This window comes from Pseudarthrobacter linnaei (assembly GCF_055412825.1).
This window is the reverse complement of sequence record NZ_JBVAYX010000007.1, coordinates 1-57,671: the sequence shown is the minus strand read 5'-3', so window position 1 is coordinate 57,671 and position 57,671 is coordinate 1. Positions and strand designations below refer to the sequence as shown.

Genomic DNA, 57,671 nt, shown 5'->3' with positions numbered 1-57,671 from the left:
GATGCTGACGGGGGTGGAGGTCGTAACTATCGTTGGACGAGCGTCATTTCGAAGCTGTAGGAATCCGCGCGGTAGACGTGGTGGCCGGTCTCCACCTGGCGGCCGGTGTCGTCGACGGCGGTGCGCTCCATGGTGACAAGGGCCGAGCCCGGGGTGGTTTCCAGCAGGGACGCCTGGTAGTCATTGGCGATCATGGCGCCGATCCGCTGTGAGGCGAGCCGGAAGTTCACGCCGCCGTTGCGGAGGATCGCATAGAGGCCCTGTGAGCCCAGGAGCGCCTCGTCGATGGGGGTGATGTCATCGCGCACCCAGTTTTCCATCAGCGCCAGCGGTTTTCCGCCGACCTTCCGGAGCCGGGTGAAGTGGTACACCTTTGCGCCGGCGGGAATCTGGAGTGCGGTGCGGGTGGCGGTGTCGGCCTCATCGTGGGAAAAGCTCAGCACCTCCGTGGTGGGCTTGCTCCCGTTGTTGCTGAGGTCGTCGAACAGGCTGGAGAGTTCGAGAGGGCGCCGGACCTGGCTGGAGACCACCTGGGTGCCGACGCCGCGCTTGCGCACCAGCAGGCCCGAGCGGACCAGCTCGTCCATGGCCTTGCGCATGGTGGGGCGGGAGAGGTTCAGCTGCGCGGCCAGGTCGATCTCGTTGTCGAGCCGGCTGCCCGGCGGCAGGATCCCGCCGTGGATCGCGGCCTCGATCCCCTGGACCACCTGGTGGTAGAGCGGCACGGGCGAGGACCGGTCGACGTTGAGATTAAGTTGATTCGCCACTTTTTGAATTGCCACTGATGAAGCGCTCCCTTGTGCCCGGGACCCGGGCCCAGGTCGGGCCGTCGGTCACGTTCTTCCGCATATGTTCGCTTGATAGGACATACTGCCTAAGTCCATGGTAGCAGGGCATTTCAGGCCAGGGGAGATCTGCGACACACTTCAACAAATGCGCGGAACGGGGCCAGCCGCTCTTCGGCCGGGAGTTCCAGGGCCTCGGGGTGCCACTGCACGGAGGCCACCCAGCGCTGCGGGTCCTCCAGCGCCTCAACCGTCCCGTCCCCGGCCACGGCGGACACGACGAGTCCCCCAGCGACCAGGGCGACGGCCTGGTGGTGGCCGGAGGCGATCTTGACCGTGACAGCTGGGGACGTGCCGCCGTCGCCAGCAACGCCGTCGCCAGTGCTACCGGATCCACCGCCGCCGTACAGGCTGGCAACCCTGCTTCCGCCCTGGACCGCGACCTCATGCCAGGCCCACGGTCCGGCCCCGTGCACCGGCTCGGCTTCCCGGTGCGCCACGGTCCCCGGATCCATGTCCTGGATCAGCGTTCCGCCGTAGAGCACATTGAGCAGCTGGTGCCCGCGGCAGACGCCGAACACGGGCAGCCCGGCGTCGATCGACCGCCGCGCAATGGCCAGATCCAGCTCGTCCTGGGCGTGGCTGACGTCGTAGCAGGCGGCACCGGGTTCCTCGCCGTAGAGCCGCGGGTCAAGGTCGCCGCCGCCCGGTAGGACGACGCCGTCGAGCCCGTCAAGCGGCTCCCCGGGCGCCCTGAGCAGCACCGGCTCGCCGCCGCCGTCGCGCACCAGTTCCACGATGTAATCAAAGAGCGCATTGGCCTCAGCCACCCGTGGATCCGGGTCCGTGGAGCTGCTGAGCCGAACGGGAATCCCGATGCGGGGCCGGGGGCTGCGGGCACGGGGTGGAGTCTGCATGGTTTTATTCTGCAACACAACTTCTGTATCGCAACGCAGGTCTAGGATTGCCGGATGACCAACAGATATCTCGTGTCCCGCAGCCGCTTCATAGCGGCCGCTCCGGAAGCCATCTTCGAGGTGCTCGCCAACCCGGCACTGCACAGCGTGATCGACGGCTCCGACACCGTTAAAGGTGCCCAGCCGCGCGGCCCCGAACGGCTCGCCCTTGATGCGAAGTTCGGCATGGAAATGAACATCAAGCTGGACTACAAGATCCTCAACACGGTCTGCGAGTTCGAGGAGGGCCGGCGGATTGCGTGGCGGCACTTCGGCGGCCACGTGTGGCGCTACCTGCTGGAACCGTCCGCCGACGCCGCCGGCAACCCGGGCACCCTCGTCACCGAACAGTGGGACGCACGCGAAGTACGTGCCCGGATCCTCCTGCGACTGGCCGGTTACCTCCGCCGCCACCCGGCCAACATCGAGCAGACCCTCGCCAAACTGGACGCCTACATGGGCTCCGGGCAGCGCGAAGCCGGCAACGCCGGGGTTTCCTGACGCCAAGGCGGCGCGGATACAGCCGCGCCGCCCGGGGCTGGTCCCGTCGCGTCCGGGCGCTTCTGTAATGTGGATGGCACCGGAAGCAAAAGGAAACACTGAAGGTGGGAACCGCGATGGGCCGCAGGACACTCGTTGACGACCTCGTCGACGGCCTGCTGGCCGACATCCTTGACGGCAACCTGCAGCCCCACGAGGCCATTCCGCCCGAAGCCGACATCGCCAAGGCCTACGACGTCAGCCGCCTCACCGTGCGCGAAGCACTGAAGGCACTGCGGGCGCAGAACATCCTGTACGTGAAAGCCGGGCGGGGAACCTTCGTCAATCCTTCCGACAACTGGACCGGGCTGGATGCGATCTTCAAAGCCGCCTCGCACGACAGCGGGGCGGAGCAGGTGGCCGTGGGGCTGATTGAGATGCGCCGCATGGTGGAAACCGGGGCGGCCGCACTCGCGGCCAAACGCCATACTCCCGAACACGCCGCTCAGATGCGCGAGTGCATCGCGGACATGAGGCGCTTCCATGATTCCGGCGACCTGGAGGCCTTTGTGGCGGCGGACATCGGATTCCATGATGCCGTGCTGAAGGCCTCGGGCAATCCTTTTATCCGGGCGCTGTTCACCCAGCTGGGGCAACTTCTTTACGTGAAGCGGCGCGAGACGTCAGCCGTCGAGGAAATCCAGGTGCACGCCATCGAGTTCCATCAGAAGGTCATGGACAGCATTCTCAGTGGCGACGCCGAGCTGGCGCGCCGCAGCATGGACGAACACATGGACCAGACGTATCGGGACTACGAACGCTACGTGCACAACCCCGCGTCCTGAGCCCACGGCGCAGCAGCCGGGGCTTGACGTAATCCACGTCACTCTCTTATGCTCATTCTCATGCTCTTTCGTCAGATGTCTGACATCTGACGCAGTCCACCTCCAGCTGTCCCTGGACTGAACCTCCCCACCATCCCCACGGAGTCCCGCCACCACCGAAGGTGCCGCCCCATTACACAGAAGGTCGATGATGACTTCACCCTCCCTCAAGTCCGAAGGACTCGGCGAACTTGGCGAGCGCACGCTCCGCAAGGTCCGCCGCCGAGTTATGCCGCTGATCGTCCTGCTCTACTTCATTGCCTATCTTGACCGCAACAACGTGGGCTTCGCCAAACTCACCATGAGCGAGGACATTGGCCTGACCGCCGCCGCCTACGGGCTGGGCGCCGGCATCTTCTTCCTCGGCTACGCGCTCCTCGAGATCCCGAGCAACGCCGGCATGTACCGGTTCGGCGCTCGCAAGTGGCTGGCCCGCATCCTCATCACCTGGGGCATCTTCGCCACGGGCATGTGCCTCGTGAACGGTGAAACCACCTATTACATCATCCGCTTCCTGCTCGGGGCGGCCGAGGCCGGGTTCTTCCCGGCGATCCTCTTCTACCTGACCCTCTGGTTCCCCGCCGCGCAGCGTGTGACCGTGCTCGGCATCTTCATTCTGGCCCAGCCGGTGTCCAATGCCCTGGGGGCCCCGGTCTCCGGGCTGCTTCTGCAGATGGACGGCATCATGGGGCTTCACGGCTGGCAGTGGCTGTACATCATCGAAGGCATCCCGGCCATCCTGCTGGGCCTGCTCACTCCCATCCTGATGACCGACCGCCCGCGGGACGCCAAGTGGCTCAACAATGACGAGCGTGAATGGCTTACCAGCACCATGGAAGCCGAACTGGCCGCCAAGTCCAGTTCGGGCAACCACAACTTCCTGGCCGGCCTCAAGGACAAGCGCACCCTGATCTACTCCGCCCTCTACTTCGGACTGGTCTGCGGCATCTACGGACTGGGCCTGTGGATGCCCACCATCGTCGCTGCGCTGGGCAAGTTCTCCACGACCCAGATCGGCTTCATCGTCTGCATCCCCTACACCATCGCAGCCGTCTTCGTGTACTTCTGGAGCAGGCGTGCTGACCGCACCGGCAAACGCGCCTGGCACACGGCCGTCAGCATGGTGCTGGCCGGCATGGGCCTGCTGGCCGCAGGCTACCTGCTGCCCGTGAACCCGATTCTGGCCCTGATCGGACTGACTGCCTCGGCCATGGGCATCTACGGCGCCATCGCACCCTTCCTGTCCATGCCCTCTGCTGCACTGACCGGGGCGGCTGCGGCCGCCGGCCTGGCCATGATCAACTCACTGGGCAACCTGGGCGGCTTCGTGGCCCCGTACGCCGTCGGACTCCTGAACGATGCCACGGGCAACAACCAAAGCGGCCTGCTGTTCCTGTCCCTCTGCCTGTGTATTACCGCGGTGGCCACCTACCTCTACGCCCGAAAACGGCCTGAAGGCGATGCCGCGCTGGATCCCGCAGTGGCCGCGGCAGTGACCACTGCCCCCACGGCCCCGGCCAACATCTCCTGATACCGAAATCCCTGAAGGAAACACCAAAATGAGCGCAACCACTTTTCCCTCCGAACGCACAGTTGTCCTGACCGGCGCCGCGTCGGCCCGCGGCATCGGCCGCGCCGCCGCTGACCGCATGGCCAGCGAAGGATGGTCCATCGCAATCCTGGACATCAATGCGGAAGACGCCAAGGCTGCCGCCGCGGAGATCGGTTCCAACCGCGCGGTCAAGGCCATCGGCGTCGGGGCGGACGTGTCCGATGCGGCGTCCGTTGACCGGGCCATCACCGAGGTCGAGGACTCTCTCCCGCCGATTGTTGCCCTGGCCAACCTGGCAGGCATCAGCTCCCCGACGACGTTCATGGAAACGACCGTCGAGGAGTGGGACAAGGTTTTCGCCATCAACATGCGCGGAACCTTCATCGTTTCCCAGCGGGTCCTTAAGGGCATGATCGAGCGCAAGCTCGGCCGGATCGTGAGCATCTCGTCGATCTCCGCCCAGCGCGGCGGCGGCACGTTCTCGAAGGTTGCCTACAGTGCCTCCAAGGCCGGAATCCTCGGATTCACCCGTGCTCTGGCCCGCGAAGTGGGCGAGTTCGGGATCACGGTCAATGCCATTGCCCCAGGCCCGATCGACACCGACATCATGGGCGGAACCCTCACCGATGAGCGCAAGGCACAGATGTCCGAGGGCATCATGATGGGCAGGGTCGGCACCCGCGAGGAAGTCGCGGCCCTGATCTCCTTCCTGTTGGGGCAGGACTCGGGCTACATCACCGCCGCCACCTACGACATCAACGGCGGCCTCCAGGTTTCCTGACCGGGATCCCGACCCAAGCACAGGTGCCTCCGCCGGTTTCGGCGGGGGCACTTTCGTGTTGGCGGCCCAGGCGCCTGCCGGAGTGGCGCCTGCCGGGTCTGGGCCCAGGCCGCGGTCTAGGCTGGCACTATGAACGCCGCCCGCAGCCTGTACCCCAGCCCGCGCACGCTGGAGGTCGAAAGCCTGGACAGTTTCGACGGGCTGGTGGCCGCCGGGGCCAGGACCATGCAGGGCTGGCACGCCCAGTCGCTGGACCTGCGCGGACGGACTGCGCAGCTCGAGGCAATGAACCCGCAGGGCGGGATTTTCCTCGGGTGCACGTTCGACGACGGCGTGGAGGATTCGCTGCGCAGCCGCGGCGCCCTCATTTTCCCCAAGCTCGAGGCGGTGCCGTTCAACCCGTACCGCGCGCGGCTGTACACGCCGCAGGAGCTCTACCAGGGGATCTCCGAGTCCCGCTATGAGGACACCCCGGACGCCAAGGTGTACCAGTGGAGCATCCGGCCGGGACAGCGCCACCGCCTGGACGCAACCCTGGCCGCGGCCCTGCACGACCATTCGATCGGCGATGCCCTCGATGAGCTGACCCGTTCGGATCTCTGCACCGGCCGGACCATGGTGGGCGTGATGGGCGGACATGCCGCCAGCCGCGGGTCCGCCGTCTTCGAGGAGGCCGCGCTGCTGGGGCGGCTGCTGGCCAGGGACGGCCGGGTGGTTGCCACGGGCGGCGGCCCCGGGACGATGGAGGCCGCCAACCTCGGCGCCTACCTGAGCGAGGCGCCGGAACGGGACTTCCGGCGCGCCCTGGACGACCTCGCCGTGGTTCCCGGGTTCCTGCCCTCCGTGTCGGCGTGGGCGCGGTCGGCCGCCGCCGTCGTCGAACGCCATCCGGAGGGCACGCCGTCCCTGGGCGTCCCCACCTGGTTCTACGGGCATGAACCGCCGAACTTCTTCGCCACCCACATTGCCAAGTACTTCGCCAACGCCATCCGGGAGGCCGTCCTGCTGGAACTGTGCGACGGCGGCATTGTGTTCCTGCCCGGGTCCGGGGGCACGGTGCAGGAAATCTTCCAGGATGCCTGCGAGAACTACTACGGCGCCCCGGGCACCATCATGCCGATGGTGCTGGTGGGCCTGGAGCACTGGCTGAGGCGCTACCCGGCGTGGCCCCTGCTGCAGAGCCTCGCCGCGGGGCGGCAGATGGAGAGCCGCATCTTCCTGGTGGACACCGTGGAGGAAGCGCTCGCCGTTTTGGACGTCTAGGGGCTCAGAGGTCCTTGCGGCACTGCGCCGAGCCCAGCTCGTACAGGCCGTTCAGGTCCCCGGCGGCCAGGCCGTCCGGGGCGCCGATCTCGGGGTACATCAGCTGCACTGGGTCATCCACATGCTCCAGGCCCATGACATGGCCGAGCTCGTGCAGGATCACCGCGGTGGCGTACGCGGCCCCGTCCGTCCGGCTGAGGTCCTCGGCGATCTGCGGGGCATCGAGTTCCAGGCTGCCGGTGACAAAGCTCTTCGGCCCGTCGCCGAAGCTGAAGTGGGTGCTGCCGCCGGTGCCGATCACCGGTCCCGCGAGCTGCGGGGCCTGTTCCGGAGTGGTCCACGCGATCAGCAGGGGCGCCCAGCGGTCCCCGTAGGCGTCCTGCTGGTACGGGCTGCGGGACGGGGAAGGCGCTTCGGCGGTCGGCCCGTCGTCGACGAACCTGATCCCGGTGGCGCGGGAAATCGTCCTGATCGCGTCCCCGACCAGACGCTCGGCGCCCTCCGGGGCGAGCGCCGCGTTCACCACATAGTGCAGCGGCCGGCACGGCGAATAGCCCACCGGAGTGCCGTCGTCGTTCATGGCCAGGAACCTGTAGGAGTTGCTGGCAGCGGCCGGCTTCTGTGGGCGCCCGAGCGGCTCGTCCTGCTCCCCGACTCCGGGCGGGGGAGTGTCCGTGCGCACGGCCTCGGCGGCTGCCGGCTGCCCGGGCTGGCCTGCCGCGGCCCGGCCCGGCCCGGTGCCGCTGACTTCCACAAGTCCGGCGAACCGCGGATCCCCGAAAATGACGCCGGCGGCCAGGAACCCGGCGCCGGCAACCAGGGCGGCGGCGGCGAGGCCGCGGACGGTCCGCCACAGGGTGCGGGAGCGGCTGTGCCGCGTTGTCCGGTCCCGGAACTCAGGACCGTCCACTAGGCGACCACGGCGCCGAAGGCCAGGCCCAGCAGATAAGTCACGCCTGCCGCGCCCATGCCGATGGCCAGCTGGCGGAGGCCCCGGGAGGCGGGGGAGGTGCCGGAGAGGAGCCCGACGACGCCGCCGGTGAACAGGAGCGCCACGCCCACCAAGGCCGCCGAGAGCACGAGGGCAGCGACGCCGGTCATGCCGAGCACGAAGGGAAGGATCGGGATGATGGCGCCGGAGGCGAAGAAGCAGAAACTCGACGCCGCGGCGCCCCAGGCGGTCCCGACGGCTTCGTGCTCGTCTCGGGCCTCCGGCAGTTCCGGCTGCAGCGAGAGGCTGGGATCGCAGTCGCAGTCCAGCAGGCCCATCCGCTCCGCGACGCGGTGCTCGGCTGCCTCCCGCGACATGCCGCGGGCCAGGTAGACCAGCACGAGCTCGTTGTGTTCGATGTCCAGCGACGGCGCGGCGGCCAGGGTGATCTGGGTGGGGCGGGTCGCCGCCAGCAGTTCGCGCTGGGAACGCACGGAGATGAATTCGCCCGCTCCCATGGACAGCGCCCCGGCCAGCAGCCCGGCGACACCACTGAGCAGGACCACGGAACTGCCGACGCCGGAGGCGGCCATGCCCATGACAAGGGACAGGTTGCTGACCAGGCCGTCGTTGGCGCCGAAGACGGCCGCGCGGAAGGTGCCCGCCAGCCGGTTCCGGCCCCGGGTGGCGAGCCCGCGAACGACCTCCTCGTGGATCTGTTCGTCGGCGACCATGGCCGGGGTAGCGGTGGGGTCGGCGGCGTACGGGGAACGGCTTTCGGCCCGCTGGGCGAGGGCCAGGACGAACACCGAGCCGAAGTGGCGGGCCAGGAAGCCCAGGAACTGGCTGCGGAGCGAGGCGGGACGGGGCCGGCTGGCATGGTCGCCGAGCAGTTGCAGCCAGTGCGCCTCATGGCGCCCCTCGGCTTCGGCCAGCGCGAGCAGGATCTGGCGCTCCTCGCCGCGGCGGTTCTGGGCCAGGTCGCGGTAGACGGCTGCTTCGGCGCGTTCGTCGGCGAGGTACTGCCGCCACCGCTTGATGTCCGCGGGACCGGGTGCTGCCGCACCCGGTGTTGCGGCGGGCGCCTCGTGGCCGGATTCGTGGCGTGGTTCGTGGTTGAACGAGTCAGATGTGGCGTGCTGGGACACGGAAGCTCCTGGGCTTGAAAGGGCATGGTTCGGCCCCATTGCGTATCCAGCGTACCCCGTCTTTCCGCGGATTTTCGGCTGGCGAACCTCGGTGCGGGGTTTAGGCGGACCGTAAAACTCGGCGGTGTCTCGGGGCCTAGCGCAGCCGCCTGAGCCCCGCCCGGCGGGAGCCCTTGACCGCCCGCGTCCGCGGTGTTCGAATGAAAGCCAGGGCGGGCTCTCCGGGGGCTTTGCCGCCACCGAAGTCACACGGAGGTTGCATCATGGACAACAGCGGCTCACGGCCAATCCAGCCCGCCCGGGATTCCCTCGAGTCCGATCCTGCCTACGACTATGCCGACGACGCGCCCGTGAGCGATGGCGCGGAGACCGAGGAAGAGGAGCTTTTCGAAGAGGCCGATCGGCTTGTTCCCCTGGACGAGGAGGACTTCCTGGGCGACGAGACTCCGGTCGTTCCCCTCGAAGGAAAAGAATTCCTGGAGCCCGAGGAGAACGAATGACGCCCCCGCGGGCGGAGTGCCCTGCCGCCTAATGCTCGGCGGCTTAATTGTCCGACGGCGGCGCCCCCTCAAAGGGAGCGCCGCCATCGACCGTTAATTCGCTGTAAGGACCCGAGTGGGTCAGGACCTAGTGGGTCCGGACCCGTGGGTAAAGACCTGAGGGGTCCGGACCTGTGGGTAAGGACCTGAGGGGTCAGGACCTGTGGGTAAGGACCTGAGGGGTCCGGACCTAGTTGGTCATTACCTGGGGGCAAGGACCCTAGTGCGTCAGGACGGGGACCTGTTCTTCCTCGGTGGCGTCGCCGGCGACCCGGCGGTGCCAGTTGGCCATGACCGCGGGATCGGTCGGCTTGGTCAGCAGTGACACCGCGATGTAGACCACTGCGGAGGCCAGCAGGCCGTAGTAGATCGGTTCATTGGCGTAAATGCCGTCCAGCGGGACCTCGGCATTGATCTCCAGGATGATCATGGTGCCGAGGGTGATGACCGAGCCTACGGCCATGGAGGCAGCCGCGGCGACACCGGTGCCGCGCTTCCAGAGGAGCCCGCCGAGGATCGCGACCAGGAGCCCGCCGACGAGGATGTCGTAGGCGATGGTGAGTGCCGCGACGACGTCCTTGGTGATGATGGCGATGACGATGGCGACGATGCCGAGGCCCAGTACCCACATGCGGTTGGCCCTGACGTCGTGCTCCGGGTTGTCCGTGTCATCGGTGTTGATGTCCTTGCCGAACCAGCTGGCGACGAACGGCAGGACATCCGCGCGGGCGACGGTCGCGGCGGCGATCAGGGCGCCGGAGGCGGTGGACATCATGGCGGCGACGGCCGCGGCGAGCACCAGGCCGCCGATGCCGATAGGCAACAGGTTGGTGGCGACCTCGGCGTAGACCACGTCCTTACCGAGGGCCTTGACGTCGATGTCTGGCAGGGCAACACGGGCGCCGAGGCCGATCAGGGCCCCGGCGGCACCGTAGAGGATGCAGTAAATGCCGGCCGTGGCGCCGCCCCAGCGGGCGACCGTAGGGGTCTTGGCGGTGAACACGCGCTGCCAGATGTCCTGGCCGATCAGCAGGCCCAGGGTGTAGACGACGAAGTAGGTGATGATCGTCTGGATGCCGATGCCGTCGATCTGGAAGAAGCTGGCGTCGACACGGGCGCGGATCCCCTCAAAACCGCCGGCAGCGTTGAGCGTGAACGGCAGCATCAGGAAGAAGATGCCGACGGTCTTGATGACGAACTGGACCTGGTCGGCCAGGGTGATCGACCACATGCCGCCGATCGTCGAGTACACCAGGACGATTGCGCCGCCGATTGCGATGGCGAGGGCGCGGTCCCAGCCGAAGAGCACCACAAAAATGGTGGCATAGGCGCCGGTGGAGGTGGCGCAGAGCATGAGCGTGTAGGCGAGCATCACGATCCCCGAGGTCTGGGTGGCGTTGCTGCCGTACCGCAGGCTCAGCATCTGGGACACCGTGTAGATCTTGAGCTTCTGGATGGTGCTGGCGAAGAGCAGGCTGAGCAGCAGCACGCCGGCGCCGATCGCAACCACGAGCCACATGCCGGAGATGCCGAACTTGTAGCCCAGGCCGACGCCGCCTACGGTGGAGGCGCCACCGAGCACGACGGCGGCCATGGTCCCGGTGTAGAGGAACGGGCCGAGGCGGCGGCCGGCCACCAGGAAGTCGCTGTTGTTCTTGGTGCGGGACTTACCCCACCACCCGAACGCCAGCATGGCGACCAAATACACCACCACGATGGCGATGTTGACGAAACTTGCGTCCATTGAGGGCTCCTCTGAGCTGTTCGGAGCAGGGCTGAACCGGCCGGGACTCCAAAAGGCGCCGGGGTCAGGTGCTTCATGACGGGTAGGTTGACGGGTAGCCGGTGGAGTCCCTTTGGTCGGGTGACTCCACCGCCTCCACGTGGCGGTTATTGCCCAATAGGCAACGCTTGTTGCCACACAGTATTTGTGATCCGGGTAACAGTCAAGACGCATTACGCGGCGCGGGTGGATCCGGCGTCCGGAGGATGCCGTCCCGTTAGTATTGCTCCAACGATGGGCCGAGCGGCCGGCCGTGAAAGGTTCCAAAATGAAGGCTCTACCAGTTGAACCGAGCAACGTTCCCGTTGCCATCGGTTCCCGGATCCGCGCCGCCCGCCAGTCGCAGCGGCTCACGATCGAGCAGGTGGCCGATGCCACCGGGCTGACCAAGGGCTTCCTCAGCCGAGTCGAACGGGATCTTACCTCACCCTCGGTCGCGTCCCTCGTGACGCTGTGCCAGGTGCTCTCCATCTCGATCGGCGACCTCTTTGCCGCCCCGGAAACGCACCTCACCAAGAAGAACGAAGGCCCCCGGATCTCCCTGGGCGGCGAAGGGATCGTGGAGCGGCTGCTGACCGCCCGCTCAGAGCGCCGGGTCCAGATCATCCAGGCCGTCATCGAGCCCCGCGGCCGCGGCGAATCGGAGCTGTATGCCGTGGACTGCGACGTCGACGTGCTGCATGTGGTCAAGGGCAGCATCCGGCTGATCCTTACAAATGAGGAATTCGAACTCCACGCGGGGGACACCGTGACCTTCCCGGGCCGCGAGCCGCACACCTGGGTCAACCCAACGGATGAATGTGTCGAGGTCCTCTGGGTGCTGGTCCCCGCCGCGAGCCGCTAGGTTTCCGGGCCCTGTGGTTGGCAGGCTGCGTTCCTGCCCGGTTGCCCGCCCTTGGGTGCCTGCTGGAAGCGGAGGACCCCGGAAATCCGCCGGCGCCCGCAGGAGTGGACCCGAGTAACTGGGCGGGAGCGTCAGGGTGCGGGGCGCGAGCGTTGGCCGAGCACCGTACGGATCTCGGCCAGGACGCGCTCCGGCTCGTACCAGAGGTGCTCGGGCATGTACCGGAGCAGGGCAAAGCCCCTTAGGGTCGCGGCATTGTTCCGGCCCAGGTCCCGGCGCAGGTCCGCGCGCCTGGAGTGGAACGCGAAGCCGTCCACTTCCACGATCAGGAATCCTTCGATCAGGAAGTCGACCCGGCCGATCCCGGGCAGGTACACCTGCGCGTCGTAGCCAATTCCGTTGGCCCGGAACAATTGCTGGGCGTCGACCTCCACTATGGACTCGGCCCGCAGGTCCAGCTGGTTCAGCGCTTTGCGGGCCTGGCCGGACCGGTCGGCCGTGAGCTGGGCCTTCAACAATTCCAGCGGCACTCCATGCAGGCGCATCGCCGATGTCGCGATGGCCGCTGACGCCGGGGGTGCGAGGCAGGACAGCGCATGCAACACCACGTCCTCGACCGCGGCCAGCGGCAGCATCGGATGCCCGTCAAACCGAACCGTGCGGTGTCGAACGAAGCCCGCGCCATGGCCGTGGTTGCAGGCCAGGTGGTGCTGCGCCGGTGGCTCGCGGAGCCAGAGCCCGTAGTCTCCGGCCGCGCTGGCACACGTGACGCGGGCATTGTGCCGAAGCGCTGCCTCGATATCGGGGCGGCATTCCCGGAGGGCCAGCACGCCGCGCCGCGGTTGGCGCACCAGCGTGGCCAAGCGGGAAATGTCCGTCCGGGAATAGCCCGCTGCCAGCAATTGTCCGGTCCGGGCGACGCCGCCCAGCTGGGCCAGGTAGTCCATGGGGTCCATGAAGCCAGTACAGGGGGTGGCGCAGGTCCGCGAAACCTGGCAATCGGGCTATCTGGACAACCCTGGACTGAGGCCGGCCTGCGCCCCTGCCCAGTTACTCGCCGCGGCACCGGACCCGGCCGGCCTGGCAGCCCCGGATTTCCGCGGTTCCGCAGGGCGCCGGCCCGCTACGTGGGAAGGTAACTGGGCTGGCACGGGGGGACCCGACGGCGCCCAGGCGTTTTGGTAAACATTTGATGCACAAGAGGCAACTCCGAGTGTATGATGGCTGTCACACCCGTCGGTCAATCCTCGAAGGAGAGGCTTTCTTTTGGAAGAGCTGCGCATCGAGGCCAATGGCAACCTTGGCCCCATCGATTCATCCCGCATTCCGCGCTACGCGGGAGCCGCCACCTATGCGCGCCTGCCGCGGCTGGACCAGGTCGCCAAGGCGGACGTCACCGTCGTCGGCGTCCCCTTTGACTCGGGCGTTTCGTACCGGCCCGGTGCCCGCTTCGGGTCCAACCACATCCGCGAGGCCAGCCGGCTGCTGCGCCCGTACAACCCGGCCTGGGATGTCAGCCCCTTCGAGAACATCCAGGTGGCCGACGCCGGCGACATGGCCGTCAACCCCTTCAATATCCATGAAGCGATCGAGACCATCCAGCAGAACGCGCTGGATCTGACCGCCTCCGGCAGCAAGCTGGTGACCCTCGGCGGGGATCACACCATCGCGCTGCCGCTGCTCCGCGCCGCCGCCGAACGCGCCGGCCAGCCCATCGCCATGCTGCACTTCGATGCGCACCTGGACACCTGGGACACGTACTTCGGCGCCGAGTACACCCACGGCACCCCGTTCCGCCGCGCCGTCGAGGAAGGCATCCTGGATACCGAGGCCATCAGCCACATCGGCACCCGCGGTCCGCTCTACGGCAAGAAGGACCTCGACGACGACCACCGCTTCGGCTTCGGCATCGTCACCTCCGCCGACGTCTACTACCAGGGCGTCCTGGAAACCGTCGCCAAGGTCCGCGACCGGATCGGCAACCGTCCGCTCTACATCTCCGTGGACATCGACGTGCTGGATCCCGCCCACGCTCCCGGCACGGGAACCCCGGAAGCCGGCGGCATCACCAGCCGTGAGCTGCTGGAAATCATCCGCGGCTTCCGCGGCATGAACCTGGTCGGCGCCGACGTCGTCGAGGTCGCCCCCGCGTACGACCACGCCGACATCACCGGTGTCGCCGCCAGCCATGTGGCCTATGAACTCATCACCCTGATGGCGGACCGCGCGGTGGAAGGCGACCGCTTCGGCGCGGCCACCGGCTACGCTGCCCAGGCCCTCGGCCAGGAATCCCGCCAGCCGGCCGGCTTCGCGACGCCGGCGGCCCGGCGCGCCGGGAGCGGGGTCTCCCAGTGACCGGCGTGCGCAACGGCGGCGACCTCGTCGTCGAAACCCTCGAAGCGCTCGGCGCGAAAACCGTCTTCGGCATCCCGGGCCAGCACGCCCTGGGTCTCTTCGACGCGATGGGCCGCGGAAACCTGCACTTCGTCTCCTCCCGGGTGGAGAACAACTCGGCCTTCGCCGCGGACGGCTACTCCCGGGCCACCGGTGAGGTCGGTGTCCTCTTCCTCTCCACCGGCCCGGGCGCGCTGACGTCCCTGGCCGGCCTGCAGGAGGCCTACGCCACCGGAGTTCCCATGGTGGTCATCGCGAGCCAGATCCCGCTCGAAGGACTCGGCGCGCGCCGCAAGGGCATGTTGCACCAACTCGATGATCAGAAGGCCTCCGCCGCGAACGTCACCAAGAGCCAGCGGCTGATCCAGCACGCGTCCGGCATTCCCTCCGCCATCCAGGACGCGTGGACCGAGGCGATCTCCTCGCCGCAGGGTCCTGTGTGGCTGGAAGTCCCGCAGAACGTGCTGCTGGACCCCATCATGGTGCCGCCGGTGGAGGACGCCCTCGCCGAAGTCGCCGACAACCCGCCGCGCGTCGAGCTGGTCCGTGAGGCCGTGAAATGGCTCGCGACGGCGGAACGTCCCGCCATCATCGCCGGCGGCGGAACACGCCGCGGCCACGCCGAGAAATCGCTGCTCTCCATCGCGGAGAAGCTGCGGGCTCCCGTCATCTGCACCCCCGGCGGCAATGGCGCGTTCCCGTGGAACCACGAGCTCTCGCTGCAGGCCTGGATCGAGGACCAGCACATGACGGAGCTGCTCGAGGACGCCGACGTGCTGATCGTGATCGGCTCGTCGCTGGGCGAGGTCACGTCCAACTACTTCACCTTTGAACCGCGCGGCAGGATCATCCAGATCGACGCCGAACCGCGTGTCCTCGAATCCAACCGCCCCGGCCTGGGCATCCGGGCCGACGCCGGCCAGGCGCTCGCCGCCCTGGACGCCGCGCTAGACACAGCCCTCGACGCCGCCCTGGCGGAACGGCATGGAGAGCGCGCGGACTGGCACGGTACCCCGCCGGAGACCCTGGTCAGGGAAACGCTGGCCAAGGTCAAGGCCCGGCTGGAATCCCAGGATCTCGGCAAGGAACTGAAGTTCATGGCGGACATCCGGGAGGCCGTTCCCGCCACCATGCAGACGTTCTGGGACATGACCATCTCCTCGTACTGGGCCTGGAGCTGCTGGGACGCCCGCGAGGGCCAGTTTCACTCCGCCCAGGGCGCCGGCGGACTCGGCTTCGGCTTCCCCGCGGCGATCGGCGGCGCCGTCGGCCTCGAAACCACCGGCAGGTCCGGCGGTTCGGCCCGGGTGCTCGCCGTCTCCGGTGACGGCTCGGCGATGTATTCCATCTCCGAACTGGCCACGGCCAAGCAGCACAACGTTCCCGTCACCTGGCTGATTGTCGACGACGGCGGCTACGGCATCCTGCGCGAATACATGGTCGGTGCCTTCGGCAAGGCCACGGCCACGGAACTCGCCCGTCCTGATTTCGTCAAGCTCGCCGAGGCCTTCGGCGTGCCGGCTGTCCGGGTGGCCCCCGAGGACGTCGGGGACGCACTGAAGGCCGGTTTCGCCGCAGACGGGCCGAACGTCGTCGTCGTCGAAACCCTGCTGAGGATGTTCGCCCCCACCCACATGGACGCCTGAACGCCACGCTTCACGCCACCGGCATGGACGCCTGAACGCCACGCTTCACGCCACCGGCATGGAGGCCTGAACGCCACGCTCCACGCCACCGGCATGGAGGCCCAGACACCATGCTTCACGCCACCGGCGCGGACCGGCAGCACAACTGCCGGTCCGCGTTCGGCGTTTAAGCGGGGAGCCCGGCGGGAAAAGAGTTAGTTTCCCAAAGTAACTAAACTCCTGATACATTGTTGCCTTAGGCAAGCAAAGAGGAGCCGTCATGGCAGTCGCGCCGGACACCGCAGCCAAACTCGTCCACCAAATCTTCGATCTGCAGCGCGCCGTTCGGTGCGTTGCGGCGGTCAAGCTCCGCGGGGAGGACACGGGCGTGGCGCTCCAGGGCGTGCTGCGTTTCGTGGGGGAGGGGGAATCCCGCGCCACCGCCCTCGCGGAACGGCTCGGGGTCAGCGCCCCTGTCCTCAGCCGGCACATCGCCGAACTGGAGGACCAGGGCTACGTGGTCCGCCGGCCCGACCCGCTGGACGGGCGGGCCCAGCTGATCGCCCTCTCCGCGTCCGGCGTGGCGAAGCTCCGCTCCATCGAGGACCAGCGCACCGCCACACTCCTTGGCTTCCTGCAGGACTGGAGTGATCAGGACGTCGAAGAGACCACGAAAACCTTGCAGAAACTTGCTGAGTCCCTCAGGACATCAGCCCGGGCAACGACGGCCGGATCCATGAATACGACCGACATTGTTTAAGGAGCGCCCCATGGCAGCAACTACCCAAATGCCGCCGGCACCGGCGGCGGTGATGACCCACCGCCAGATCATGGAGGCCCTGACCGGCCTGCTGGCCGCGTTCTTCACCGCCATTATCAGCAGCACGATCGTCGCGAACGCCCTGCCCACGATCATGTCCGAGCTCAATGGAACCCAGACCGACTTCGCCTGGGTCATCACCGCGGCCCTGCTGGCCAACGCCGCCACCACCCCCATCTGGGGCAAGCTGGCCGATCTGTTCAACAAAAAGATGCTGGTCCAGCTCAGCATCGTGATCTTCGTGGCCGGATCCGTTATGGCCGGCGTGTCCGAGACGATCCCGCTGCTGCTGACCGCCCGCGTCATCCAGGGTGTCGCCATGGGTGGGCTCACCGCACTGGCCATGGCCATCATCGGCTCCATCATCCCGCCGCGGGACCGCGGCAAGTACTCCGGCTACATGGGCGCCGTGATGGCCGTGGGCACCGCAGGCGGCCCGCTGCTCGGCGGGTTCATTGTGGACAGCCCGCTGGGCTGGCGCTGGACCTTCTTCGTCTGCGTCCCCCTGGCCGTTGTGGCGCTCATCCTGCTGCAGGTCACCCTGAAACTGCCGCACGTCCGGCGCCCCGCCAAGATCGACTGGCTCGGCTCCATCCTGCTGACCTCCGGCGTCAGCCTGCTGCTGGTCTGGGTGTCCTTCGCCGGGAACCCGGACTACTACGGCTGGTGGTCCTGGCAGACGGTGGCCATGGTCGGGGGCGGCATTGCCCTGCTCGCCCTGCTGGTCCTGGTCGAATCCAGGGTGCCGCAGCCCATCATTCCGCTGAAGATCATTTCGCAGCGCACCACCGCCCTCGCCATCCTTGCCTCGATCGCCGTTGGCGTCGGGATGTTCGGATCCTCCGCCTTCCTGGGCCAGTATTTCCAGGTGGCCCGCGGCGCATCACCCACCGAGGCGGGGCTCCTGACTCTACCGATGATCGCCGGGAACCTGATCGGTTCCGTGGCCTCCGGGCAGCTGATCAGCCGGACCGGCAGGTGGAAGCGGTACCTGATTGCTGGCTCCATCCTGCTGATCAGCGGCCTCGGACTGACCGGAACCATCGATCACACCAGCGAGCTCTGGTTGACCGGTCTCTACACCGCGATCCTGGGCCTCGGCCTGGGCATGCTGATGCAGAACCTCGTCCTGGCAGTGCAGAACACCGTGCGGGCCAGCGACATCGGAACGGCCAGCGCGTCGGTCGCGTTTTTCCGGTCGGTCGGCGGCGCCATCGGCGTCTCCGTACTGGGAGCCATCATGGCCAACCGGGTCAAGGAACTCGCCACCGAGGGCCTGGCCGCCGCGGGCATTCCCGCGGGCGGCGGAGCCAGCGCCAGCATGGACCTCAAGGACATGCCGGAGCCCGTCCGCGAGATCATGCGGGCCGCCTACGGTGATGCCACAGCGCAGATCTTTATGGTCTCCGCGGTCGTCGGCCTGGTTGCCCTGGTTGCGATCCTCTTCATCAAGGAAGAGCCGCTGCGGCGGACCGTGGACATCGTCAGCCCCGCTGCCAGAGGCGACGACGGCGGCGGCGGCGGCGACGGCGGCGGCACGGCCACCGGGTCCAGCGTGGACGCCGCTGGCGCTGGCACGGCCACCGGGTCCGCGGCGACCACCGGGTCTAGTAACGGGGCCGGGACCGGCAGCGTCGGCCTCGACCGGGAACTTGTCGAGGGGCTCAGCCAGCAGCGCGAAAGCCAGCGCCGGGCCCAGTAAGCCCGAAGCCTGTGCGATGCCGCGCGGTTGCCGCCCCGAAGTGCTTGCGGCAACCGCGCCGGCAGCGCGCAGATTCCACAGGTACGCCGTATGGATGATTTTCCGTCTCCAATGTTCCGCGCGGGCGGGTCGTTTCGTAGAGTTGAATGGCTATGGCTGTCGGCGCCCTCTGTTACTAATGGGAACATCCAGTCGATGTTCCCCCGCCAGACTCTTCTCCAGCCTCATTTTCTCGGTATTTCCTAAGGACTCGTGGGCATGCTTGTCACTCTCATACGGCGCTACTCGAAGCCGTATCTGCCATACATCTGGGCAGTCATCTTCTTCCAGCTCGCCTCCACCATCGCGGCGCTGTACCTTCCCAGCCTGAACGCCCAGATCATTGACGAAGGCGTCTCCCGCGGCGACACGGACTACATCTGGCGGACCGGTGGGGTGATGCTCGTCGTCGCCCTGATCCAGGTCGCCACCGCGATCGCCGGCGTCTATTTCGGGTCCAAGGCCGCCATGGCGTTCGGGCGCGACCTGCGCCGCGGGGTCTTCCGCCAGGTCACGAGTTTCTCCGCCAAGGACGTCGACGTCTTCGGCGCACCCACCTTGATCACCCGCGGCACCAACGATGTCCAGCAGGTGCAGATGCTGATGCTGATGGGGCTGAACTTCATGGTGGCCACGCCCATCATGTGCATCGGCGGCATCTTCATGGCCGTCCGCGAGGACCTCAGCCTGTCCTGGCTGGTCTGGGTTTCCGTCCCGGTGCTGGTGGTGGTGGTGGGCTACCTGGTGGTCCGCCTGATGCCGCTGTTCCGGTCCATGCAGAAGAAGATCGACCGGCTCAACGGCATCCTCCGCGAGCAGATCATCGGCATCCGCGTGGTCCGGGCCTTCGTCCGCGAACCCCATGAGGCCGAGCGCTTCGGTGCCGCGAACAGGGATCTTACCGACGTGTCGCTGAAAATCGGCGCCCTGTTTGTCCTGATGTTCCCCGCCATCGGCATGATCCTGCACGTCTCCACCGCTGCCGTGCTGTGGTTCGGCGGCCAGCGGGTCGACGCCGGCGAGATGCAGGTCGGAGCGCTCACGGCCTTCCTGCAGTACCTGCTGCAGATCCTGATGGCCGTCATGATGGGCACCTTCATGGCCATGATGATTCCGCGCGCCTCGGTTTGCGCGGACCGCATCGGCGAGGTGCTCGACGTCGAACCCTCCATCCACGAGACGCTGACCCCGGTGGCACCGGTCGAAAAGGCCGGCCGCGTCGAGTTCCGGAACGTGTCCTTTGCCTACCCCGGTGCCGAAGCGCCTGTCCTGAGCGACATCAGCTTCACCGCCGAACCCGGCCAGACCGTGGCCATCATCGGCTCCACCGGCGCCGGCAAGACCAGCTTGCTGGCCCTGCTGCCCCGTCTGTACGACGCCGCGTCGGGGGAGGTGCTGCTCGACGGCGTCCCCGTCACCCAGCTGGACCGCTCTGAGATCACGCAGCGCGTGGCCATGGTTCCGCAACGGCCCTACCTGTTCTCCGGAACCATCGAGCACAACCTGCGCTTCGGACAGCCGGAGGCCACCGACGTCCAGCTCTGGGACGCGCTGACCGTGGCCCAGGCGGCGGACTTTGTGCGCGAGAAGAAGAACGGGCTCGGCGCACGGATCTCCCAGGGCGGCACCAACGTCTCGGGCGGCCAGCGCCAGCGCCTCTGCATCGCCCGGGCCCTGGTCACCGAGCCCAAGGTGTTCCTCTTCGACGACTCCTTCTCCGCCCTCGACGTCGCCACCGACGCCCGCCTCCGCCGCGCCCTCAAAGCGAAAACCGCCGACGCGACCGTCATTATCGTCGGGCAACGCGTCTCCACCATCGCCGACGCCGACCAGATCCTGGTGCTCGACAACGGGCGGATCGTGGACCGCGGCACCCACGAGGAACTGTTGCAGAGCTCCAGTACCTACCAGGAAATTGTCGAATCCCAGCTGACCGCGGAGGCCGTGGCATGAGTGCCAACGAAAAGACCAAGATCCAGCCCTCCGGCACGGAACCGTCCGCCACCGAGCCGGACGAGGATTTCTCCGAGGAGGAATACACGCCCGGCGAAGCCGACGGCGGCATGTTCGGGGACCTGCCCGCGAAGAAAGCCCAGCACTTCTGGCCCTCCGCGAAGCGGCTAATGGGCCTGCTGGCGCCCGAACGGGCCGGCATCATCGCCGTGCTCGCAATGGTGACAGTCGCCGTCGTCCTCAACGTGGTGGCGCCCCGGATCCTCGGCCAGGCGATGGACGTGATCTTCAGCGGCGTCGTTGGCAAGCAGCTGCCGGCCGGCGGCAGCAAGGAGGAGTTCGTCGAGGGCCTGCGCGCCCAGGGCCAGGACAACTTCGCGGACATGCTCGCCAAGATGGACGTCACCCCCGGCGCCGGCATCGACTTCCAGCAGCTCGCCTTCCTGATCAGCGTAGTGCTGGTGATGTACTTCGTCGCCAACATCTTCCTCTGGCTGCAGGGCTACGTCCTGAACATCCTGGTCATGCGGGTGGTCCGCCAACTACGCGACGACACCGAGAAAAAGCTCAACCGGCTCCCGCTGAACTACTTCGACACCCGCCAGCGCGGTGACATCCTTTCCCGGGTCACGAACGACGTGGACAACATCCAGCAGGCGCTGCAGCAGGCCTTCGCGCAGCTCGTGAACTCGGCGCTGACGGTGATCGGCATCGTCATCATGATGTTCATCGTGTCCTGGCAGCTGGCCCTCATTGCCCTGGTCGCGCTGCCGCTCTCGGCGGTGGCCGCCGGCATCATCGGCTCCCGCAGCCAGAAGCTCTTCGCCGCCCAGTGGAAGAACACCGGGGAACTCAACGGACAGATCGAGGAATCCTTCTCCGGCCACGACCTGGTCAGGGTCTTCGGCCGCGACGCCGACATGCTGGACCGCTTCGACGAACGGAACGAGGCGCTCTACAAGGCCAGCTTCGGGGCGCAGTTCGTGTCAGGCATGATCATGCCGGTCATGCAGTTCGTGTCCTACCTCAGCTATGTGGGCATCGCCGTCGTCGGCGGGCTGCGGGTGGCCTCCGGCGGGATGAGCCTGGGCGACGCCACCGCGTTCATCCAGTACTCGCGCGAGTTCACCCAGCCGCTGGGCCAGATGGCGGGCATGGCGAACATGCTGCAGTCCGGCGTCGCGTCCGCGGAGCGGGTCTTTGAATTCCTCGACGCCGAGGAACAGGATGCCGAGACCGCCACGGAACAGTTGCCGGCCAAGACCGACGGCCACGTTGAGTTCCGGCGGGTCACCTTCACCTACACCCCGGAGAAGCCGCTGATCGAGGACCTGTCCTTCACCGCGGAGCCGGGGCACACCGTCGCGATCGTCGGCCCCACCGGCGCCGGCAAGACCACCCTGGTGAACCTGGTGATGCGCTTCTACGAACTCCAGGGCGGCAGCATTACCCTGGACGGCGTCGACATCACCCACCTGAGCCGTGCTGATCTTCGGGCCAAGGTCGGCATGGTGCTCCAGGACGCCTGGCTCTTCGGCGGGACCATCTACGACAACATCCGCTACGGCAAGCTGGACGCGACGGAGGACCAGGTGATGGAGGCGGCGAAGGCCACCTTCGTGGACCGCTTCGTCCGCGCCCTCCCGGACGGCTACGACACCATCATCGACGAGGAAGGCAACAACGTCAGCGCCGGCGAGAAGCAGCTGATCACCATCGCCCGGGCCTTCGTGGCGAACCCCTCGCTGCTGATCCTGGACGAGGCCACCAGTTCGGTGGACACCCGCACGGAGGTGCTCGTCCAGAAGGCGATGGCCGCCCTGCGTACCGACCGCACGAGCTTCGTGATTGCCCACCGCCTCTCGACCATCCGCGACGCCGACACCATCCTGGTGATGGAGGCCGGCCGGATCGTGGAGCAGGGCGCCCACACCCAGCTGCTGGAGCTCAAGGGGGCCTACTACCGCCTGTACATGTCGCAGTTCGCCGGCGAAGACGCGGAGACGGCCTTTTCGGAAAACACGGCAAACGACGCGACGGCGGTGCGCAGTTGAGCGCCGCCGGCCAGACCGCAGAGTCCGCAGAGTCCCGGCGCATCGAGGTGCAGATCCCGATGCGCTGGGGCGATATGGACGCCTACGGCCATATCAACAACGTCCAGGTCGTCCGGATCCTGGAGGAGGCCCGCATCGCGGCCTTTGGGCCACCGCGCGGTCCCGGGCTGCCCGGGATCGAGCCGCCAGTACCGCTCTTCAGTGAGGTCCCGGAGGGGACCCTGGCGCTGATCGTGGAACACAAGATCCGCTACGTCCGCACCCTCGAATACCGCAACGTGCCGGCCCTGGTGCAGCTGTGGATCGGCGCGGTCAAGGGCGCCAGCTTCGACATCCACTACCTCGTCCAGGACCCGGTGACCCGCGAGGACTGTGTCCGGGCCACCAGCCACCTGGCCTTCGTGGAGGAATCCACCGGGCGGGTGCTGCGGCTGACCCCGGAACAGAAGGAGAAGCTCGCCCGCTTCGCGCCGGTTCCCGCCGGCTGAGCCAGACCGGTCCGTTGGGCTCTACCTCGGTCCACCTATCGTCCCTAGAATAAACAACCTGCGGGCACTCAGCCCCGAGACCAAGGAGCACAGATCATGGCGAGCAAACGAGCACAGATGATGGCGAACAAGCGCAAGAAGAACGCGCGGAAGAAGTCCTGGAAGGAACTCTCGCCGATGGCGAAGTTCGGCACCATCACCGCCGCCGTCGTCCAGCTCTCCCTGCTGATCGCCGCGCAGCGGGATATCTCGCACCGGCCGGCGGAGCAGATCCGCGGCAGCAAGACGTTGTGGCGCGTGGCGACCCTGGTTAACTTTGTCGGCCCGGGCAGCTACTTCACGTTCGGCGTCAAGCGGGGTCCGGCGGCCAAGTAGCAGCAGGTCCTGCCTTTGCGCCGGGCTACCGGAAGGTGACTTCGGGCCGCCCCCGTGATGCGGGCGCCCAGCTTAAGCCTGTAAATTGAAGGCATGACCCCAGCCAAAAAGCCTGCCATGCACCGCGCCCTCGGCATCTCCAAGGAGATTGAGGATGCGGCGTGGTTTGTCTTGGGACCCGGGCTCCTGGGCAAGGCTTCAGCCTTGGATGGACGCACCAAAACGTGGTCGGTGCCGGCCGCTGCGGAGCTGCTCGGCCGCCTCGAACGCGGGGTGCCGGATCCCAAAGCGCCCATGATGACCAACCTGCGCCAGAACCTGGCGGACGCCTCCCGGGGCGCCAAGCAGTTGGCCGTCGAGCTGCTCTTCCTGCAGTCCCTGCCCCTGGCCCATGAGGTCAAGTCCCTCAAGGTCAAGCGCGCGCGGGTGGCCGAGGCTGCCTCCTGGCTGGAGCCCCCGCTGGAACTCCCGGATGAGCTGTTCGCGGGGATGACGGACCACGGTGTCATCCGGGACCGCACCGCGGAGTTCAACTGGACCATCTGGGACCACCTCAAATGGCTCTGCCGGATGGTGAAGCACGTCGCCCAGCGCCCGGCCGGGGAAGTCGCTGCCGCGGTCAAGGATCCGCTGGCTTTCCACGGGCTGGTTGTCGGCACGCCCGATGACCAGCCGGCCATCCGCCGCAGCATCGAATTCCTGGTCTGGCCGAGCTACTTCGAGCCCGTCGTGGCCGACGTCGAACGCCAGGAGATCCGCGACGCGTTCGCCTCGCTCGTGGGCGGCGCGAAGGGCGACAGCGACGAGGACATTTCCGCCGACATCCACCGCATCCGGCTGCACCTCGACGAACAGGCCGGCCAGCGGATCGACTGGTACTCCCGGCAGCTGGTGAGCCAGTGGCGCAAGGTGGGCGACCCCGGACGGCGGGCCTGGCTGCTGCGGACCCACCAGGACAACACTGAACTGCTGGGCACCTGGCAGGCCGAGGAATCGGTCACACTCGACGTCGAGCACCTGCGACTGCTGGACCCGGGCGTCACCGCCGGGCTCGTCCAGCATGCCGTCGATGAGGACTACAAGCACCTCGGCTACGTGGAACGCGAGGACACCAAAACCGCCGTCTTCGCTTTCCTAACAGTGATGAAGCCCGGCGACCTGGCCCTGTATCAGAGCTCCGGCACCGTCCGGGTGGGCGTGGTGCTCGGTGAGCCCGAACACCGCGAGGACAACCGCCGGCTGCGCCGCAAGGTCCGCTGGTTCGACGAGACCCACAACATGACGGAGCTGCCCCGCCACGTGCAGCGGCAGCTGGCCACCTCCGGCATCGTCGTGGACGTCACCCGCGTCATCCAGGCCCTGGAAGCGCTGCTGCCCGCCGAAGCGGAAGCCCAGCCCGGCGATGGGACCGGGCCGGCCGCCGTCGTCGAGCCTGCCTGCAAGGGATTCCGCGCGCTGACGCCGGACTTCGCCGCGTCACTGCACATGGACCTGGAACCGCTGCAGGAAATCGCCGAACTGCTGGAGGAGAACCGCCAGCTGGTGCTGTACGGCCCGCCCGGCACCGGCAAGACCTACCTCGCCAAGCACCTGGCCGCCCAGCTCGCCGGCGACACCACCGACGAACGCGTCAAGCTGGTCCAGTTCCACCCCTCATACGCCTATGAGGACTTCTTTGAGGGCTTCCGGCCGGACAAGACGGAGGAAGGCCAGGTCTCGTTCAAACTCGTCGCCGGGCCGCTGCGCCGGATCGCCGAGGAGGCTGCCAAGCCCGGGAACGAGAGCAAGCCGTACTTCCTGATCATCGACGAGATGAACCGGGCGAACCTCGCGAAGGTCTTCGGTGAGCTGTACTTTCTGCTCGAATACCGCGACGACCGGATTTACCTGCAATACAGCCCCAACGAGCCCTTCACGCTGCCGGACAACCTCTACATCATCGGCACCATGAACACCGCGGACCGCTCCATCGCGATGATGGATGCCGCCATCCGCCGGCGCTTCTCCTTTATCGAGCTCCACCCCAAGGCCGAACCCGTGCAGGGATCGCTGTTGCGGTTCCTGCAGGCCCGGGACCTGGACACGACACCGGCCCTGCTGATGGACGCGCTCAACGATGCCATCGATGAATGGGACCGGGATCTGATGATCGGCCCGTCCTACTTTATGAAGCCGTCCGCGCAGACGCCCAAGGGCCTGCGCCGGATCTGGAAGTACGAGCTGATGCCCCTGCTGGAGGAGCACTACCACGGCCAGCTGAACCGCGCGCAGCTGGAGGAGCGGTTCGGACTGGACCAGCTGCTTGACCGCCTTGCGCGCGTCTAGCCAGCCGACGCCTGCCGGCCGGAACGGGGCGCCGGGGTCGCGGCCGGTCCGCAGGGTTGTCCTCGACGAGCTCTCCGGCGGCGTGGTCGAGCGGCTCGACCCTGCCAGCGCGGCCTATGTTAATGGCAGCGGCCTGGCCAACGCCTCGCCGATGGGCATTGGCCTGTACCGGATCGAACCGGTGGGGAAGATCGGCTCGGTGCGCACCCCGACGGTGCAGCTCGAGGTGCGGCCCAAGGAACGGCTCGGCCTGGACCGGCTCCTGTTCCTGCTGGGCTACGCCGTGGACCAGGGTTTCCGGGAGGACTCCGTCGCCGCAGTCGAGGGGGCGGATCTGTGGAGCGCGCTGGCCGAGTCGCTGGCGCAGCTCGCGGACCGGGCGCTCGGCCGCGGTGTGCTGCAGGGCTACCTGAACGTCGACGAGGCGCTTCGGACGGTCAAGGGCCGCATCCGAATTTCGGACCAGATCTCGCGGCGGCCCGGCATGCTCGTACCGCTCGAGGTTTCCTACGACGAATTCACCCAGGACATTGCGGAGAACCGCATCCTGCGGGCGGCGATGGAGCGGATGTCCCGGGTCCCGGGCGTGCGGCCGGACGTGCTCAGCCGGCTCCGCCAGCACATGGGCAAGCTCGCAGCCGTGACCCGCCTGCAGCCCGGCGCGCCGCTGCCGGTGTGGCGGGGCAGCCGGATCAACACCCGGTACCAGGGCGCGCTGCGGCTCGCCGAGGTGATCCTGCGCCACTCCTCGGCGGAGGCCGGCGACGGCACGCAGCAGTCGGCGTCGTTTGTGGTGGACATGTCCGTGGTGTTCGAGGATTTCGTCGGCGCGGCGCTCCGCGAGGCCATGGCGGCGTACCCGGGGGAGATGCGGCTGCGGTACAACGCCCTGCTCACTGAAGCTGTGCGCGACTCGGACCGGATCGTGGTGCAGCCCGGCGCCGTGCATCTGCTGGGCGGGCGGCCGGTGGTGGTCTACGACGCTAAATACCAGGCCGCGGCCGACGCCGGGGCGTCACTTACGGGGGACCACTACCGGATGCTGGCGTACTGCACCTCGTTGCGGGTGCCGACGGCCTGGCTGGTGTATCCGGGCGCGGGAGAGATCAAACTGCGCCGAATCCTCAACACTGACATGGACGTGGTGGAGTTCCCGCTGGACCTGTCCAGGCCGCCGTCGGAAATCCTGGCCTCCGTTGCGGACCTCGCGCAGCAGTCGTGGGGTGAAGTCGTCCGTCAGGCAACCATCAGCCGCTGACGACCTCCGCGGAGTAGCTAGCCGACAGCCTGATCCACGGAAACGGACAGCAGGTGGCCCAGGAGAGCCTTTTCCGGCTGGCCGGGGTTATTGGCGACGTGTCGGCGGAGCCTCTCGCGGACCTGAGCCTCGTCCGGCTTGGTGTCGGAGAGGATCGCATCAATGATCGCGGATACCTGCCGGCGCAGGGGGCCGAGATCGGGGTCGACGTGGTCGGCGTGGTCGGCGTGGACGGCCGTAGTGGAGCGCCGGTGCTCCGGCGGTCGTGAGCCGGGGGACGACTTTGATGGCCGCGTCGCAGGCGACGTGGTGGACCAATGCAGGTGCGGCATCTGGCGCTCTCCCGTGGAGTAGAAGTACGAGTTAGTGCGGACCCGATAGAGTCCTTGTCCCCAGATTTGGATATTACCCGAGACAGGCCAGTCTGTCTCGGAGCGTTGAAATGTTTTTCTTTGGCGCTGTGTTCGGCGTCGGGGAGGCAGCGTCAGCTAGCGACGTCCGGGAGTTGGACGGAGGCCGGCTTAGGAGGTCTTTCGTTGCAGAAACTCGTCCAGTTGCTGCTCCAGCGCGGAAACATCCTTGAGTTCACACTCCCAGACGGTGAGAACTTCCCAGCCCGCGTGCTCCAGCTGACGGCGTTGCTCGGCGTCGCGGGCCCGCGTCCGGGTGCGCTTGGTTTCCCAGAACTCCGCGTTGGCCTTGGGCGCGTGAAGCCCGACCCGGCAGTCATGGAAATGCCAGAAGCAGCCGTTCACGAAGATGACTTTGTGGCGGCCGGCGAACACCAGATCCGGGTTGCCCGGGAGCCGTCCGCCGCGGGCGGTGCCGTGCAATCGGTAACGGTAGCCCTTGGCGTGGAGCAGTTTGCGGACCAGGAGTTCAGGCTTGGTGTTTTTCCCGCGGATGCGGGACATGTTCCAGCTGCGCCGCTCGGGGGTCAGCTTGTCCGCCATGGATTAAGTCTAGGCGGCGGGTGCCGCCGTAAAGCGGCTGCTAGATCTCGCGCTCGGGGTGCTCGCCAAACTGGAAATGGCGCCCGGAGACCGAGGTGGGCTGGATCTCTACGTAGAAGTCCTTCAGGGTCGGCACCCACGGCTTGAGACCCAGAGCCTCCGCCGCCGCGACGTCGGCGGACTGGTCAAGGACCCGGGCCGTGCCGCGCATGACAACCGACCAGGCCTCGTCGGAGAGGATGCCGTCGGTTTCGAACAGCACTTTGGAGTTGATGGTCAGCTCAGCGAGTTTGTTGCCTGGGGCGGTCCGGAGGTAGAGCTTCCGGCCGCTCACGGCGTAGTTCACCGGAAAGATATCGGGTTCGCCGCCAACGATGAGCACGAGCCTGCCGTGTTTGGTGCCCTCAATCAGCTTCCAGCTCTGATCGTCATCAAGTACGAGGATGGGGTTTTCGTCTGCATGTTCGAACATCATGGGTTCATTGTTCTGGGCGGTGTAGAGAAACGCCAGAGGCGCAGGCAGGAAAGTCGATGTGTGTCGGCCCGGAGCGGTGCCGGGCGCATCTATTCGGAGCGCCGGCCTGGGGCGATCCAGGTCCCTGTGGATAACCGAGGTGCCCGAAATGTGATGTCAGTTACCCTTAGATCATTGATTGGCTTCAGGCGTCTTGATTTCTATCGGGGGAGTAGCTGACCATGACATCTCACGCTTCAACTTTCGGCCGCCGCAGACGCATTCTTGCAGCCGCGGTTGCCGTCAGCCTGTTGCCCGTCACAGCCTGCACCGGCGGGGGAACAACGCCCGGCGCGACGGCGGCACCCGAGTCCTCGAGCCCCGCGGCGTCGCCGACCCAGACGGCCACCCCCACACCTACGGCCGGCTACAAACCGGCGGACGCCTCTGGCAGGGCCCGGAACGTGCCAGTTCCCGTGCTGCCGGAAGCTGCGAAGGCGGAGACGAAGGAAGGGTTGGAGGCATTCGCGCGGTACTGGTTCCAGTTGCTTAGCTACGGCTACGAGACCGGCGACGCCGGCCCCCTTGAGGCAGTGACAAGTTTAGGCTGTGCAGCCTGCGAGCACGCCAAGAAAGTGTTGACGGGGTGGAACAGTGACGGGCGGTGGTTGGCCGGAGGAAAAGTCGAGACGCCGTCGGTTTCAACGACATTCCGTGTGGCGCCGGACGGTAACTATCAGGTGGCGATTCAGGTGTCGCAACAAGCCCTGTCCTATTACAACGCCGACGGGAGTCTCGATAGCACTGACGACAAGCCAGAAGACACCGGCAACCTAATGCTTGCGGTTTTTAAGAACGGGCACTGGAATGTAAACAACATTCAGCCGATAGCCGGCTAGCCATGAAGAGGCTTGCTCGCTTCTACGTAGGATTCGTTCTACTTGCACTGTTTGCAGGGATTGCCCCGAACACGGCCGCAGCTGGCGAAGGAGTCATTGAGCCTCCAGTCAAGGGCACCTGGGGTCCAGGAGCCGTGAGCATCGGTGCGTGGATCATGGACCCCGGTTCTGGCGACTTCGTCTGGGCTAAGCCCGGGACGGTAACCGCCGATCCCTACCAATACAAGTACGAACTGCAGTGCCATTTGGGCGGCGGCGACTTCGACACGGATTGCCTCGCCGTCCTCGTCGACTGCAAGGACGGTCCCGACGGCACGAAGGGAATTCCTGTCGTGTGGCTGAAAGCCCCGGCTGGCGTGCCGAACCCCACATGGAGCTTTCACTCCGGGCCCACATGTCTCTTCGACCCCAGGCCGGAGGACCTGCTGCCTAGGATCGCTGCCATGATCCAGACGGAGTTCCAGCGGCTGCCGATCGCCGCAGGTTCCGTCACGGCCCAGCCCAGTCCACACACGCTGCGGGGGGCCGAAACGAACTTCTTCGCAGCCGCCGCCGAACAGCAATTCGACATCACTATCCTGGCCCAGGACGTGCATGTCGTCGCCAAACCCGTGCAGTACGCCTGGAGCTACGGCGACGGAACCTCGCTGGGGCCGCAGACGGCGGCCGGAGGACCCCTCCCGCAGGAACGCTGGGGCGAAAAGACCACCACCAGCCATATCTACACCCAGACGGGCGATTTCTCGGTGGTGCTGGCGACCCATTTCCAAGGCACGTACTCGGTCAATGGCGGGCCGCCGCTGCCTATTCCGGGGCAAGGGCAATTCAGTTCGCCGCCGCAGACCGTGAGCGTCTGGCGCTCCATCACCCGCAACTACGCTGACGACTGCCTCCGCAACCCGCAGGGCCAAGGCTGCCCCGGCGTCGTACCTCCCGCGCCCTAGTGTTGAGCCCGTCCGTCGGCAAACGCAAGGGCACCGATCGCACGCCACCTACGCGCGCAGCTCCCGGTCGAGCCGTTCCATCCGGGCGCTCACCAGCCGGCCTCGTGGGTCCTGGGGTCCCAGCAGGGTGGCTGCCGCAGCTGCGGCGGCCGTGTCCGAGGAACCCATGTCGCTGGTGCACCACTGAAGCATCAACCCGGCGTCACCGCTGGCCCGGACGGAAGCGCCCACGGCTTCATTGAGCTCGTCGCGCATGAACCCGATCGCGAGGTTGGAAGAACGGTTGAGGAATTTGGCCCGGTACGCCGCAAAGGCCTCGGCAACCCGGCCGTCCCGCAAATGGCCCGCCACCAGGGAGGCATCCGTGACCACCCTGACGTCCGACGAGAAGCGGTAGGGGTTCGCTTCCACCACGTTGCCCAGGATGCTGCGAATCCGGTGCATCTCGGTCCGGATCGCCGCGGCGGTGCCCGCGTCGCCGTGGATCTCGTAGGCCAGTTCGTCGGCGCTCCACCCTTGCGTCCGTGAGGCCAACAGGGCCAGGATCTCGGCCCGGCGCAGCGTCAGCGGCCGGCGGGTGCCGCCGTCGAGCGCCGCGGACGGTGCGTCCCCCAGCAGCCGCAGGGTCAGCTGCGGCCGGATCCCGGCCTCGGGGCGCCCTGCACCAGCAGACCCCGCGGACTTTCCGTTCCGGGGGCCGGACCCAACGGGCGGGCTGGCGGATTTCAACAGCTCCTCAGCCAGCCGCACGCCGCAGCGCACCAGGCGCAGGCTGTCCGGCGTGACGGATTCGAACGGGCCGGAAACGTCCAGGACGCCGATGACCTCCCCCGTCAAAGGGTCGCGGATCGGGGAGGCCGTGCAGGCCCAGTCGTGATGCGTCCGCACCAGGTGCTCGGCCGAGAAGAGCTGCGCCGGGGCGCCCGTCACCAGGGCTTCGCTGATCGCGTTGGTGCCAACCCCCGATTCGGACCAGTCGGCCCCCTCCACGAACTCCAGGGAGTCCGCGAGTTTCAAAGCCTGTTTGCTGCCGACACGCCACAGCACTTCGCCCTCATGATCGGTCACAATCAACAGGTGGCGCCCGGTCGCGGTCTCATCGGCCAGCAGCTGGGACAGTGCCGGCATCACGGCGGCCAGCCGGTGGCCGGCACTGAGCGAGCGCGCCTCGGAAACCTCATGCCGGTGGATTGGCCGGTGCTGGTCCGGATTGATCCCCAGCGCGAGGGAACGCTGCCAGGACTTGACGAGGGACGGCGACAAATGCGGATTTGGAGAGCCGGACACCGTGGCCTCGTGGGCCTTCCTCAGGGCGCGTGCGTACTCCGCGGGAGCCGAAAACCTCAGGTCCGAGAGCTGCGTGATCGAGCGACTGCCCTGCCGCATGCTCATAGTCCCAACTCGCCCTCGAATCGTCGCACTCGGCCAGCTGCCGCCACTCCCGACCAGCGCAGTTGCCGGCCTGGAGCTTGGGAGCCCTGTGTAACCCGATTGTAACCCCCGGCGGAGTTTACTTGTGATGCGGGTCACGGCATGGACTGGGCGTCATGCAACGGGACCGGCCCACAGTTAGCAACGGAAAGAGGAAACATGCCTGAGACACCAAACGGCGTGGTCGTGGCGTGGCTGGCGCGGTTCGATGAGGCGCTGCGCAGCCACAACATGGACGACGCGCTTGAGCTGTTCGACGACGATTCGTACTGGCGCGACTTCGTCTCCTTCACCTGGAACCTCAAGACCCTGGAGGGCAAGGAGGACATCCGGCGGATGCTGGACGCGACCCTTGACGACGTGCGGCCCGGCAACTGGACCCTGGCCGAGGACGCCACCGGCGACGCTGCCAACGCCGAGGCGTGGGTGAATTTCGAGACCGCCCAGGCCCGTGGCTACGCGCACCTGCGGCTCCGGAACGGCAAATGCTGGACCCTGCTCACCACCATGCAGGAGCTCAAGGGCTTCGAGGAAAAGAAGGGCGTCAACCGGGAGAAAGGGGTCGCCCACGAGATCACCAAGGGCCGCAAGTCGTGGCTGGAGCTGAAGGAAGAGCAGGAAGCCCGGCTCGGCTACGAAGACCAGCCGTACACCGTCATCATCGGCGGCGGCCAGGGCGGGATCGGGCTGGGCGCACGGCTGCGCCGGCTCGGCGTACCCACCATCATCATCGAGAAGAACGACCGCCCGGGGGACTCCTGGCGGAACCGCTACAAGTCCCTGCACCTGCACGACCCGGTCTGGTACGACCACCTGCCCTACATCAAGTTCCCGGACGACTGGCCGGTTTTCGCGGCGAAGGACAAGATCGGCGACTGGCTGGAAAACTACACGCGGATCATGGAACTGAACTACTGGTCCAAGACCGAATGCACCAACGCACACTTCGACGAAACCTCGCAGGAGTGGGTCGTGGAGGTAGTGCGCGACGGCGAACCGGTCACCTTGCGCCCCAAGCAGCTCGTCTTCGCCCTGGGCGTCTCGGGGTATCCCAGCGTTCCCGCGTTCGACGGCGCCGAATCCTTTCTGGGGGAGCAGTACCACTCGTCCAAGCACCCGGGCGGCGGGGACTGGTCCGGGAAGAAGGCCGTGGTCATCGGCTCCAACAACTCGGCGCACGATATCTGCGCCGATCTCTGGGAACACGGCGCGGACGTCACCATGGTCCAGCGGTCCTCCACGCACATTGCCCGCAGTGAATCCCTCATGGACCTGGCCCTCGGCGGCCTGTACTCCGAGAAGGCGCTCGCCAACGGGGTCACCACGGAGAAGGCCGACCTGCTGTTCGCCTCGCTGCCGTACCGGATCCTGCCCGAAGCACAGATCCCGGTCTATGCGGAGATGGCCGAGCGGGACGCCGAGTTCTACTCCCAGCTGGAGGCCGCCGGCTTCGACCTGGACTTCGGCGTGGACGGCTCCGGGCTGTTCCTCAAGTACCTGCGGCGTGGCTCCGGCTACTACATCGACGTCGGCGCCTCGCAGCTGATCATCGACGGCCGGGTCAAGCTCGCCAACGGCGAAGTCGGCAAGATCACCGGGAACGCCGTCGTGATGGCGAACGGGGCGGAGCTGGAGGCGGACGCCATCATCTACGCCACCGGCTACGGATCCATGAACGGCTGGCTGGCCGATCTGGTCTCACCCGAGGTCGCCGACGCCGTCGGGAAGTGCTGGGGCTTCGGCTCCGACACTCCCAAGGACCCGGGGCCGTGGGAAGGGGAGCTGCGCAACATGTGGAAACCCACCAACGTGGACAACCTGTGGATCCACGGCGGCAATCTGCACCAAAGCCGCCACTACTCCAACTATCTGGCGCTGCAGCTCAAGGCCAGGATGGAAGGGCTGCCGACGCCGGTCTTCGAGCGTCAGCCGACGCACCACACGCGCTGACCCGGACGTGCCGTGACAATCACAGCCCCGGGAACCACACTGGGGTGACGGTCTCCTTGTGAGAATCCGACGACATGCCGTGGACGCGCCTGACCGGGCGCGTCCACGGCCCGCAATGCGAAGGAAAAACACCATGAAAGCAGCACGATTCCATGCCCGTGAGGATCTCCGGATCGAAGACATTCCGGAGCCGGAGCTGCGCCCCGGAACGGTGAAAATCGCCGTCGCCTGGTGCGGGATCTGCGGGACTGACCTCCACGAGTTCCTGGAAGGGCCGATCTTCACGCCGCCGCCCGGCCACCCCCACCCGGTGTCCCACGAGGAAGCCCCCGTCACCCTGGGGCACGAATTCTCCGGCACCATCGAGGAAGTGGGGGAGGGAGTGACCGGGCTCGCCATCGGGGACAGCGTCGTGGTGGAACCCTATATCGTCTGCAATGAATGCGGCCCGTGCCTCAGCGGCCACTACAACCTGTGCACCAAGCTGGGTTTCATTGGCCTGGCTGGCGGCGGCGGGGGCCTGAGTGAGAAGGTCGTCGTCGACACCCGGTGGGTCCACCCCGTCGGCGACATCCCGCTGGATGAAGCTGCCCTCATCGAACCCCTCGCCGTGGCCTATCACGCCGTCGGCCGGGGCGATGTCAAAGCCGGGGACGTCGCCGTCGTCGGCGGTGCCGGCCCGATTGGCCTACTCACCGCAGCGGTCCTCAAGGGCCTGGGCGTCACCACGATCATCACCGAGCTCTCGGCGGCCCGGAAGGACAAGGCGGTTTCCTCGGGCGTTGCGGACCATGTGCTGGACCCGAGCTCCGATGACGTCAAGGCGCGGGTGCTGGAACTGACCGCCGGTGCGGGGGCCGATGCAGCCTTTGAATGTGCCGGCGTAAATGCCGTGCTGGACACCATGCTCGACGTCGTGAAGCCGGCCGGCGTCGTGGTCAACGTCTCCATCTGGGGACGTCCGGCCACCGTGGACATGCAGAAGGTCGTCCTGAAGGAAATCGACCTCCGCGGCACCATCGCCTATTGCGGCGATCACGCGGCCGCGATCAAGCTCGTCCAGGAGGGCAAAGTTGACCTGAAGCCCTTCATCACGGGGCGGATCGCCCTGGATGATCTCGTGGACAAGGGCTTCGACACCCTGATCCACCACAAGGACACCGCGGTCAAGATCATCGTCCACCCGTAGTGATCCGGGTCTCACCCGGAATAGTTGCAGGCGCCGTGCAGTTGTAGCCGGAGAACCCAATCCCTGGTGAAAGGAACTGCGCATGCTGTTTTCCCCGATGACTCTCGGCGAGCTGGAACTGCCCAACCGACTAGTGATGGCGCCGCTGACCCGCGTCCGCTCCGGTAAGGAAGGCATTCCCGGTCCGCTGGTTGTCGAGCACTACCGGCAGCGGGCATCCCTCGGCCTGATCGTCAGTGAGGGCACGTACCCCAGCCCCGCCGGCCGGGGGTTCCCGGGCCAGCCGGGCCTGGTGACCGAGGAACAGCTCAAGGGCTGGGCCGATGTCACCGCTGCCGTGCACGCTGAGGGAGGCCGCATCTTCGCCCAGGTCATGCATGCCGGACGCGTCACGCACGAAGACACGAACGGTGGCCACCAGGTGGTGGCGCCCAGCGCCATCGCGATCGACGGCGAGACCCGCACCTATGAGGGGAAGAAGCCGTTCCCGGTGCCGCACGCGCTTACCGCCGAGGAACTGCCCGGCATTGTCCAGGAGTTCGTCACGGCGTCCCGCAATGCGGTCGGAGCCGGGTTCGACGGCGTCGAGCTGCACTCGGCCAACGGGTACCTGCTGCACGAATTCCTGGCACCGTCCGCCAACCAGCGCGACGACGTCTACGGCGGCTCGCCCGCGAACCGTGCGCGCTTCGTCATTGAAGTGACGCGGGCCGTGGTGGATGCGATTGGTCCGGACCGGGTCGGCATCCGCATCTCACCCGAGCACAATGTCCAGGGTGCCACCGAACTTGACGCGGCTGATGTCAGCGAGACCTACAAGGTTCTGGTGGACGCCCTGGCGCCCCTGAAGCTCGCCTACCTGAGCGTGCTGCACAAGGACCCGACCACCAGCGAGCTGGTGCAGGATCTGCGCACCCGGTTCGGCGGAACCTTCCTGCTGAACTCGGGCTTCGGCGTCATCACCACCCGCGAGGAAGCAAAGGCGCTGGTCGCGGACGGCCACGCTGACGCCGTCGTCGTCGGTCGCCCGGCCATCGCCAACCCGGACCTGGTCCGCCGCTGGCGTGAGGGACTTCCGGTCAATGAGCCGGACCCGTCGACCTTCTACAGCGACGGCGCCGCGGGCTACACCGACTACCCGGCGTACCAGAACTAGCACCAACCGCTGCCGGCGGCCTGCACCAACCTTGGCCGCCGGACATGTCCCCCCCCGCGGCCACAGTGACCACTGGACATGTCCCCCCGCGGCCACGAACAGTGGGCAGAATGCCATTCTGCCCACTGTTCGCGCTTAAGGATGGGCATGTCCCGTGGGAACGGAGGCTAAGAATGGGCATGTCCCGTGCGGACACCCTGAGGACTTCGTCGGCCAGTCCTATAGGATTTGACCATGCAACCAGCTTCGCCCGGGAGCCGGCCTGAGGCCCGCCCCGCAGGCCGTCCCGTCAGCCGCCAGGTCTTGGCAGACCACGTCTATGAAGAGCTCCTGGCATCGCTCATGGACGGGCGACTTGAGCCCGGAGCCGCGGTGAGCATCGACGGCACCGCCAGGGAGCTCGATGTGTCGCCGACGCCGGTGCGGGAAGCGCTGGCACGTCTGGAGCACACCGGTATGGTGCGGCGGGTGGCGCTGAAGGGCTACCGGGTTGCACCCATGTTCACCAGGGAAGACTTCGCTGAGCTCATGGAGGCACGCCTGGCGATTGAGCCCGTCAATGCGCGCCTCGCCTGCGGCCGGTTGACGCCCGGGCGCCTCGCCGAACTGGGGCGGGCGGTCGCTGACCTCAAAACCGCGCCGCGGGGTCCGTCGTTCGCCGAGTATCGCGACTATCTGGAAGCGGACGAGAGGTTCCACCGGCTGATCGCGGAATACACCGGCAACCAGTTCATGGTCGCCGCCTATGGGGCCCTCGGCGGGCAAGTTCAGCGTTTCCGCCTCTTCGGGGGAGTGGGCATTACCGACGCTGAAAATGCCATTGCCGAGCACCAGGCCGTCCTGCAAGCTTTCGCCTCCGGTGACCCGGAGAAAGCCGCCCTGGCGATGGCGGACCACGTGCAACGGGTGCGTGGCCGCGCCATCGCCGACGCCCCGGCCGGCTGATCCAGGGCTGAATCCGGCCTGATTGCGGCAGGAAGCCCGCTTGAATCCGGCCTGATCCTGCCCTGAACCCGGGCTGATTCCAGCGTGATCCCGGCCTGATCCTGGCCTGAATCCGGCCGATTGCCGATCCGTCCGGCCAACGCGCCGCTCCTGCGTGCGTCAGGGACGTTCCCCTCCCGAAGACTCCCCTATAGGATCTTTGATTGTTGCCAGAAACCCGGATGTGATCTTGACAACACTCTTTAGATAGTAAATCCTATAGGAAACAGGATTCGACGAAGGAGTGAACCCATGGCCTACACAGCCGAAAACTGGCCGATCACCGCAGCGCTGCTGCAGTTCCCGGGCACCGACGCCACGGGAACCGAGATCAACGACGTCGAGGCCTCCGCCTGGGCCGAAGCCCTTACCGAGGTCAAGGAGGCGGGCTTCGCCCATGCAGACCTCACGGACAGCTGGGTCCGCCCCGGTGACCTCAGCCCTGCCCGCCTCGCCGAGTTCAAGCAGACCGCCGCAACCGTCGGCATCGGCATCCCCGTCATCTCCGCCATCCGCCGCAGCGTGATCGAGGAGCGGAACTGGGAAGCGAACCTGGCCTACAGCCACCGCACCATCGACGCCGCCGCCGAACTCGGCTGCGAGGTTGTCTCCTTCGGGCTGCACCAGGCGCTCACCCCCGAGCAGCAGAGGCAGCTCTGGTTCTGGACCGTCGAAGGACACAAGGACCCGGTGGGGGACAAGGACGCCTGGGACAAGGCCGTGACCCGGCTCCGCGAACTTGGCCGGCACGCGGCCGACGTCGGCGTCCTGCTCTCGCTCGAAATGTACGAGGACACCTACCTCGGCACCGCGGATTCCTCCGTCCAGCTGGTCCAGGACATCGGACTGGCCAACGTCGGCATCAACCCTGACATCGGCAACCTCATCCGGCTGCACCGCCCGATCGAGGACTGGCGCGAGATGGTCGCCAAGACCCTCCCGTACTCCAACTACTGGCACATGAAGAATTACATCCGTGACGAGGACGTGGCCCGCGACACTTACGTCGCCATGCCCGCCCCGATGGAAAGCGGCCTGATCAACTACCGCGAGGCGTTCAAGGTGGCGCTCTCTGTTGGCTTCCAGGGAATCCTGTGCACCGAGCACTACGGCGGCGACGGCCTCAGCGTCACGGCCAGCAACCAGGACTACCTCCGGCGCCAGGTCCTGCCGAAGACCGACGGTTACGTCCTGGGCCAGAGCCAGGTCGCACAGGGCCGGCAGCAGCCCGCTGCCACGGCACTCGCCAGCGTCTGACTCGGCGCTTGGTGCGGCCGCCAGACACTTTGGGGGGCGGCCGCACCACCGGGGATTCCCGATACTTACTTCTCCAGCACGGATTCAATGAGGAAACCATGACCCAGATCTTCGACAACCCCGCTGACTTTGCGGATGAAGCGTTGGACGGCTTTGTGGCAGCCAACCGCGGGTACGTTGCCCGCGTGGACGGCGGCGTCGTCCGCTCCACCGAAATACCGGCCGGGCAGGTCGCCCTCGTCGTCGGCGGCGGCTCCGGCCACTATCCGGCCTTCGCCGGTCTCGTGGGACCCGGACTGGCCGCGGCCTCGGCCTGCGGCAATATGTTCGCATCCCCCGCCGCCGGCCAGGTCTACCGGGTAGCCAAGGCCGCCAACGCCGGCGGAGGCGTGCTGCTGAGCTACGGCAACTACGCCGGCGACGTCCTGCACTTCGGCCAGGCCCAGCTCCGGCTCAACGCGGAGGGCATCCAGACCCGCACCGTGCTCGTCACGGACGACATCGCCAGCGCCCCGCTGGACCAGATCGAGAAGCGCCGCGGAATCGCCGGCGACCTGACCGTCTTCAAAATCGCCGGCGCGGCCGCCGAAGCCGGGCTGGACCTGGACGACGTCGAACGGCTGGCCATCCGGACAAACTACCGCACCCGCTCGCTCGGTGTGGCCTTCGACGGCTGCACCCTGCCGGGAGCCGACGCGCCACTGTTTTCCGTCCCCGCCGGACAGATGTCCCTGGGCCTGGGCATCCACGGCGAACCCGGAATCTCCGAGCACCCGATGCCCACGGCCTCGGAACTCGCCGAACTGCTCGTCACGAAGCTGCTCGCCGACAAGCCGCGCGACGCCGGCAACCGCGTCGTGGCGATCGTCAACGGCCTCGGCACCGTCAAATACGACGAGCTGTTCCTTTTGTTCGGAAAAATCGAAAAGCTGCTCCTCGGCGCCGGACTCACCGTGGTGGAACCCGAATGCGGTGAGCTCGTCACCAGCCTGGACATGTCCGGGCTCTCCCTGACCCTGCTGTGGCTGGATGAGGAACTCGAGCAGTACTGGGCAGCCCCGGCCGACACCCCGGCGTTCCGCAAGGGCAATTTCGCACCGCGGCGTGCGCGCCGAGTGGCCGCCGCGGACGCGGAAGTGGCGTCCGCCGTCGAACGCCCCACGCCGGCCGCGGCAGAGCTCGGCCGGCAGGCCGTCGCCGTGCTCCGACAGGTGCGGGACGTGGTCGTCGAACACGAAGAGGAACTGGGCCGGCTGGACGCCATCGCCGGCGACGGCGACCACGGCATCGGGATGCGCCGCGGCGTGGACGCAGCGGTCACCGCTGCTGAGCAGGCGGCCGCGGCCGACGGCGGCGCCTCGCCGGCGCGCGTCCTGACATCCGCGGGGGAGGCCTGGAGCGAGCGCGCCGGCGGTACCTCCGGCGCCCTCTGGGGATCCGCGATCATCGCTGCAGGACTGGCCCTGGGAAACCGGGAGAACTACGGCGGCGGGGACGCGGTCGCCACGGTCAGCGCGTTCGTCGACGCCATCACCGAACTCGGCAAGGCAGACGCCGGGGACAAGACCATGGTGGACGCTTTGCTGCCCTTCCGGGACACCTTCCTGCTGGCGTTCGACGGCGGCGCTACCGCCGCTGAAGGGCTCGCCGCCGCCGCGGCCGCAGCCCAGACCGCGGCCGACCGGACCGCGGACCTCCGGCCGCTCAAGGGGCGGGCCCGGCCGCTCGCGGAAAAGAGCCTGGGCCACCCCGATCCGGGAGCAGTGTCGTTCGCCCTGATCGCAGCAAGGATTTCCGCACACACCGACAACCGGCTCGCTGACCCCGAACCGGCCAAACAAGGAGCAAAAGCATGAGCACAGCAACAGGCTGGCGCGTGGTCGTCGGCAACGACGAGGCTGGCGTCGAATACAAGAACGCACTCAAGGCACTCCTGGAGGCCGACCCGCGCGTCGCCTCCGTGCAGGACATCGGAGTCGGCGCCAACGATTCCACCGCCTACCCCCACGTCGCCGTCGAAGCCGCACGCAAAGTGGCCGAGGGCGAAGCCGACCGTGCCCTGCTGATCTGCGGCACAGGCCTGGGCGTGGCCATCGCGGCCAACAAGGTCCCCGGCATCCGTGCCGTCACCGCGCACGACAGCTACTCGGTGGAACGGTCCGTGCTCAGCAACAACGCCCAGGTCCTCACGCTCGGGCAGCGCGTCATCGGCTTGGAACTCGCCAAGAACCTCGTCACCCAATGGCTGGGCCACCGGTTCGACGAAACCTCGTCCTCCGCCGCCAAGGTGGACGCCATCTGCTCCTATGAGCCCGACTACACGAAGGCAGTCTGACCATGACCGAATCAACCACCACCGCAGCCGCCATTAACGCCGCCCGCAGGATCGCCGTCGTCGGCTCCGGATACATGGGCGGCGGGATCGCGCAGGTCCTGGCGCTCGGCGGTGCCCGGGTGGCCCTCGCCGACGTGTCCGCCGAAGTGGCGCAGAAGAACTACGAGCGGCTCCTGGCCGAATCCGACGAGTTCGTCGCCGCCGGTCTCTTCCCGGCGGGCTCCACCGCCATCCTGAAAGAGAACCTCTGGGCCGCGAAGGACATCGAGGAAGCCGTGGCCGACGCCGACTTCATCGAGGAAGCCGTCCCCGAAGTCATCGCCATCAAGCACCAGACGCTGGCACGCATCAGCGCCGCCGCCCGCCCGGACGCCATCATCGGTTCCAACACCTCCACCATCTCCATCGCGGAGCTGTCCGAACCGGTCGCCAACCCGGGCCGGTTCCTGGGCGTGCACTTCTCCAACCCCTCGCCGTTCATCCCCGGCGTGGAAATCATCCCTCACGCCGGCACCTCGGCGGCCACCATCGGCACCGTCCGTGAACTCGTCCACGCCGCCGGCAAGCAGACCGCCGTCGTCAAGGACGTCACCGGCTTCGTGCTCAACCGCCTCCAGTACGCCCTGTTCCACGAGGCCGCCCAGCTGGTGGAGCAGGAGATCGCGACGGCGGAGGACATCGACACCCTGGTCCGCACCACCTTCGGCTTCCGGTTGCCGTTCTTTGGACCGTTCGCCATCGCCGATATGGCGGGACTGGACGTCTACAACTTCTGCTACAAGTCGCTGCAGACGGAATTCCCGGAGCGCTTTGCGACGCCGAAGATCCTCAGCGAGCTCGTCGACGCCGGCAAGCTGGGCACCAAGACCGGTGCCGGCTTCCTGAACGTCCCCGCGGAGCGCACGCCCGAGCTCATCGCCTAGCGGAACAAGGCGTACGTGGCCATGCAGAAGCTCATTGATGAGCTTGGCCCCGCCCCCATCAACTGAGCCCCTCCACTTTCACACTTTCAGGAGTACTCCCATGAGCACTTTCCCCGCAGCACGCACCGCCATCGTCACCGGCGCCGTCTCCGAGCGCGGCATCGGCCGCGCGACCGCCAGCTACCTGGCGGCCCAGGGCTGGAATATCGGCATCATCGATCTCGACGACGCCCGGTGCAAGGCGGCGGCCAAGGAACTGGCGGCGGAGCACGGCGTCCAGGCGTTCGGCGCCGGCGCCAACGTTTCCGACGAGGCATCCGTCCGCGCCGCTATCGACGCGATCGAGGCCGAACTGCCGCAGATCGTCGCCCTGGCCAACGTGGCCGGCGTCAGCTCCCCGGTCCCGTACCTGGAACTCGACGCGGCCGAATGGGACCGGGTACTCAGCATCAACCTCAACGGCGTCCACTACGCCACGCGCCGGGTCGCCGAGTCCATGGTCAAGAACCGGATCGGCCGCATCGTCAACATCTCCTCCGTTTCCGCCCAGCGCGGCGGCGGCACGTTCTCAAAGACGCCGTACTCCGTGGCCAAGGCCGGTGTGATCGGGCTGACCCGCTCCACCGCCCGCGAACTCGGCGGATACGACATCACCGTCAACGCGATCTCTCCGGGCCCCATCGACACCGACATCATGGGCGGCACGCTGAGCCAGGAACGCAAGGACGAACTCACTAAAGACCTCGTAGTGAACCGGGTGGGCTCCACCCGGGACATCGCGGCGGCCATCGCCTTCCTCATCAGCGAGGACGCCGGCTACATCTCCGGCCAGACGCTGAATGTGGATGGCGGACTCTACATGCACTAGGGAAGAAGCACCGTGGCACAACGCACCAACACCCCCACCCCGGGGTTCGCGTCCTGGAGCAAGGGACGGAAGCTCTACCTCGCCGTCGGAATCCTCGCCTGCCTGGCCGGAATCATGATCATCGCCCTTTCACGCTAGAAGATTTTGCTCCTGCACGACCCCCTGATTCGCTCACCTGACTTACTCAACGAGGAGTTTTGATGTCCGTAGTAACAACGTCCACCAGGGACCTTCTGGAAACGCCGGTATTGAAATCGGCGATCTCCAAAGCGTCCCGCCGGCTTATGCCCATGCTGGTCATCCTGTACGTGGTGGCCTTCCTGGACCGCACCAACGTGGGCTTCGCCGAAGCCGCCCTGGGCGTGGACAAGGGCATCACCGCCGGCGCCTACGCACTGGGTGCCGGGATCTTCTTCATCGGGTACGCGCTCTTCGAAATCCCCAGCAACCTGTTGCTGACGAAGTACGGTGCCAAGGTCTGGCTCGCCCGGATCGCCATCACCTGGGGAATCGTCTCCGCCTGCTTCGCGTTCGTCCAGGGCGAGACCTCGTTCATCATTCTGCGGTTCCTGCTCGGTGTTACCGAGGCCGGCCTGTTCCCAGGCGTCATCATGTTCCTCGCCGCCTGGTTCCCCAACAAGGTCCGCGTCAAAATGTTCGCCATCTTCTACCTGGCGCAGCCCTTCTCGCAGATGATGGGCGCACCGCTGTCCGGCTGGCTCATCAACATCGGCGACCAAGTCCCCGGCGTCCAGGGCTGGCAGGTCATGTTCTTCGTTGAAGGCATGCTGGCGGTTGTCGCCGGTATTGCCGCGTTCTTCTTCCTCATCAACAGCCCGCAGGACGCCAAATTCCTCACCAAGGACGAGAAGAAGGCCCTCCTTGACGTCATGGCACTGGAGGACACCGTCAAGGAAGAGACCGGTCCGCGCGGCGTCCTTGCCGCCATGAAGAACGGCAAGGTCTGGTACTTCACGGTCATCTACTTCTGCCTCCAGATCGCCGTCTACGGCGTGACGTTCTACCTGCCGCAGCAGGTGGCCCAGTTGACCGGACAGAAAGTCGGCTTCGCGGTGGGCATGATGGCCGCCATCCCCTGGTTCTTCGGCATCTTCGCCTGCTACTTCATCGGCCGGGCCGCCAACACCGTGATCCGCCGCCGCAACTGGGGCACCGCGCTGTTCATCTCCACCGGCCTGTGCATCTTCGGCTCCGCGTGGGCGGGCGCCAACCAGCTGCCGGTGCTGGGCATCATCTTCATCACGCTGGCCGTCTGCAGCTTCCTCTCCATCGGTCCCATCGCCTGGTCCTTCCCGACGGCGTTCCTCACCGGCACGGCAGCGGCGGCGGGCATCGGCCTCATCAACTCCCTCGGTAACCTGGGCGGCTTCGTGGCTCCGATCCTGCGGACCTCGGTCAACCAGATGACCGCCTCCGACACCGGAACCATGGGCGTCTACGCCCTGGGCGTGCTCCCGTTCCTGGCCGCGGCCATGATGTTCGCGACCCGGCGGTTCAAGAACAAGGCCGACGACCTGCTGGAGCAGTAGCAGCCATTCCAGCGCATCAGCGAAGTTAGCTGGTCGAGCAGAAAGCACCAACAATGCAGGAGTTCCACCCCAGCCAGACCACCAGCGGCAGCATCCTGGTAGGCGTCAGCACCAAGATGTACCTGGGCTACCAGGACAGCCTGGAATGGCTGGAGCAACTGCGCCACGAAGTGGACACCCGTCCGGCCCTCGCGGCCGGGCGGGTTGTCCCGTTCGTGATTCCGTCGTTTCCGCTCCTGCCGGCGGCCGCCGGGCTTTTGCGCGGTTCGCCGCTGCTGCTTGGTGCGCAGAACTGCGGCTGGGCGGACGGACCCTGGACCGGGGAAGTGGCCCCGTCCATGCTTGCCGAGCTCGGAGTCAGCTTCGTTGAAATAGGGCACGCGGAACGCCGCCAGCACTTCGGCGAAGACGACGCCATGATTGCCCGCAAAGTGAGGGCCGCGGCTGGAGCCGGGCTGACGCCCCTGCTCTGTGTGGGAGAGCCCGACGGCGGAATTGCCGCCAGCGCCGCTGAATTTGTGTACCGCCAGATCCGGTCGGCCGTCGAGGGCGACTGGGAGCTCGCGGCCGGGCTCGTCATCGCCTACGAACCCGTCTGGGCCATCGGTGCGGCGGAGCCCGCGGGGGCGGGTTACGTGTCCGACGTCGTCCGGCGGCTCAGGGGCCACCTCGCCGCCGCCGGACTGGATAATCTGCCGGTTATCTACGGCGGCTCGGCCAAGCCCGGGCTCCTGCCCAGGCTCGACGGCGTTTCCGGCCTCTTCCTGGGCCGGTTCGCGCACAACCCCGCGAACTTCGGCGCCGTGCTCGATGAGGCACTTCTGTTGGTTGAAACACGCCAGGCTGGCTGAAACACGTCACAGTTCCCGGTGGACATGTCCAGCCGCAGCGATGAACAGTGGGCAGAATGCCATTCTGCCCACTGTTCGCGCTTAAGAATGAGCATGTCCCGCGGGCTTGGCCAGGAAGAATGGGCATGTCCCGCGGGCTTGGCCAGGAAGAATGGGCATCTCCCGCGGTGGGAGCGCGAAGGATGGGCATGTCCCGTCTAGCTGGCGGCGACCGACCGCTGGCACAGCCCGATGAATCCGCCCAGCTGCTCCAGGCCCTCGGGGTGGGCGGGGAGGTAGTTGGTCAGCCCGGGGGCGCGGACCACGACGGCGCGCCACTGGCCGCGGGACACCGCAACATTGATCCGGTTGCGGGAGAGCAGGAATTCCATGCCGCGCGGAGCTTCGGCCACCGCGGAACATGCCATGGACACGATCACCACGGCGGCCTCCTGGCCCTGGAACTTGTCCACGGTTCCCACCCGGACACCGATAAGGGCCTCGGCATCCAGCGCGTCGCGGATCACGTTGACCTGGGCGTTGTAGGCGGCGACCACCAGAATGTCCGCCACGGCCAGCGGCCGGGTGCCCTGTTCCGAGTGCCAGCCCAGCCCCAGATGGCGCCGCACCTGGCGGACGACCTCGGCGGCTTCCTCGGTCGACGACGTGACGTTTCCGCTGTGCTCCACCATGACAGTTTCGATCCCGGCCGGCACTCCTTCGAGCCGCCGGAGGTCCGCCGCCGGAGCTGAGCGCAGCTTGCCCTCATAGGAGAGTTCGGAGACGGCGCGGCACAGCTCGGACGTCATCCGCCACGAGTCGGCCAGGAAATAGCCCAGGTCCGGCGGCAGCGTGGCATGACCGGCCGACACCCAGCCCAGGGCTGACTCGTCCACGGGCTCGGGGTGCGCGCCCTGGCTGACCTGCGGCAACTGCTGGGGATCACCGAGCAGCAGTAGGCGGCTGCTGGCCTGCGCCACGGCCAGGGTATTGGCCAGCGAGAACTGCCCGGCCTCGTCGATCACCAGCAGATCCAGCGACCCCGCCGGGACGTTGGCGCCCGTCATGGTCCAGGCGGTCCCGCCGATGAGCGCCCCGCCCGGCGAGCCCAGCAGCCGCGCAACGTCCTTCACAGAGCGCTGCCCCCAAGGGAGCGGCTCCGTGTGTTTTACTTCCTTGGCGACCAGGGACGGGTCGACGCCGGCCTTGGTCACGGCGGTCTTCAGCAGGTTCTCCACCACCGCATGGGACTGCCCGACGACGCCGACTTTCCAGCCCCGGGCCACCAGCCGGGCGATGACATGCGATCCCACATGGGTCTTGCCGGTTCCAGGCGGCCCTTGGACGGCCAGGTAGGAGTGGTCAAGGGCCAGCACCGCCGCATTGATGGCGTCGATGAAGCGGTCCGGACCCTCGCCGGGCTGCGGCAGGGATGCTCCGGTGGTTAGCCTCGGCGGCAGGCGCCGGATGAGGTCAAGTGCAGGATGGTGGGGGATCGATCCAGACCCCAAGCCAGCGGCCGTCGTCTCAGCGAGGGTTGCAAGCGCCGCTTCGAGGCTCGTGGTGGGGAGCGGCTGGTCCTCGGTCAGTGCAATGGGCAGGTCGTTGTGGGGCGGAATGTTCCGGTGCAGCCTGTCCCGGATGATGACGGTGTCCTTGCCGCACTCATCTCCCAACTCCAAGACCTCGGTGCTGAACCATCCGTTCCGTCCGGTTCCGTCCTTGCCGGTCCCCACCAGCCCGGCGGGAAGCGGGCGCGCGTACATGCGGAACCATTTGCTGCCCTCGCGCAGGTCCGACCCGGGACTCACGGTTCCGGTCAGCTTGACCCGCCGCTCCGGAAGCTTGTTGCCTGCCTGCTGCCAGTGGTCGAGGATCTCGGCGGATTCGACGAGGAAAACATTCCGGTCCCGTTCGTGCGTGTCGGGGCCGCTCTCGCAGCGGTCGAAGTGCGCCCACCAGAACGCCTTGCGCTCCCGGCGGTGATAGCTGACAGCTGCGGCCAGCATGGAAACCGCTTTCCGGTCATCCTCGGACAGCCCGACGGCGGCATCGGCCAGCCCGGCCAGCGCCGCTTCCAGCGGGTCCCGGTCAGCGGTACGCGGCCCGGCGCCCGCCGCAATGTCCGCGACGTCGCCGGCACCGTCGGGCGTGGTTGCGGAAGCAGCGCCGACTGCGTCCCCGGCCGGCTTGATGCCGCGCGCACGCGCGAGCCCGAGCAGCCAGTCCCGGAGCTCCAGTGTGGAGAGGCAGTCGTATTCGTTGTAGGCGGAGATCCCCGCCAGGATCGTGGCCGCTTCCTCAGCCCGGCCGTCGTCGCGCGCGTCGCAGTAGTGGGCGTAGGCAACCACGGAGGCGCCGGCGTCCTTCACATCCCCGGAGCGAAGGTTTGTCCCCATGTAGAGAGGCTCGAGTTTCTTGATGCTGTAGGAATTCTCGGAGATCCGGATGCTGTTGCGGACGCTCTGGTAGAGATCCACCAGGAGCCCCTCGCGCAGCCACTCGTCGACGATGTCTTCGCCGGCCACGTGCAGCACGGAGAGCTTCCGGAGCGCTGTCTTCTCGTACGCCGCGTAGTGGTACACGTGCATGTCCGGGTGGTCCTGCCGGCGTTTTTCCACGTAGTCGAGGAAATCGAGGAAGGCCTGCTTCTCCGCTTCCCGGCTGTGTGCCCAGAACGGCCTAAACACCCCCGGGTCGCCGGAACCCGTCGGCGCTTCGATGACGCCGAACAGGTACTCCAGTCCCCAGACCCCGGTGGTGCTTTCCTGCCACAGCGGATCGCCCTCGAAGTCGAAGAAAATGTCGCCCGCGCTGGGCGGGGGCAGTTCGGCGAGCGTGTTTTCCGGGATCACCCCAAAACGGATGGTGTGCTCTTCACCGTCCTTGACGTACCGGACTTCCCCGTCCGCGGGGCCGATGCCGCTCTGCATCCGGGCCTGGTCCTGCAGGCGCAGCAGGGCACCGTTCGCCCCTGGAAGCCGGGCTTCCGCGAGCTCCCTGACCGTAAAAATGTTCCGTCCATGGAGTGCCTTGCGCTGCGCCGAGTTCATCCGCGCCACGAGCAGCAGGTCATCGGTGGCCAGGACCTGCTCCTGGCAGTAGTCGCAGCGGCCACAGGCGCTGAGCCCGGGCGCGCCCCACTGCACGGTGCCGGGCTGCGCCAGATGCGAAGAGGTCAGCGTCAGGAAGCGGTCCCGCCGCTCGCGGAAGACCGGCAGGATTTCCGCGAGTTTGTGGTGGCTGCGGACGTACTCGAAGCCGCCGCCCGGGCGCGGGACCGTGGCGCCGAGAACCAGCGTCACCGCCGGGGACGGTGGTATCCCGGCCTTGAGCAGCTGATCGCCGTAGGCGGCAAGCTGGAGCAGCGCGGTCACCTTGGCGTGCCGGGCCAGTTTGGTGTCGAAGACGGCGTAGCTGCAATCGGCCTGGCGGACCAGGAAGTCGGAGCGGCCGTGGAACTGGCCGTCGAAGAAGGCGGCCTGGAATACGACGTCGGCGCCGGAGCGCAGGGCGTCGAGGGATTCCCGGTGCTTGGCCAGCAGGGTGGCGCGTTCCATGGTTGGTGCCGGCACGACGTCGTACACCCCGCGCCCGGAGGCCGGATCCCAGTGTCCGAACTCCTCAACGAAACCGTCGAGGACCTTGTGCTCGTGGCGGTCACCCAACACGGCGGCGTGCTGAAGCATCTCATCAGCGTCGAACGCAGCCTTGGGCGAGCGGCCGAGCTTCTCGTCGAGTTTGCGCAGCAGCTGGTACTCACAGCCGGCGGCCGTGACGAGGTCGCTCGCGGAGAAAACCAGGTCCTGTGCGGTACCGGCTACTTCCGGTTCAAGAAAAAACACTGTGCCCCCGATGTTGATGTGCCGCGCATGTAACGGCTTGCTGGCCCAGAGAGGCCGCCAGCCGAACGTGGCCTTCTGTTCTTCAAGCTATCAAAGCCCTCTGACAAGTTACCGACCACCAGCCACCAACCAGCCACCAGGAACCGGCAAAATACCGCTGGTTCCCGGCGCAGGATCGGCGTAGGGTCTGAGGACCATGACCGAACAGCAACCCTACGAACTCGTCCAGCGCTTTGCGCACTTCGAGCTGCGCCGCTATCCCGCGTACGTTGTGGCCGAAAGGCAGGTCAACGCGACATTCGACCGGGCCGGGAATGCCGCTTTCCGGGATCTGTTCAACTACATCAGCGGCAGCAACAACGCCCGTCAGAAGCTGGCGATGACGGCCCCGGTGATCCAGGAGCCCGGTCCGGCGCAGAAGCTGGCGATGACCGCCCCGGTGCTCCAGAGCGGTCCGCTGCCGGGAAAAGACGAAGCCGCTGAATTTGTGGTTTCCTTTGTGCTCCCCGCTGGCCTGACGGCGGAGGCCGCCCCGGTCCCGGCGAACCCCCAGGTCAGGCTCCGGACCATGCCCGGATCCCTGGCGGCGGTTCTGCAGTTCTCGGGCAGCGGCTCGGAAGCTGCTTTTGACCGGCGCAACACCGGCCTCCAGGCGGCACTGGTGCTGGCCGGGCTGACGCCGGTGGGGCCACCACGATTCGCCCGGTTTGATCCGCCGTTCAAACCGTGGTTCCTGCGCCGCAACGAGGTAGTCCAGGACGTGCAGGAGCCTCTTTCCGAGTCGGGCGGGACCGGCCCCGGACCCGGGTAAGGCAAAATGGCAGGGTGACCCAACTCCCGCAGCGCCCCGCCAGTTCAGCCTCCGCACCGCCGCCCCGGACTCCGTCCGCCCGGTCCCAGGCTCCCCAGGCCCCGCGGTCCCAGGCCCCGCACACGCAGGAGTCCGGCATCGCCGCCCAGATCGCCGCCGAGCTCGGCGTGCAGGCCTGGCAGGTGAAGGCGGCCGTGGACCTGCTCGACGCCGGCTCCACCGTGCCGTTCATCGCCCGGTACCGCAAGGAAGCCACCGGGACGCTCGACGACGCCCAGCTCCGTGAACTGGACGAGCGGCTGCGCTACCTCCGCGAGCTGGAGGACCGCCGCCGGACCGTTCTGGAAGCGATCGCCGCGCAGGGTGCCCTCACTCCGGAACTGCAGGCCGCCGTCGTCGGCGCCGACACGAAGTCGCGGCTGGAGGACATCTACCTGCCGTTCAAGACCAAACGGCGGACCAAGGCGCAGATCGCCCGCGAGGCCGGGCTGGAGCCGCTCGCCGACGCCCTGCTGAAGCGGCCGGAGCTGGAGCCGGAACGCGAAGCCGACCGGTACCTCAACGCCGAGCATTCCATCGGCGACGCCGCCGCCGCGCTCGCCGGCGCCCGCTCCATCCTGGTGGAGCGCGTCGCGCAGGACCCCGACTTGGCCGCCACGCTGCGGGAGCGGCTCTGGACGCAGGGCCGGATGGTGTCCCGCGTAAAGAAGGGCAAGGACGCCGAGGGGCAGAAGTTCAAGGACTATTTCGAGTTCTCCCAGCAGCCGTCCGGGATGCCCTCGCACCGTGTCCTGGCGCTGCTGCGCGGCGAGAAGGATGGGGTGCTGGAGCTGGATCTCGCCGAGGCTGAACCGAACGACGACGCCGCCCTCACCGCCGCGCGCGGCCGGTACGAAGCCGCCGTGGCCCGGTTCCTCGGGGTCGCGGACCGCGGCCGGCCCGCCGACGCGTGGCTGCTGCAGACCGCGCAGCTCGCCTGGCGCTCGAGGGTGCTGGCCCGGCTGACCGCCGACCTGCGGAGCCGGATGTTCGCTGCCGCCGAGGACGAGGCAGTCCGGGTCTTCGCCGCCAACCTCCGGGACGTGCTCCTCGCCGCACCGGCCGGGAACCGCGCCACCCTGGGCCTGGACCCGGGACTGCGCACCGGCGTGAAGGTCGCGGTAGTGGACGGCACCGGCAAGGTGGTGGCGACGGACACGATCTACCCGCACGCCCCGGCCCGGAAGTGGGACGAGGCGCTGCGGACGCTGGTGGACCTGGCACGGAAGCACCACGTCGAACTTGTGGCGATCGGCAACGGCACCGCGTCCCGGGAGACGGACAAGCTCGCCGCGGACCTGCTCAAGCAGCTCACGGCGCCCGGCGCTGCCGCTTCGTCAGGCACAGCCAAACCACAGAAAATTGTGGTCTCCGAAGCGGGCGCCTCGGTGTATTCCGCCTCGGCGCTGGCCTCCGCCGAGCTGCCCGGCATGGACGTGTCCCTGCGGGGTGCCGTGTCCATCGCACGGCGCCTGCAGGATCCGCTCGCCGAGCTGGTGAAGATCGAGCCGAAGTCGATCGGCGTCGGGCAGTACCAGCATGACGTCACGGCCGCCAAACTCGACCGCAGCCTCGATGCCGTCGTCGAGGACTGCGTGAACGCGGTGGGCGTGGACGTCAACACCGCCTCCCCGGCGCTGTTGAGCCGGGTGGCCGGCGTCGGGCCGCTGCTGAGCGAGAACATCGTGGCGTACCGGAACGAGCACGGCCCGTTCAACAAACGCAGCGAACTGAAGAAGGTGCCCCGGCTCGGGGCAAAGGCGTTCGAACAATGCGCCGGCTTCCTGCGGATCAGCGGGGGAGCGGAGCCGCTGGACGCGTCCAGCGTGCACCCGGAGGCATACCCGGTGGCGCGCAGGATCAAGGCCGCCGCCGGCGGGAAGGGCCCGGCCGCGGGAAGCTATGCCGCACTGAATCCGCAGGACTTCGTCGACGGGTCCTTCGGCCTGCCCACGGTGCAGGACATCATCGCCGAACTCGAGAAGCCCGGCCGTGATCCGCGTCCGGCCTTCACAGCGGTGACGTTCGCGGAGGGCATCGAGAAGATCTCGGACCTCAGGCCCGGGATGGTGCTGGAGGGGACGGTGACCAACGTCGCTGCGTTTGGCGCGTTTGTCGACGTCGGGGTGCACCAGGACGGCCTGGTGCACGTCTCCGCACTGGCCGACCGCTTCGTCTCCGATCCACGGGAAGTGGTCAAATCCGGCCAGGTGGTGCGGGTCAAGGTGCTGGAGGCCGATCCGGAGCGGAAACGCATCTCGCTGACGCTGCGGCTCGACGACGAACCGGCGGCCGCCGGATCGGCCGCCGGCGGCTCCCGTGCCGGTGGACGTGCGGCTGACCGGCCGGACCGCGCGCGACAGGCGGCTCAGCCGGCCCCGTCGAAGCAGGCCCCGACCAGGTCGGCCCCGTCGAAGCAGGCGCCGACCAAGCAGCCTTCCAGTTCGCCGTCGGGCCAGCCGTCCGGCAAGCCGGCACCCGACCGGAGGACTCCCGCCAGGCAGCCGCAGAAAACGGCGCCTGCTCCGGCGCCGGCCAACACGGCCATGGCCGAGGCGCTGCGGAAGGCCGGACTCGGCAAGTAAACCCACCGTTCATCGCGGATTTCCTGCCGCTCGTCGCATAAGTAGTACGTTTGCTGTCGATTTGCACCATGATTGCCGGAGGCAACGGCCCACTTTGGGGCCCCCGCCTCTACGCCGTTGGGGCCCCCGCCTCTACGCCGTTGGGACACCGACGTCTTCGACAAGCAAGGGAAGCACTCATGGGCTGGCTGGACCGAGACCGAACGATTGCCCCACCCGGATTCAACCGGTGGCTGGTGCCGCCCGCAGCGCTCGCCGTGCACCTGTGCATCGGCCAGGCGTACGCGACGAGTGTCTACAAAACGGCGCTGGTGAAGCACTTCGGTGCCAGCCTGACCGAGATCGGCGTGATCTTCTCGATCGCCATTGTGATGCTGGGCCTCTCGGCCGCCATCATGGGCACGTGGGTGGATAAGAACGGCCCGCGCAAAGCGATGTTCACCTCGGCGATGTTCTGGGCCAGCGGCTTCCTGATCGGCTCGCTCGGCATCTTCAGCAGCCAGCTCTGGCTCGTTTACCTGGGCTACGGCTTCATCGGCGGCATCGGCCTGGGCATCGGCTACATCTCGCCGGTCTCCACCCTGATCAAATGGTTCCCCGACCGTCCGGGCCTCGCGACGGGCATGGCCATCATGGGCTTCGGCGGCGGTGCCCTGATCGCCAGCCCGGTCTCCACCGCGCTGCTGAAAATGTACGACCCCAACTCCGCGGCTAAGGGCTGGGTGGCCAGCGGCGACTCCGTCGGCAAGCTCTTCCTCACCCTCGCCGTCGTGTACCTCGCCTACATGCTGTTCGGCGCCTTCACCATCAAGGTCCCGGCCGAGGGCTGGAAGCCGGCCGGCTTCGACCCGGCCAAGGTCAAGGCCGCCACACTCGTCACCACCGACAACGTCTCCGCCAAGAACGCCGTCAAGACCCGACAGTTCTGGCTCGTCTGGATCGCCCTCTTCTGCAACGTCACCGCCGGCATCGGCATCCTGGAGCAGGCCGCCCCGATGATCCAGGACTTCTTCCGCCAGTCCGACGGCGTGTCCCTGGTCAGCGCCGCCGTCGCCTCCGGCTTCGTCGGCCTGCTCTCGATCGGCAACATGTCCGGCCGCTTCGCCTGGTCCGCGACCTCGGACGTGACCGGCCGCAAGCGCATCTACATGATGTACCTCGGGGCCGGCGCCGTGCTCTACACGGTGCTGGCACTCGCCGGCTCCACCAGCACCTTCCTTTACGTGGCGCTCGCGTTCGTCATCATCTCCTTCTACGGCGGCGGCTTCGCGACCGTCCCGGCCTACCTGCGGGACCTCTTCGGCACCTTCCAGGTCGGGGCGATCCACGGCCGGCTCCTCACCGCGTGGTCCGCGGCCGGGATCGCCGGGCCGCTCATCGTCAACGCGTTCCTGGATGCCCAGGGCAAGCCCGGCCAGCTGACCGCCGCGTCCTACCAGCCGGCGCTGCTGACCATGGTGGGGCTGCTGGTCATCGGCTTTGTGGCCAACCTGCTGGTCAAGCCGGTCGAGGCCCGGTTCCACGAACCACGCCCGGACACCGTCCGGGCCGAAGAACCCGCCATGGAGGCCTGAGATGAGCACAGCACAGACATCGGTGAAACCGACCACCGGGAAGCTGGTCGCCGCCTGGGCGCTGGTCGGCGTGCCTCTGGGGTACGGCGTCTACGAAACCCTGACCCGAGTGGCGGCCCTGTTTGGTTGACACCGCTGAAGGGTCCGTGGCAACCGCACACGCTGCTCCCGCGGCGTTCACGCCCCCGGAGACCTTCACCACCCGTCCCACGCTGCAGGGCACGTTCGGGATGAGCGCGTCCACGCACTGGCTGGCGACGGCGGCTGCCCAGGCCGTGCTCGAACGCGGCGGTAACGCGTTCGACGCCGCGACGGCGGGAGCGTTCGTGCTGCATGTCGTCGAGCCGCACCTGAATGGGCCCGGCGGGGACATGACCGGCGTCTTCGTCACCGCGGAGGCCCCGGGCACGCCGGTGGTCCTGATGGGCCAGGGCCCGGCCCCGGCCGGAGCTACCGTGGAGCACTATCTCGCCGAAGGTCTGGAACTGGTGCCGGGCTCGGGGGCGCTGGCCGCCGCGGTGCCAGCCGCCGTCGACGCCTGGCTCCTGCTGCTGCGCGACCACGGGACCTGGGACCTGGATGAGGTGCTGGCCTTCGCGATCGGCTATGCCCGCGACGGGCACCCGATGCTGGGCCGGGTCGGGACAACCATCGCGGCCGTGGCGGAGCTGTTCCGGACACACTGGCCCACCTCGGCCGAACTCTGGATGCCCGGCGGACGGATCCCGGCCGAGGGGGAGCTGGTCCGGAACCCGGCCTACGCCCGGACCCTGCAGCGGCTCGTCGACGCCGGAGTGGCGGGTCCGCCGGGCTCTCCGGTTGTCGCTCCAGGCGGGACCCCGGTTGGGCAGTCCCGCGGGGACAGGATCGACGCGGCCCGCCGCGAATGGCGTGAGGGCTTCGTGGCCACGGCCATGGTGGACTCCGTCCAGACCCCGCACCGGCATTCCTCCGGCACGGACCACCGTGGTGTCCTCACGCTGCAGGATCTCGCGGGGTTCGAGGCGGGCTACGAGCCGGCAGCCACCGTCGAGTTCCGGGGGCACACCATCGCCAAGACGGGGCCGTGGGGCCAAGGCCCGGCGCTGCTTCAAACGCTCGCCCTGCTCGAGGGGTTCGACGACGAGTACCTCGACCCGTCCACCGAGCTCGGGGCGCACACCATCCTGGAGGCCCAGAAGCTGGCGCTCGCGGACCGCGAAGCGTACTACGGCGACACGGACGTGCCGCTGGAGTACCTCCTCTCTGCTGACTACTGCGCCAGCCGGCGGGCTTTGATCACGGACCGGGCGTCCCACGATTTCCGGCCGGGTTCTGTGCCCGGCCGCGAGCCGTATCTGCCGTCCCTGCGCACCGAGTACACGCCGCCGGCGCTGGCGAGGGATGCGTCCGCGGCCTCCGCGGCCCGACTCGGCGCCGGGGAACCCACCGTGGCGCCGACGGGGGAGACCCGCGGCGATACGTGCCACATCGACGTCGTGGACCGCTGGGGCAACATGGTTTCGGCCACGCCATCCGGAGGCTGGCTGCAGTCCTCCCCGGCGATCCCGGAGCTTGGCTTCTGTCTTGGCACCCGGCTGCAGATGACCTGGCTGGAGCCCGGCACACCCTCCACGCTGACGCCCGGCAAACGCCCGCGCACCACATTGACACCCACTCTCGTTCTGCGGGACGGCCGCGCAGTGACCGCGCTGGGTTCGCCCGGCGGCGACCAGCAGGACCAATGGCAACTGCCGTACCTGCTGCGCACCATCGTGGGCGGATACTCGCCGCAGCAGGCGATCGACGCCGCCACCTTCCATACGACGTCGATGCCCGGGTCGTTCTGGCCGCGCACCTGGGAGCCCGGCGGTGCCGTCGTCGAGGACCGGCTGGGGGAGGACGTCATCGCGGGACTCGAACGCCGCGGTCATGTCGTCACCCGGGCCGGCGGATGGGCGCTCGGGCGGCTGTCCGCCGTCGTGCGGGATCCCGAGACCGGGGTCCTGCAGGCCGCGGCCAATCCGCGCGGTGCGCAGGGGTACGCCGCGGGGCGTTAGCGCGGGGAGTTGTTGGATCCTATTTCGCCGCTTGCAGCCGTTTGCTGTAGAGGTTTTCTGGGCCTGGCCCTCTCCGTTCAGCCGGCCGCCACGAGCAGGTCCATGAAGCGGACCGACTCCGCGGCGATCTGCTGTTGAGCCTGTTCGCCGGAAATGCCCGGTTCGCCGTCGCCGGGTTGCTCACCGTAGTCTCCGAAGAAGGCGTGCACGCCGCCTTCCACTGTTGCGTAGATGGTGGCCGGCGGTAGCAGGGGCTTCGACGCGGCGATCTTGTCCGGGGTGGTGAGGCCGTCGTTTAAGCCGGAGATGGAGAGCACCGAGAGATCGCCGGAACCCGCCATGTTGTCCGCGGGGTACGAGGCGAACAGCAGGAGCCCGGAGACGTTGGGGTTCGACTTCGCGAAGGCGGACGCGCTCACGCCTCCCAGCGAGTGGCCACCCACGGCCCAGGAGGTGATCTCGGGATGCCGGTCCATGGCTCCGCTTGCCTGGCCTGTGCTCAGCAGGGAGATGCCGAGAGGCACTTTCAGGATGACGACCAGATAGCCTGCGTCCGCGAGCGGGCGCAGGATGTCCTGGTAGGCGCGCGCATCAACCCGCGCCCCTGGGTAGAAGACGAGGCCCGCGCTGGGCTTGCCTTGCGGGGCGAGGGTGATGGTGGTGGCGTTTTCGGTGGTGCTCGTCCTTGTGGTCCCGGCTGTCCCCACGGCCTGGCCGGCAGTACCGCCCGGCTGGTATGTAAACGGACTGAGCCACGCGAGACCGGCGACGAGGCCCAGGAGAACAAACCGGCCCGCGAGGCCGCGGAGCAGTTGCCGGCGTGACACCTTGCGCTGTGGCCGTTGGTGTTTAGTCAGGTTTTGGTGGTTGTGCAGGCCCCCGCGCTGAAGCAGAGTCGAGCGTTTGACCAGTCTGAACATCCAGACGAGGCCCAGCACGATGGTTGCCCCCAGCAGGACGGGCAGCGCGGGATGGCCGCCGAGGACTGCGCTGTTGCCAAGCAACATCCAGAGCGGGACCACGATCAGCGCCAAAGCAGCGAAGACGCCGGCCCAGGCCAGGACTGCGGTGGCTTCCGTCGGATCTTCCGACTGAGCGGCACCACTGGAGTTACCGGGGTCCTCCGGCCTGGCATCCTTCACAGTTCGATGTTATCTCCATGATCGAGATATCTGGATCATGGAATGTCCGCACGCCACCCTTGATCATTTTTGCCCGCTGCCGGCCCGCGACCTTTGTCGGCCGTGGGTTCAGGCTGCAGTGTTGAGGTCTGCGGCGCGGAAGTAGTAGTTGCGTCGGGGTTTTTGGCGTGGGTCGATGTGGGGTGGCGGGATGAACCAGGGGATGCCGGTGCGGACCTGGATGGTCCAGTGTTCCTTGTGGATCACGTGGTGGTGGTGGGAGCAGAGAAGCACGCCGTTGTCTGTGCCGGTCGTTCCGCCGCGGGACCAGTAGGAGATGTGGTGGGCTTCGCACCAGGGCGCGGGGATGGTGCAGCAGGGGAACGCGCAGCCCTGGTCGCGGGCGGTGAGGGCTTTGCGGATGTGCGGCGGGAACACCCGTGAGGTCCGGCCGATGTCCAGGATCCGGCCCTCGCTGCCGAGCAGGACCGGGATGATGTCCGCATCGCAGGCGATTTTCCGGACCGTGGAGGCGGTGACGGGTCCGGTGAAGAGCAGGTTTCCGGTGTGCTCCATCGCCTGGGCGGGGTGGAACGGACCGCCGGCGCCGCCCTGCAGGCCTGCGTCGCCGTGCAGGCCTGCGGCGCCCTGCAGGCCGGCGCCGCCCTGCAGGCCTGCGTCGCCNAGGTCGCGGTAGTCGATGGTGACCATGACCTGGGGCCGGAGTCCTCCGGCGGCGGGCAGGGTGCCGGCGGCGAGAGCGGCCTTGGCGGCGCCGACGAGGCCGTCGAGGAGTTTCTGCGGGCGTGAACGCAGGTCCAGCGGGACATCCCCGCCGTCATTCCCGCTGTTTTTGCCGCCGTCGGCCCAGGGGCTGGCTTCGGTGGCGGCTCCGGCGGAGTGGGTGGCCGCCGCCGCGGCAGGCCCGCCCGCGGACCCCGCACCGACGGCCGCG

The 57,671-nt window shown here is 67.5% G+C and carries 48 protein-coding genes and 1 pseudogene; 36 read left to right on the top strand and 13 right to left on the bottom strand.

The window, feature by feature from the left end:
• Positions 1-26: 26 nt before the first annotated feature.
• The gene (locus ACZYZ3_RS08915; RefSeq protein ID WP_463963587.1) at positions 27-767 is read right to left on the bottom strand and encodes a GntR family transcriptional regulator; all 741 of its coding nucleotides are present in this window, start codon (positions 765-767) and stop codon (positions 27-29) included.
• Between the two features lie 131 nt (positions 768-898).
• Positions 899-1,702, bottom strand: coding sequence for a gamma-glutamyl-gamma-aminobutyrate hydrolase family protein (locus ACZYZ3_RS08910; RefSeq protein ID WP_463963466.1), 804 nt, complete (start codon positions 1,700-1,702; stop codon positions 899-901).
• Between the two features lie 54 nt (positions 1,703-1,756).
• Here ACZYZ3_RS08910 and ACZYZ3_RS08905 point away from each other — a divergent pair, with 54 nt between their 5' ends.
• From ACZYZ3_RS08905 to ACZYZ3_RS08885, 5 genes are all read left to right on the top strand, one after another.
• The gene (locus tag ACZYZ3_RS08905) at positions 1,757-2,242 is read left to right on the top strand and encodes an SRPBCC family protein (RefSeq protein ID WP_463963465.1); all 486 of its coding nucleotides are present in this window, start codon (positions 1,757-1,759) and stop codon (positions 2,240-2,242) included.
• Between the two features lie 116 nt (positions 2,243-2,358).
• Positions 2,359-3,066 (top strand): FadR/GntR family transcriptional regulator, encoded by a 708-nt coding sequence (locus ACZYZ3_RS08900; protein WP_463963586.1) that lies wholly within the window; start codon positions 2,359-2,361, stop codon positions 3,064-3,066.
• A 187-nt stretch (positions 3,067-3,253) separates the two neighbouring features.
• On the top strand, positions 3,254-4,636 hold the full coding sequence (locus ACZYZ3_RS08895; RefSeq protein WP_463963464.1) for an MFS transporter: 1,383 nt from the start codon (positions 3,254-3,256) through the stop codon (positions 4,634-4,636).
• Between the two features lie 28 nt (positions 4,637-4,664).
• Positions 4,665-5,438, top strand: coding sequence for an SDR family NAD(P)-dependent oxidoreductase (locus ACZYZ3_RS08890; RefSeq protein WP_463963463.1), 774 nt, complete (start codon positions 4,665-4,667; stop codon positions 5,436-5,438).
• Positions 5,439-5,567: 129 nt separating this feature from the next.
• Complete coding sequence (locus ACZYZ3_RS08885) at positions 5,568-6,701, top strand: LOG family protein (protein WP_463963462.1); 1,134 nt, start codon at positions 5,568-5,570, stop codon at positions 6,699-6,701.
• A 4-nt stretch (positions 6,702-6,705) separates the two neighbouring features.
• Here ACZYZ3_RS08885 and ACZYZ3_RS08880 read toward each other — a convergent pair whose 3' ends face one another.
• Both ACZYZ3_RS08880 and ACZYZ3_RS08875 read right to left on the bottom strand, forming a co-directional pair.
• A complete protein-coding gene (locus ACZYZ3_RS08880) occupies positions 6,706-7,611 on the bottom strand; it encodes a matrixin family metalloprotease (protein ID WP_463963461.1) in 906 nt (301 codons plus the stop codon).
• Positions 7,611-8,780 (bottom strand): VIT1/CCC1 transporter family protein, encoded by a 1,170-nt coding sequence (locus ACZYZ3_RS08875; protein WP_463963460.1) that lies wholly within the window; start codon positions 8,778-8,780, stop codon positions 7,611-7,613. The genes ACZYZ3_RS08880 and ACZYZ3_RS08875 overlap by 1 nt, the downstream gene beginning before the upstream one ends.
• A gap of 263 nt (positions 8,781-9,043) precedes the next feature.
• Between ACZYZ3_RS08875 and ACZYZ3_RS08870 the strand changes: the two genes are divergently transcribed.
• Positions 9,044-9,280 carry a hypothetical protein gene (locus tag ACZYZ3_RS08870; protein ID WP_463963459.1) on the top strand — a complete coding sequence of 79 codons (237 nt, stop codon included), beginning with the start codon at positions 9,044-9,046 and terminating at the stop codon, positions 9,278-9,280.
• Positions 9,281-9,539: 259 nt separating this feature from the next.
• Here ACZYZ3_RS08870 and ACZYZ3_RS08865 read toward each other — a convergent pair whose 3' ends face one another.
• Complete coding sequence (locus ACZYZ3_RS08865) at positions 9,540-11,063, bottom strand: sodium:solute symporter family protein (protein ID WP_463963458.1); 1,524 nt, start codon at positions 11,061-11,063, stop codon at positions 9,540-9,542.
• 307 nt (positions 11,064-11,370) lie between these two features.
• Here ACZYZ3_RS08865 and ACZYZ3_RS08860 point away from each other — a divergent pair, with 307 nt between their 5' ends.
• The gene (locus ACZYZ3_RS08860) at positions 11,371-11,946 is read left to right on the top strand and encodes a helix-turn-helix domain-containing protein (RefSeq protein WP_463963457.1); all 576 of its coding nucleotides are present in this window, start codon (positions 11,371-11,373) and stop codon (positions 11,944-11,946) included.
• Positions 11,947-12,077: 131 nt separating this feature from the next.
• Here ACZYZ3_RS08860 and ACZYZ3_RS08855 read toward each other — a convergent pair whose 3' ends face one another.
• Positions 12,078-12,902, bottom strand: a complete 825-nt coding sequence (locus ACZYZ3_RS08855; protein WP_463963456.1) for a DUF559 domain-containing protein — start codon at positions 12,900-12,902, stop codon at positions 12,078-12,080.
• A gap of 310 nt (positions 12,903-13,212) precedes the next feature.
• Here ACZYZ3_RS08855 and speB point away from each other — a divergent pair, with 310 nt between their 5' ends.
• The 10 genes from speB to ACZYZ3_RS08805 all read left to right on the top strand — a co-directional run bounded on the left by speB (position 13,213) and on the right by ACZYZ3_RS08805 (position 26,979).
• A complete protein-coding gene (gene speB, locus ACZYZ3_RS08850; RefSeq protein WP_463963455.1) occupies positions 13,213-14,301 on the top strand; it encodes an agmatinase in 1,089 nt (362 codons plus the stop codon).
• Positions 14,298-15,986: a thiamine pyrophosphate-binding protein gene (locus ACZYZ3_RS08845; RefSeq protein ID WP_463963454.1), complete on the top strand. Its 1,689-nt coding sequence runs from the start codon at positions 14,298-14,300 to the stop codon at positions 15,984-15,986. Before speB ends, ACZYZ3_RS08845 begins: the two co-directional genes overlap by 4 nt.
• A gap of 259 nt (positions 15,987-16,245) precedes the next feature.
• On the top strand, positions 16,246-16,725 hold the full coding sequence (locus ACZYZ3_RS08840; RefSeq protein WP_463963453.1) for a MarR family winged helix-turn-helix transcriptional regulator: 480 nt from the start codon (positions 16,246-16,248) through the stop codon (positions 16,723-16,725).
• Positions 16,726-16,735: 10 nt separating this feature from the next.
• Complete coding sequence (locus tag ACZYZ3_RS08835; protein WP_463963452.1) at positions 16,736-18,487, top strand: MFS transporter; 1,752 nt, start codon at positions 16,736-16,738, stop codon at positions 18,485-18,487.
• Positions 18,488-18,745: 258 nt separating this feature from the next.
• Positions 18,746-20,479 carry an ABC transporter ATP-binding protein gene (locus ACZYZ3_RS08830; protein ID WP_463963451.1) on the top strand — a complete coding sequence of 578 codons (1,734 nt, stop codon included), beginning with the start codon at positions 18,746-18,748 and terminating at the stop codon, positions 20,477-20,479.
• Entirely contained in the window at positions 20,476-22,533 is a 2,058-nt protein-coding gene (locus ACZYZ3_RS08825; protein WP_463963450.1) for an ABC transporter ATP-binding protein, read from the top strand. The genes ACZYZ3_RS08830 and ACZYZ3_RS08825 overlap by 4 nt, the downstream gene beginning before the upstream one ends.
• Before the next feature lie 59 nt (positions 22,534-22,592).
• Entirely contained in the window at positions 22,593-23,021 is a 429-nt protein-coding gene (locus ACZYZ3_RS08820; protein ID WP_463963585.1) for an acyl-CoA thioesterase, read from the top strand.
• 96 nt (positions 23,022-23,117) lie between these two features.
• A complete protein-coding gene (locus ACZYZ3_RS08815) occupies positions 23,118-23,396 on the top strand; it encodes a hypothetical protein (RefSeq protein ID WP_463963449.1) in 279 nt (92 codons plus the stop codon).
• Between the two features lie 93 nt (positions 23,397-23,489).
• Positions 23,490-25,721, top strand: coding sequence for an McrB family protein (locus tag ACZYZ3_RS08810; protein ID WP_463963448.1), 2,232 nt, complete (start codon positions 23,490-23,492; stop codon positions 25,719-25,721).
• A complete protein-coding gene (locus ACZYZ3_RS08805; RefSeq protein WP_463963584.1) occupies positions 25,708-26,979 on the top strand; it encodes a 5-methylcytosine restriction system specificity protein McrC in 1,272 nt (423 codons plus the stop codon). Before ACZYZ3_RS08810 ends, ACZYZ3_RS08805 begins: the two co-directional genes overlap by 14 nt.
• 17 nt (positions 26,980-26,996) lie before the next feature.
• Here ACZYZ3_RS08805 and ACZYZ3_RS08800 read toward each other — a convergent pair whose 3' ends face one another.
• The 3 genes from ACZYZ3_RS08800 to ACZYZ3_RS08790 all read right to left on the bottom strand — a co-directional run bounded on the left by ACZYZ3_RS08800 (position 26,997) and on the right by ACZYZ3_RS08790 (position 28,407).
• The gene (locus ACZYZ3_RS08800; RefSeq protein WP_463963447.1) at positions 26,997-27,311 is read right to left on the bottom strand and encodes a hypothetical protein; all 315 of its coding nucleotides are present in this window, start codon (positions 27,309-27,311) and stop codon (positions 26,997-26,999) included.
• A 189-nt stretch (positions 27,312-27,500) separates the two neighbouring features.
• Positions 27,501-27,932 carry a very short patch repair endonuclease gene (locus ACZYZ3_RS08795; RefSeq protein WP_463963446.1) on the bottom strand — a complete coding sequence of 144 codons (432 nt, stop codon included), beginning with the start codon at positions 27,930-27,932 and terminating at the stop codon, positions 27,501-27,503.
• Between the two features lie 40 nt (positions 27,933-27,972).
• Positions 27,973-28,407 carry a pyridoxamine 5'-phosphate oxidase family protein gene (locus tag ACZYZ3_RS08790; RefSeq protein ID WP_463963445.1) on the bottom strand — a complete coding sequence of 145 codons (435 nt, stop codon included), beginning with the start codon at positions 28,405-28,407 and terminating at the stop codon, positions 27,973-27,975.
• Positions 28,408-28,862: 455 nt separating this feature from the next.
• On the opposite strand from ACZYZ3_RS08790, the gene ACZYZ3_RS08785 reads away from it, so the two are divergent.
• Positions 28,863-29,285, top strand: a complete 423-nt coding sequence (locus ACZYZ3_RS08785; protein WP_463963444.1) for a DUF6318 family protein — start codon at positions 28,863-28,865, stop codon at positions 29,283-29,285.
• Between the two features lie 134 nt (positions 29,286-29,419).
• Positions 29,420-30,229, top strand: coding sequence for a hypothetical protein (locus ACZYZ3_RS08780; protein ID WP_463963443.1), 810 nt, complete (start codon positions 29,420-29,422; stop codon positions 30,227-30,229).
• 48 nt (positions 30,230-30,277) lie between these two features.
• Here ACZYZ3_RS08780 and ACZYZ3_RS08775 read toward each other — a convergent pair whose 3' ends face one another.
• Positions 30,278-31,615 (bottom strand): GAF domain-containing protein, encoded by a 1,338-nt coding sequence (locus ACZYZ3_RS08775; protein WP_463963442.1) that lies wholly within the window; start codon positions 31,613-31,615, stop codon positions 30,278-30,280.
• A 204-nt stretch (positions 31,616-31,819) separates the two neighbouring features.
• On the opposite strand from ACZYZ3_RS08775, the gene ACZYZ3_RS08770 reads away from it, so the two are divergent.
• The 12 genes and pseudogenes from ACZYZ3_RS08770 to ACZYZ3_RS08715 all read left to right on the top strand — a co-directional run bounded on the left by ACZYZ3_RS08770 (position 31,820) and on the right by ACZYZ3_RS08715 (position 44,723).
• On the top strand, positions 31,820-33,610 hold the full coding sequence (locus ACZYZ3_RS08770; RefSeq protein WP_463963441.1) for an NAD(P)-binding domain-containing protein: 1,791 nt from the start codon (positions 31,820-31,822) through the stop codon (positions 33,608-33,610).
• A 133-nt stretch (positions 33,611-33,743) separates the two neighbouring features.
• Complete coding sequence (locus ACZYZ3_RS08765) at positions 33,744-34,799, top strand: 2,3-butanediol dehydrogenase (protein WP_463963440.1); 1,056 nt, start codon at positions 33,744-33,746, stop codon at positions 34,797-34,799.
• An 82-nt stretch (positions 34,800-34,881) separates the two neighbouring features.
• Positions 34,882-35,955, top strand: coding sequence for an alkene reductase (locus ACZYZ3_RS08760; protein ID WP_463963439.1), 1,074 nt, complete (start codon positions 34,882-34,884; stop codon positions 35,953-35,955).
• A 234-nt stretch (positions 35,956-36,189) separates the two neighbouring features.
• Positions 36,190-36,900: a GntR family transcriptional regulator gene (locus ACZYZ3_RS08755; RefSeq protein WP_463963438.1), complete on the top strand. Its 711-nt coding sequence runs from the start codon at positions 36,190-36,192 to the stop codon at positions 36,898-36,900.
• Positions 36,901-37,191: 291 nt separating this feature from the next.
• Positions 37,192-38,196, top strand: coding sequence for a sugar phosphate isomerase/epimerase family protein (locus ACZYZ3_RS08750; RefSeq protein WP_463963437.1), 1,005 nt, complete (start codon positions 37,192-37,194; stop codon positions 38,194-38,196).
• Positions 38,197-38,294: 98 nt separating this feature from the next.
• Positions 38,295-40,052 carry a dihydroxyacetone kinase family protein gene (locus ACZYZ3_RS08745; protein WP_463963436.1) on the top strand — a complete coding sequence of 586 codons (1,758 nt, stop codon included), beginning with the start codon at positions 38,295-38,297 and terminating at the stop codon, positions 40,050-40,052.
• Complete coding sequence (locus ACZYZ3_RS08740; protein WP_463963435.1) at positions 40,049-40,531, top strand: ribose-5-phosphate isomerase; 483 nt, start codon at positions 40,049-40,051, stop codon at positions 40,529-40,531. Before ACZYZ3_RS08745 ends, ACZYZ3_RS08740 begins: the two co-directional genes overlap by 4 nt.
• A 2-nt stretch (positions 40,532-40,533) precedes the next feature.
• Positions 40,534-41,520, top strand: a pseudogene (locus ACZYZ3_RS08735) (3-hydroxyacyl-CoA dehydrogenase family protein).
• Between the two features lie 34 nt (positions 41,521-41,554).
• Positions 41,555-42,322 (top strand): SDR family NAD(P)-dependent oxidoreductase, encoded by a 768-nt coding sequence (locus tag ACZYZ3_RS08730; protein WP_463963434.1) that lies wholly within the window; start codon positions 41,555-41,557, stop codon positions 42,320-42,322.
• A 12-nt stretch (positions 42,323-42,334) separates the two neighbouring features.
• Complete coding sequence (locus tag ACZYZ3_RS08725) at positions 42,335-42,460, top strand: hypothetical protein (protein WP_463963433.1); 126 nt, start codon at positions 42,335-42,337, stop codon at positions 42,458-42,460.
• A 62-nt stretch (positions 42,461-42,522) separates the two neighbouring features.
• A complete protein-coding gene (locus ACZYZ3_RS08720; protein WP_463963432.1) occupies positions 42,523-43,872 on the top strand; it encodes an MFS transporter in 1,350 nt (449 codons plus the stop codon).
• Between the two features lie 53 nt (positions 43,873-43,925).
• Positions 43,926-44,723 carry a triose-phosphate isomerase family protein gene (locus tag ACZYZ3_RS08715; RefSeq protein WP_463963431.1) on the top strand — a complete coding sequence of 266 codons (798 nt, stop codon included), beginning with the start codon at positions 43,926-43,928 and terminating at the stop codon, positions 44,721-44,723.
• A 197-nt stretch (positions 44,724-44,920) separates the two neighbouring features.
• On the opposite strand, the gene ACZYZ3_RS08710 is transcribed toward ACZYZ3_RS08715, so the two are convergent.
• Positions 44,921-48,547, bottom strand: a complete 3,627-nt coding sequence (locus ACZYZ3_RS08710; RefSeq protein ID WP_463963430.1) for a TM0106 family RecB-like putative nuclease — start codon at positions 48,545-48,547, stop codon at positions 44,921-44,923.
• Between the two features lie 196 nt (positions 48,548-48,743).
• On the opposite strand from ACZYZ3_RS08710, the gene ACZYZ3_RS08705 reads away from it, so the two are divergent.
• From ACZYZ3_RS08705 to ACZYZ3_RS08685, 5 genes are all read left to right on the top strand, one after another.
• The gene (locus tag ACZYZ3_RS08705) at positions 48,744-49,358 is read left to right on the top strand and encodes an SOUL family heme-binding protein (protein ID WP_463963429.1); all 615 of its coding nucleotides are present in this window, start codon (positions 48,744-48,746) and stop codon (positions 49,356-49,358) included.
• Between the two features lie 137 nt (positions 49,359-49,495).
• A complete protein-coding gene (locus tag ACZYZ3_RS08700) occupies positions 49,496-51,982 on the top strand; it encodes a Tex family protein (protein ID WP_463963583.1) in 2,487 nt (828 codons plus the stop codon).
• Between the two features lie 179 nt (positions 51,983-52,161).
• Positions 52,162-53,556: an OFA family MFS transporter gene (locus ACZYZ3_RS08695; RefSeq protein WP_463963428.1), complete on the top strand. Its 1,395-nt coding sequence runs from the start codon at positions 52,162-52,164 to the stop codon at positions 53,554-53,556.
• 1 nt (position 53,557) lies between these two features.
• Positions 53,558-53,686, top strand: coding sequence for an MFS transporter small subunit (locus ACZYZ3_RS08690; protein WP_463963427.1), 129 nt, complete (start codon positions 53,558-53,560; stop codon positions 53,684-53,686).
• A 100-nt stretch (positions 53,687-53,786) separates the two neighbouring features.
• Positions 53,787-55,595, top strand: a complete 1,809-nt coding sequence (locus ACZYZ3_RS08685; RefSeq protein ID WP_463963582.1) for a gamma-glutamyltransferase family protein — start codon at positions 53,787-53,789, stop codon at positions 55,593-55,595.
• A 77-nt stretch (positions 55,596-55,672) separates the two neighbouring features.
• On the opposite strand, the gene ACZYZ3_RS08680 is transcribed toward ACZYZ3_RS08685, so the two are convergent.
• Both ACZYZ3_RS08680 and ACZYZ3_RS08675 read right to left on the bottom strand, forming a co-directional pair.
• Complete coding sequence (locus ACZYZ3_RS08680) at positions 55,673-56,737, bottom strand: alpha/beta hydrolase (RefSeq protein ID WP_463963426.1); 1,065 nt, start codon at positions 56,735-56,737, stop codon at positions 55,673-55,675.
• 108 nt (positions 56,738-56,845) lie between these two features.
• The coding region (locus ACZYZ3_RS08675; RefSeq protein ID WP_463963425.1) for an HNH endonuclease at positions 56,846-57,671 on the bottom strand (826 nt) is incomplete at its 5' end.

Coding starts and splice junctions, on each gene's coding strand:
- ACZYZ3_RS08910 (WP_463963466.1), bottom strand. CDS start 1,702: ATGCAGACTCCACCCCGTGCCCGCAGCCCCCGGCCCCGCATCGGGATT.
- ACZYZ3_RS08905 (WP_463963465.1), top strand. CDS start 1,757: ATGACCAACAGATATCTCGTGTCCCGCAGCCGCTTCATAGCGGCCGCT.
- ACZYZ3_RS08900 (WP_463963586.1), top strand. CDS start 2,359: ATGGGCCGCAGGACACTCGTTGACGACCTCGTCGACGGCCTGCTGGCC.
- ACZYZ3_RS08895 (WP_463963464.1), top strand. CDS start 3,254: ATGATGACTTCACCCTCCCTCAAGTCCGAAGGACTCGGCGAACTTGGC.
- ACZYZ3_RS08890 (WP_463963463.1), top strand. CDS start 4,665: ATGAGCGCAACCACTTTTCCCTCCGAACGCACAGTTGTCCTGACCGGC.
- ACZYZ3_RS08885 (WP_463963462.1), top strand. CDS start 5,568: ATGAACGCCGCCCGCAGCCTGTACCCCAGCCCGCGCACGCTGGAGGTC.
- ACZYZ3_RS08870 (WP_463963459.1), top strand. CDS start 9,044: ATGGACAACAGCGGCTCACGGCCAATCCAGCCCGCCCGGGATTCCCTC.
- ACZYZ3_RS08865 (WP_463963458.1), bottom strand. CDS start 11,063: ATGGACGCAAGTTTCGTCAACATCGCCATCGTGGTGGTGTATTTGGTC.
- ACZYZ3_RS08860 (WP_463963457.1), top strand. CDS start 11,371: ATGAAGGCTCTACCAGTTGAACCGAGCAACGTTCCCGTTGCCATCGGT.
- ACZYZ3_RS08855 (WP_463963456.1), bottom strand. CDS start 12,902: ATGGACCCCATGGACTACCTGGCCCAGCTGGGCGGCGTCGCCCGGACC.
- ACZYZ3_RS08840 (WP_463963453.1), top strand. CDS start 16,246: ATGGCAGTCGCGCCGGACACCGCAGCCAAACTCGTCCACCAAATCTTC.
- ACZYZ3_RS08835 (WP_463963452.1), top strand. CDS start 16,736: ATGGCAGCAACTACCCAAATGCCGCCGGCACCGGCGGCGGTGATGACC.
- ACZYZ3_RS08830 (WP_463963451.1), top strand. CDS start 18,746: ATGCTTGTCACTCTCATACGGCGCTACTCGAAGCCGTATCTGCCATAC.
- ACZYZ3_RS08825 (WP_463963450.1), top strand. CDS start 20,476: ATGAGTGCCAACGAAAAGACCAAGATCCAGCCCTCCGGCACGGAACCG.
- ACZYZ3_RS08820 (WP_463963585.1), top strand. CDS start 22,593: ATGCGCTGGGGCGATATGGACGCCTACGGCCATATCAACAACGTCCAG.
- ACZYZ3_RS08815 (WP_463963449.1), top strand. CDS start 23,118: ATGGCGAGCAAACGAGCACAGATGATGGCGAACAAGCGCAAGAAGAAC.
- ACZYZ3_RS08810 (WP_463963448.1), top strand. CDS start 23,490: ATGACCCCAGCCAAAAAGCCTGCCATGCACCGCGCCCTCGGCATCTCC.
- ACZYZ3_RS08800 (WP_463963447.1), bottom strand. CDS start 27,311: ATGCCGCACCTGCATTGGTCCACCACGTCGCCTGCGACGCGGCCATCA.
- ACZYZ3_RS08795 (WP_463963446.1), bottom strand. CDS start 27,932: ATGGCGGACAAGCTGACCCCCGAGCGGCGCAGCTGGAACATGTCCCGC.
- ACZYZ3_RS08790 (WP_463963445.1), bottom strand. CDS start 28,407: ATGATGTTCGAACATGCAGACGAAAACCCCATCCTCGTACTTGATGAC.
- ACZYZ3_RS08775 (WP_463963442.1), bottom strand. CDS start 31,615: ATGCGGCAGGGCAGTCGCTCGATCACGCAGCTCTCGGACCTGAGGTTT.
- ACZYZ3_RS08770 (WP_463963441.1), top strand. CDS start 31,820: ATGCCTGAGACACCAAACGGCGTGGTCGTGGCGTGGCTGGCGCGGTTC.
- ACZYZ3_RS08765 (WP_463963440.1), top strand. CDS start 33,744: ATGAAAGCAGCACGATTCCATGCCCGTGAGGATCTCCGGATCGAAGAC.
- ACZYZ3_RS08760 (WP_463963439.1), top strand. CDS start 34,882: ATGCTGTTTTCCCCGATGACTCTCGGCGAGCTGGAACTGCCCAACCGA.
- ACZYZ3_RS08755 (WP_463963438.1), top strand. CDS start 36,190: ATGCAACCAGCTTCGCCCGGGAGCCGGCCTGAGGCCCGCCCCGCAGGC.
- ACZYZ3_RS08750 (WP_463963437.1), top strand. CDS start 37,192: ATGGCCTACACAGCCGAAAACTGGCCGATCACCGCAGCGCTGCTGCAG.
- ACZYZ3_RS08745 (WP_463963436.1), top strand. CDS start 38,295: ATGACCCAGATCTTCGACAACCCCGCTGACTTTGCGGATGAAGCGTTG.
- ACZYZ3_RS08740 (WP_463963435.1), top strand. CDS start 40,049: ATGAGCACAGCAACAGGCTGGCGCGTGGTCGTCGGCAACGACGAGGCT.
- ACZYZ3_RS08730 (WP_463963434.1), top strand. CDS start 41,555: ATGAGCACTTTCCCCGCAGCACGCACCGCCATCGTCACCGGCGCCGTC.
- ACZYZ3_RS08720 (WP_463963432.1), top strand. CDS start 42,523: ATGTCCGTAGTAACAACGTCCACCAGGGACCTTCTGGAAACGCCGGTA.
- ACZYZ3_RS08715 (WP_463963431.1), top strand. CDS start 43,926: ATGCAGGAGTTCCACCCCAGCCAGACCACCAGCGGCAGCATCCTGGTA.
- ACZYZ3_RS08705 (WP_463963429.1), top strand. CDS start 48,744: ATGACCGAACAGCAACCCTACGAACTCGTCCAGCGCTTTGCGCACTTC.
- ACZYZ3_RS08695 (WP_463963428.1), top strand. CDS start 52,162: ATGGGCTGGCTGGACCGAGACCGAACGATTGCCCCACCCGGATTCAAC.
- ACZYZ3_RS08690 (WP_463963427.1), top strand. CDS start 53,558: ATGAGCACAGCACAGACATCGGTGAAACCGACCACCGGGAAGCTGGTC.
- ACZYZ3_RS08685 (WP_463963582.1), top strand. CDS start 53,787: ATGAGCGCGTCCACGCACTGGCTGGCGACGGCGGCTGCCCAGGCCGTG.